Annotated in this window: 46 protein-coding genes, 1 pseudogene and 1 other annotated feature; of the genes and pseudogenes, 38 read left to right on the forward strand and 9 right to left on the reverse strand. The window is 44.8% G+C overall.

Features of this window, described 5'->3' with window-relative positions:
* Positions 1-95, forward strand: a pseudogene (locus tag L2744_RS15665) (IS982 family transposase); the annotation flags it as partial.
* A gap of 7 nt (positions 96-102) precedes the next feature.
* Here the strand turns inward: L2744_RS15665 and L2744_RS15670 are convergent.
* On the reverse strand, positions 103-1,509 hold the full coding sequence (locus L2744_RS15670; protein ID WP_248992800.1) for a glutamate synthase small subunit GltD family protein: 1,407 nt from the start codon (positions 1,507-1,509) through the stop codon (positions 103-105).
* A 6-nt stretch (positions 1,510-1,515) separates the two neighbouring features.
* On the reverse strand, positions 1,516-5,964 hold the full coding sequence (gene gltB / locus L2744_RS15675; protein ID WP_248992801.1) for a glutamate synthase large subunit: 4,449 nt from the start codon (positions 5,962-5,964) through the stop codon (positions 1,516-1,518).
* 582 nt (positions 5,965-6,546) lie between these two features.
* Here gltB and mnmL point away from each other — a divergent pair.
* The 3 genes from mnmL (at position 6,547) to oxyR (ending at position 9,434) form a co-directional block, all read left to right on the forward strand.
* Positions 6,547-7,476 carry a tRNA modification radical SAM protein MnmL/YtqA gene (gene mnmL, locus L2744_RS15680; protein ID WP_248992802.1) on the forward strand — a complete coding sequence of 310 codons (930 nt, stop codon included), beginning with the start codon at positions 6,547-6,549 and terminating at the stop codon, positions 7,474-7,476.
* Positions 7,477-7,667: 191 nt separating this feature from the next.
* Entirely contained in the window at positions 7,668-8,033 is a 366-nt protein-coding gene (locus tag L2744_RS15685; RefSeq protein ID WP_248992803.1) for an Hpt domain-containing protein, read from the forward strand.
* A 489-nt stretch (positions 8,034-8,522) separates the two neighbouring features.
* Positions 8,523-9,434 carry a hydrogen peroxide-inducible genes transcriptional activator OxyR gene (gene oxyR / locus L2744_RS15690; RefSeq protein ID WP_248992804.1) on the forward strand — a complete coding sequence of 304 codons (912 nt, stop codon included), beginning with the start codon at positions 8,523-8,525 and terminating at the stop codon, positions 9,432-9,434.
* A gap of 54 nt (positions 9,435-9,488) precedes the next feature.
* Here oxyR and L2744_RS15695 read toward each other — a convergent pair whose 3' ends face one another.
* Positions 9,489-10,556 carry an adenylate/guanylate cyclase domain-containing protein gene (locus L2744_RS15695; protein WP_248992805.1) on the reverse strand — a complete coding sequence of 356 codons (1,068 nt, stop codon included), beginning with the start codon at positions 10,554-10,556 and terminating at the stop codon, positions 9,489-9,491.
* Between the two features lie 122 nt (positions 10,557-10,678).
* Positions 10,679-11,350 (reverse strand): DNA mismatch repair endonuclease MutH, encoded by a 672-nt coding sequence (gene mutH / locus L2744_RS15700; protein WP_248992806.1) that lies wholly within the window; start codon positions 11,348-11,350, stop codon positions 10,679-10,681.
* A gap of 687 nt (positions 11,351-12,037) precedes the next feature.
* Here mutH and rppH point away from each other — a divergent pair.
* The 10 genes from rppH to L2744_RS15750 all read left to right on the forward strand — a co-directional run bounded on the left by rppH (position 12,038) and on the right by L2744_RS15750 (position 20,767).
* A complete protein-coding gene (gene rppH, locus L2744_RS15705) occupies positions 12,038-12,562 on the forward strand; it encodes an RNA pyrophosphohydrolase (protein ID WP_248992807.1) in 525 nt (174 codons plus the stop codon).
* Between the two features lie 22 nt (positions 12,563-12,584).
* A complete protein-coding gene (ptsP, locus tag L2744_RS15710) occupies positions 12,585-14,819 on the forward strand; it encodes a phosphoenolpyruvate--protein phosphotransferase (protein ID WP_248992808.1) in 2,235 nt (744 codons plus the stop codon).
* A 59-nt stretch (positions 14,820-14,878) separates the two neighbouring features.
* The gene (locus L2744_RS15715; protein ID WP_248992809.1) at positions 14,879-15,679 is read left to right on the forward strand and encodes a sulfite exporter TauE/SafE family protein; all 801 of its coding nucleotides are present in this window, start codon (positions 14,879-14,881) and stop codon (positions 15,677-15,679) included.
* Between the two features lie 42 nt (positions 15,680-15,721).
* Positions 15,722-16,528 (forward strand): prolipoprotein diacylglyceryl transferase, encoded by an 807-nt coding sequence (gene lgt, locus L2744_RS15720; RefSeq protein ID WP_248992810.1) that lies wholly within the window; start codon positions 15,722-15,724, stop codon positions 16,526-16,528.
* The gene (gene thyA / locus L2744_RS15725) at positions 16,528-17,322 is read left to right on the forward strand and encodes a thymidylate synthase (protein ID WP_248992811.1); all 795 of its coding nucleotides are present in this window, start codon (positions 16,528-16,530) and stop codon (positions 17,320-17,322) included. Before lgt ends, thyA begins: the two co-directional genes overlap by 1 nt.
* Positions 17,323-17,438: 116 nt before the next feature.
* Positions 17,439-18,608 (forward strand): Na+/H+ antiporter NhaA, encoded by a 1,170-nt coding sequence (nhaA, locus tag L2744_RS15730; RefSeq protein WP_248992812.1) that lies wholly within the window; start codon positions 17,439-17,441, stop codon positions 18,606-18,608.
* A gap of 2 nt (positions 18,609-18,610) precedes the next feature.
* A complete protein-coding gene (locus tag L2744_RS15735; protein ID WP_248992813.1) occupies positions 18,611-18,997 on the forward strand; it encodes a hypothetical protein in 387 nt (128 codons plus the stop codon).
* Positions 18,998-19,105: 108 nt separating this feature from the next.
* Positions 19,106-20,014 carry a transcriptional activator NhaR gene (nhaR, locus tag L2744_RS15740; RefSeq protein ID WP_248992814.1) on the forward strand — a complete coding sequence of 303 codons (909 nt, stop codon included), beginning with the start codon at positions 19,106-19,108 and terminating at the stop codon, positions 20,012-20,014.
* Between the two features lie 83 nt (positions 20,015-20,097).
* Complete coding sequence (locus tag L2744_RS15745; protein WP_248992815.1) at positions 20,098-20,346, forward strand: FAD assembly factor SdhE; 249 nt, start codon at positions 20,098-20,100, stop codon at positions 20,344-20,346.
* Positions 20,327-20,767: a protein YgfX gene (locus tag L2744_RS15750; protein ID WP_248992816.1), complete on the forward strand. Its 441-nt coding sequence runs from the start codon at positions 20,327-20,329 to the stop codon at positions 20,765-20,767. The genes L2744_RS15745 and L2744_RS15750 overlap by 20 nt, the downstream gene beginning before the upstream one ends.
* A 32-nt stretch (positions 20,768-20,799) precedes the next feature.
* Here L2744_RS15750 and nadB read toward each other — a convergent pair whose 3' ends face one another.
* Entirely contained in the window at positions 20,800-22,413 is a 1,614-nt protein-coding gene (gene nadB / locus L2744_RS15755; RefSeq protein WP_248992817.1) for an L-aspartate oxidase, read from the reverse strand.
* A 189-nt stretch (positions 22,414-22,602) separates the two neighbouring features.
* Here nadB and rpoE point away from each other — a divergent pair, with 189 nt between their 5' ends.
* The 12 genes from rpoE (at position 22,603) to L2744_RS15815 (ending at position 32,665) form a co-directional block, all read left to right on the forward strand.
* Positions 22,603-23,181 (forward strand): RNA polymerase sigma factor RpoE, encoded by a 579-nt coding sequence (gene rpoE / locus L2744_RS15760; RefSeq protein ID WP_011790280.1) that lies wholly within the window; start codon positions 22,603-22,605, stop codon positions 23,179-23,181.
* 26 nt (positions 23,182-23,207) lie between these two features.
* Complete coding sequence (locus L2744_RS15765) at positions 23,208-23,834, forward strand: sigma-E factor negative regulatory protein (protein WP_248992818.1); 627 nt, start codon at positions 23,208-23,210, stop codon at positions 23,832-23,834.
* Between the two features lie 12 nt (positions 23,835-23,846).
* The gene (locus L2744_RS15770; protein ID WP_248992819.1) at positions 23,847-24,779 is read left to right on the forward strand and encodes a MucB/RseB family sigma factor regulatory protein; all 933 of its coding nucleotides are present in this window, start codon (positions 23,847-23,849) and stop codon (positions 24,777-24,779) included.
* Positions 24,780-24,789: 10 nt separating this feature from the next.
* On the forward strand, positions 24,790-25,263 hold the full coding sequence (locus L2744_RS15775) for a SoxR reducing system RseC family protein (RefSeq protein ID WP_248992820.1): 474 nt from the start codon (positions 24,790-24,792) through the stop codon (positions 25,261-25,263).
* Positions 25,264-25,429: 166 nt separating this feature from the next.
* Positions 25,430-27,220 (forward strand): translation elongation factor 4, encoded by a 1,791-nt coding sequence (lepA, locus tag L2744_RS15780; RefSeq protein WP_248992821.1) that lies wholly within the window; start codon positions 25,430-25,432, stop codon positions 27,218-27,220.
* A gap of 172 nt (positions 27,221-27,392) precedes the next feature.
* Positions 27,393-28,310 carry a signal peptidase I gene (gene lepB / locus L2744_RS15785; RefSeq protein WP_248992822.1) on the forward strand — a complete coding sequence of 306 codons (918 nt, stop codon included), beginning with the start codon at positions 27,393-27,395 and terminating at the stop codon, positions 28,308-28,310.
* Between the two features lies 1 nt (position 28,311).
* A complete protein-coding gene (rnc, locus tag L2744_RS15790) occupies positions 28,312-28,992 on the forward strand; it encodes a ribonuclease III (RefSeq protein WP_248992823.1) in 681 nt (226 codons plus the stop codon).
* A complete protein-coding gene (gene era, locus L2744_RS15795; protein ID WP_011918891.1) occupies positions 28,989-30,005 on the forward strand; it encodes a GTPase Era in 1,017 nt (338 codons plus the stop codon). The genes rnc and era overlap by 4 nt, the downstream gene beginning before the upstream one ends.
* A 27-nt stretch (positions 30,006-30,032) precedes the next feature.
* Positions 30,033-30,743: a DNA repair protein RecO gene (recO, locus tag L2744_RS15800; RefSeq protein ID WP_248992824.1), complete on the forward strand. Its 711-nt coding sequence runs from the start codon at positions 30,033-30,035 to the stop codon at positions 30,741-30,743.
* Positions 30,744-30,834: 91 nt separating this feature from the next.
* Positions 30,835-31,572 carry a pyridoxine 5'-phosphate synthase gene (gene pdxJ, locus L2744_RS15805; protein WP_248992825.1) on the forward strand — a complete coding sequence of 246 codons (738 nt, stop codon included), beginning with the start codon at positions 30,835-30,837 and terminating at the stop codon, positions 31,570-31,572.
* Positions 31,572-31,955: a holo-ACP synthase gene (gene acpS, locus L2744_RS15810; protein WP_248992826.1), complete on the forward strand. Its 384-nt coding sequence runs from the start codon at positions 31,572-31,574 to the stop codon at positions 31,953-31,955. Before pdxJ ends, acpS begins: the two co-directional genes overlap by 1 nt.
* 185 nt (positions 31,956-32,140) lie before the next feature.
* Complete coding sequence (locus L2744_RS15815) at positions 32,141-32,665, forward strand: Mpo1 family 2-hydroxy fatty acid dioxygenase (protein ID WP_248992827.1); 525 nt, start codon at positions 32,141-32,143, stop codon at positions 32,663-32,665.
* Positions 32,666-32,739: 74 nt separating this feature from the next.
* Here the strand turns inward: L2744_RS15815 and L2744_RS15820 are convergent, their stop codons facing one another.
* Positions 32,740-34,011 (reverse strand): HlyC/CorC family transporter, encoded by a 1,272-nt coding sequence (locus tag L2744_RS15820; protein WP_248992828.1) that lies wholly within the window; start codon positions 34,009-34,011, stop codon positions 32,740-32,742.
* A 101-nt stretch (positions 34,012-34,112) separates the two neighbouring features.
* Positions 34,113-34,901 (reverse strand): cytochrome C assembly family protein, encoded by a 789-nt coding sequence (locus tag L2744_RS15825; RefSeq protein WP_248992829.1) that lies wholly within the window; start codon positions 34,899-34,901, stop codon positions 34,113-34,115.
* 290 nt (positions 34,902-35,191) lie between these two features.
* On the opposite strand from L2744_RS15825, the gene ffh reads away from it, so the two are divergent.
* The 10 genes from ffh to L2744_RS15875 all read left to right on the forward strand — a co-directional run bounded on the left by ffh (position 35,192) and on the right by L2744_RS15875 (position 44,822).
* Positions 35,192-36,565 carry a signal recognition particle protein gene (gene ffh, locus L2744_RS15830; RefSeq protein ID WP_248992830.1) on the forward strand — a complete coding sequence of 458 codons (1,374 nt, stop codon included), beginning with the start codon at positions 35,192-35,194 and terminating at the stop codon, positions 36,563-36,565.
* A 217-nt stretch (positions 36,566-36,782) separates the two neighbouring features.
* A complete protein-coding gene (gene rpsP / locus L2744_RS15835; protein WP_248992831.1) occupies positions 36,783-37,034 on the forward strand; it encodes a 30S ribosomal protein S16 in 252 nt (83 codons plus the stop codon).
* A gap of 20 nt (positions 37,035-37,054) precedes the next feature.
* A complete protein-coding gene (gene rimM, locus L2744_RS15840) occupies positions 37,055-37,585 on the forward strand; it encodes a ribosome maturation factor RimM (protein WP_248992832.1) in 531 nt (176 codons plus the stop codon).
* Between the two features lie 15 nt (positions 37,586-37,600).
* Positions 37,601-38,347, forward strand: a complete 747-nt coding sequence (gene trmD, locus L2744_RS15845) for a tRNA (guanosine(37)-N1)-methyltransferase TrmD (protein ID WP_248992833.1) — start codon at positions 37,601-37,603, stop codon at positions 38,345-38,347.
* A 34-nt stretch (positions 38,348-38,381) separates the two neighbouring features.
* Positions 38,382-38,735, forward strand: a complete 354-nt coding sequence (gene rplS, locus L2744_RS15850; protein WP_006080791.1) for a 50S ribosomal protein L19 — start codon at positions 38,382-38,384, stop codon at positions 38,733-38,735.
* A gap of 270 nt (positions 38,736-39,005) precedes the next feature.
* Positions 39,006-40,097 carry a 3-deoxy-7-phosphoheptulonate synthase gene (locus L2744_RS15855; RefSeq protein WP_248992834.1) on the forward strand — a complete coding sequence of 364 codons (1,092 nt, stop codon included), beginning with the start codon at positions 39,006-39,008 and terminating at the stop codon, positions 40,095-40,097.
* A gap of 28 nt (positions 40,098-40,125) precedes the next feature.
* Positions 40,126-41,265 carry a bifunctional chorismate mutase/prephenate dehydrogenase gene (tyrA, locus tag L2744_RS15860; protein WP_248992835.1) on the forward strand — a complete coding sequence of 380 codons (1,140 nt, stop codon included), beginning with the start codon at positions 40,126-40,128 and terminating at the stop codon, positions 41,263-41,265.
* A gap of 215 nt (positions 41,266-41,480) precedes the next feature.
* Positions 41,481-43,145: a hydroxylamine reductase gene (gene hcp, locus L2744_RS15865; RefSeq protein ID WP_248992836.1), complete on the forward strand. Its 1,665-nt coding sequence runs from the start codon at positions 41,481-41,483 to the stop codon at positions 43,143-43,145.
* 75 nt (positions 43,146-43,220) lie between these two features.
* Positions 43,221-44,336 (forward strand): FAD-binding oxidoreductase, encoded by a 1,116-nt coding sequence (locus L2744_RS15870; protein ID WP_248992837.1) that lies wholly within the window; start codon positions 43,221-43,223, stop codon positions 44,334-44,336.
* Positions 44,337-44,486: 150 nt separating this feature from the next.
* Positions 44,487-44,822: a hypothetical protein gene (locus L2744_RS15875; protein ID WP_248992838.1), complete on the forward strand. Its 336-nt coding sequence runs from the start codon at positions 44,487-44,489 to the stop codon at positions 44,820-44,822.
* Positions 44,823-44,911: 89 nt separating this feature from the next.
* Here L2744_RS15875 and L2744_RS15880 read toward each other — a convergent pair whose 3' ends face one another.
* Together L2744_RS15880 and pepA are read right to left on the reverse strand one after the other, a co-directional pair.
* On the reverse strand, positions 44,912-46,891 hold the full coding sequence (locus L2744_RS15880; protein ID WP_248992839.1) for a chorismate mutase: 1,980 nt from the start codon (positions 46,889-46,891) through the stop codon (positions 44,912-44,914).
* Between the two features lie 40 nt (positions 46,892-46,931).
* Positions 46,932-47,045: a sequence feature (Phe leader region), on the reverse strand.
* 197 nt (positions 47,046-47,242) lie between these two features.
* A complete protein-coding gene (gene pepA / locus L2744_RS15885) occupies positions 47,243-48,751 on the reverse strand; it encodes a leucyl aminopeptidase (RefSeq protein WP_248992840.1) in 1,509 nt (502 codons plus the stop codon).
* A 256-nt stretch (positions 48,752-49,007) separates the two neighbouring features.
* Here pepA and lptF point away from each other — a divergent pair, with 256 nt between their 5' ends.
* Positions 49,008-50,120, forward strand: coding sequence for an LPS export ABC transporter permease LptF (gene lptF / locus L2744_RS15890; RefSeq protein ID WP_248992841.1), 1,113 nt, complete (start codon positions 49,008-49,010; stop codon positions 50,118-50,120).
* Positions 50,117-51,175, forward strand: coding sequence for an LPS export ABC transporter permease LptG (gene lptG / locus L2744_RS15895; protein ID WP_248992842.1), 1,059 nt, complete (start codon positions 50,117-50,119; stop codon positions 51,173-51,175). The genes lptF and lptG overlap by 4 nt, the downstream gene beginning before the upstream one ends.
* Positions 51,176-51,331 lie beyond the last annotated feature (156 nt).

Here is a 51,331-nt window from a genome sequence, read left to right on the forward strand (position 1 = left end):
TTGCGGGACTTATCGCCTATCAATTGAAAGACAATAAGCCACAACTGAACATCACTAACGCAGAGTTTAATGCTATTGCAGTTATGGCTTGTTAAACCGATCTCAGGTTAAGTAGTTAAGAATACCTTGTGCAGCATCACGACCTTCAGCAATGGCAGTCACTACTAAGTCAGAGCCACGCACCATATCACCACCGGCAAACACTTTCGGATTGGTGGTTTGGAATGGATTATCGGCTAACTTACTCGCTTTGACTCGGCCCCATTGATCGAGCTCGATACCGTGTTCGGCAAACCAAGGCGCAGGGCTAGGTTGGAAACCAAAGGCAATAATAATCGCATCGGCTTCGAGCAATTGTTCGCTACCGGCAATCGCTTCGGCGCGTTGACGACCGCTCGCATCGGCTTTACCCATGGCGGTTTCGATGCATTCAATCCCGATCACTTTGCCATCTTGGGTTTTAATCGCCACAGGTTGACGGTTAAACAGGAAGTGAACCCCTTCCTCGCGCGCATTTTGCACTTCGCGGCGTGAGCCTGGCATGTTGGCTTCGTCACGGCGGTAAGCGCACACTACGCTGCCGGCACCTTGCCTGACTGCGGTGCGTACACAATCCATCGCGGTATCACCACCGCCTAATACCACAACACGTTTACCTTCAAGATTCAGGTAGGGCGTTTGCGCATCTTGAGTGCCCATTAAGTGATGGGTGTTACCAATCAAATAGGGCAGGGCTTGGTATACGCCTTGCGCATCTTCACCCTCAAGACCCGCTTTCATTGCGGTATAGGTGCCCATACCGAGGAATACGGCATCGTACTCTTCGAGTAGTTTAGTGAATGGGACGTCCTTGCCCACAGTGACGCCGAGTTTGAACTCAATGCCCATGCCTTCTAATACACTACGGCGGGTCGCCATGACGGCCTTGTCGAGTTTAAAAGAGGGAATACCGTAGGTGAGTAGTCCACCAATTTGTGGATATTTATCAAAGACGACGGCTTTAACACCGTTGCGAGACAGAATATCCGCGCAGCCTAAACCCGCAGGACCTGCACCGACAATCGCCACGCGTTCAGCGCGCGGTGTTACTTTGCTCATATCGGGGCGCCAGCCTTGAGCGATCGCGGTGTCGGTAATGTATTTTTCGACATTACCGATAGTCACAGCACCAAACTCGTCGTTCAGGGTGCAAGCGCCTTCGCAGAGTCTGTCCTGCGGGCAAACGCGGCCGCAGATTTCGGGCAGAGTGTTGGTTTCATGCACTAAATCCGCCGCTTCCATAATGCGACCTTGCTCCGCCAGCTTTAGCCAGTTGGGAATATAATTGTGTAGTGGACATTTCCACTCACAATAAGGATTACCGCAATCCAAACAGCGATCCGCTTGCTCTGCCACTTGAGGCTGAGCAAAAGGCTGATAAATCTCAATAAACTGAGTCGCACGTTTTGCCGCAGGGTGTTTAGCGGGGTCTTTACGACCCACTTCAATAAATTGAAAATCGTTACTCATGCGCCATTACCCCGCTTTTACAACTAATTCAGGGCTCGATTGCTCTAACTTGAGCAGATCGGCCACGGCAATATTTTTAGGTTTCACTAATACGAAGCAATCTAACCAGTTAGCAAAATCACTTAAGATCATCTTGGCATGCTCACTGCCTGTTTCGGCGACATGGGTTTCAATCAGACCCTTCAAATGTTGTTGATGGATAGGGGATTCGAGTTTTTGAGTATCGACGAGCTCAGTATTCACACGACGATTGAAGCGGCCAAATTGATCGAACACATAGGCAAAGCCACCCGTCATACCTGCGCCGAAGTTCACCCCAGTTTTACCAAGGACGACGACGATACCGCTGGTCATATATTCACAGCCGTTATCGCCAAGCCCTTCAACCACAGCAATCGCCCCTGAGTTACGTACCGCAAAACGCTCGCCAGCTTGACCTGCGGCGAAGAACTTACCGCCTGTCGCGCCATAAAGACAAGTGTTACCCACGATGGCGCTGCGCTCACTCTGGAACGGGCTGCCAATTGGCGGATAAATTACTATCTGCCCGCCAGACATGCCTTTACCGACATAGTCGTTGGCATCGCCGCAGAGTTTTAGCTCAAGACCTGGGCTGTTCCATACGCCAAAGCTTTGGCCTGCACTGCCGTTAAAGCTCAGTTTGATTGGTGCTTTCGTGCCTTTTACGCCAAGCGTGCTCGCGATATAGCCAGATAACGTCGCGCCAACGGAGCGGTCTGTGTTGTTGATGCTATAAGCGGCATCGAAACATTCGCCTTTATCGACGGCGCTTTGGCACTCGTTCAATAGGTGTTGATTAAGCAATCCCAAATCCGCAGGGGGATTGGTTTCTTTCCAAGTTCGGGCCGACGTGGCGGGTACCTTGGGTTGATACAGGATGGGCGATAAATCGAGGCCCTGTTGTTTTGCCGTTTGCCCTTCAAGGGTATGCAACCATTCGCTGCGACCGACTAAGTCTTCAAACTTGCTCACCCCTAAGGTCGCCATCCATTCACGCACTTCCTCTGCCACAAACTCAAAGTAAGTCATCACTCGCTCTGGCAGACCATGGTAATGGTTGTCACGCAGGTTTTTGTCTTGAGTCGCAACGCCCGTCGCGCAGTTGTTCAAGTGGCAAATACGCAGGTATTTACAACCAAGGGCAATCATGGGCACAGTACCAAAACCAAAGCTCTCAGCACCTAAGAGCGCGGCTTTAATGACATCTGTCCCCGTTTTTAAACCGCCATCGACTTGCAGACGAATTTTATGACGTAGACCGTTTTCGACCAGAGATTGGTGCACTTCGGCTAACCCTAGTTCCCACGGGCTACCCGCATATTTTACTGAGGTGATTGGGCTGGCACCTGTGCCGCCGTCGTAACCTGAAATAGTGATCATATCGGCATAGGCTTTTGCCACGCCGGTGGCGATAGTGCCTACACCAGGTTCTGACACGAGTTTCACTGAAATCAGCGCTTTGGTGTTAATTTGCTTCAAATCGAAAATCAGCTGGGCTAAATCTTCGATAGAGTAAATGTCATGGTGCGGTGGCGGTGAAATCAAGGTTACACCTGGACGTGCGTGACGCAGTCCAGCGATTTCCACACTGACTTTATGGCCGGGTAACTGGCCGCCTTCACCGGGTTTTGCCCCTTGGGCGACTTTAATTTGCAGTACATCGGCGTTAACTAAGTAGTGCGCTGTAACGCCAAAGCGCGCCGAGGCAATCTGTTTAATCGCAGAATTTCGTTCAGTATTAAAACGACGTGCATCCTCACCACCTTCTCCTGAATTTGAACGGCCGCCTAAGCGGTTCATCGCAATGGAGAGGGCTTCGTGGGCTTCAGGGCTCAGGGCGCCGATACTCATGGCCGCACTGTCAAAACGTGAATATAGACCTGATGCAGCTTCTACATCGGCGATATCAATTGCCGTTTGCGTACCTTTAATGCCGATGAGGTCGCGTAGTGTCGCGATAGGGCGATTGTCGACTAACTCAGCAAACTTTTTATAGGTCGCAAAGCTTTTATCAATTAAAGAAGCTTGCAAGGTGTTGACTACATCTGGGTTAAAGCAGTGATATTCACCGCCTTCAACATATTTAAGTAAACCACCTTGAGGTAATGGCACATGGGCACGGTAGGCCGCTTTATGCAAAATAGCTTGGTCTTGGGCGATTTCAGCAAAGCCTGCACCCTCAATGCGGCTGATCACGCCCTTAAAGCACTGTTCAATCACTTCGCTGGCGATACCTATCGCTTCAAACTGTTGGCTACAACGGTAAGAGCCAACAGTGCTGATGCCCATTTTTGACATGATCTTACGCAGACCTTTTTCAATGCCGTAACGGAAATTCAGCATTAATGCAATCGTATCGGTTAAACCATGGCGTTTCGCAAGATCGGAGATTGATTCGTACACTAGGTATGGATAAATGGCTGTTGCACCAAAACCGATTAGTACTGCAAAGTGATGTGGATCTCGCGCCGATGCGGTTTCAACAATGATGTTGGTATCGCAGCGTAGGCTTTTATTAACCAGCATTTGCTGTACTGACCCGACGGCCATGGCTGCAGGGATGACTTGTGCGGATTTATCAACAGCACGATCGGATAATATAAGTAATGTCGTTCCACTACGGGCTAAACGCTCAGCTTCGGCTGTAATACGGCGAATGGCATTTTCTAGCCCTTCTTGGGGGGCGTAATTTAAATCGACGATATTAGCGCGATAGTAAGTGCTATCTAATCCTAGTAACTGATTAAAATCACTGAATAATAAAATCGGTGAATTGAACATCACGCGGTAGGCATGACCCGTAGTTTCATTAAATAAGTTTTGTTCGCGACCAATACAGGTCGCTAATGACATCACGTGTTTTTCGCGCAGTGGATCGATGGGGGGGTTAGTCACTTGAGCGAATTTCTGTCGGAAATAGTCATACAGCGAACGTGACTTTTTCGACAATACTGCCATCGGTGTATCATCACCCATTGAACCTGTGGCTTCTTCACCTTGTTTTGCTAATACCCAAATAACTTGTTCTAGCTCTTCGCGGGTATAACCAAATTGCTTTTGATATTGCAGCAATTGTTCTGGACTTAATTCGCTAGCGCCATGTTGCTCTGTCGCGAGCTTTTCGGCGGGAATTAATGTACGACTGTTTTTCGCCATCCACTCTTTGTAGGGGTGACGGCGCTTAAGATCGTTATCGATCTCAAAGGATTGATATAGACGGCCGTTTAAAGTATCTAATACCAATAGCTCACCCGGTCCGACTCGGCCTTTTTCGATCACTTCATCGGCGGCATAATCCCAAATACCGACTTCGGAGGCTAGGGTCAAAATCCGATCCTTAGTGATCACATAGCGCGATGGGCGCAGACCGTTACGGTCAACTGCGCAGGCGGCGTGGCGACCGTTAGTCATTACAATACCTGCTGGGCCATCCCAAGGTTCCATATGCATGGAGTTGAAGTCGTAGAAGGCTTTTAACTCGTCATCCATTTCTGGATTACTCTGCCATGCAGGCGGGATCAACAGTCGCATGGCACGGTATAAGTCCATACCGCCGGATAGCAGCATTTCTAACATGTTATCTAAGGATGAAGAGTCTGAGCCCGTTTCATTCACAAAAGGCGCTGCTTGTTGTAAATCCGGCAGTAGTGGCGAGTTAAACTTATAGGCACGGGCGCGAGCCCATTGACGGTTACCCGTAATGGTATTGATTTCACCATTATGTGCTAAATACCTAAACGGCTGAGCTAATGGCCATTTAGGGGAGGTATTGGTTGAGAAACGCTGGTGAAATAAGCAGATAGAACTTTTTAAGCGAATGTCCGCCAAATCAGGATAAAAGGCTGGCAAGTCCACCGGCATCATCAGGCCTTTGTAGACAATGACTTGGCCAGACAAACTCGCGACATAGAAATCTTTATCATCGGTAATTTGTTGTTCTAAACGGCGGCGCGCCATATATAGGCGACGTTCGAGATCTTTTTCACGCCAACCGATAGGGGCGTTGATCAGCACCTGATAAATCTGCGGCAGGCTAGCCTTGCCGATTTCACCTAATACGTCGGGATTGACTGGCACTTTGCGCCAACCTGCAATACTTAAGGTTTCGCGCTCGAGTTCGCGCTCAAGGATAAACTTAGCTTGGTCTGCCAGTTCTTCATTTTGGCTTAAAAACAGCATACCCACGGCAAATTTTCGGCTTAGGTGCCAGTCATTTTCCGATGCAATGGCTTCAAAAAACTGTACGGGCAGTTGCATTAAAAGACCACAACCATCGCCAGTGCGACCGTCGGAGGCGATACCGCCACGATGTTTCATTCGATCGAGGCCATGAATAGCCGTGCGCACAATACGGTGGCTGGCTTCGCCATCCATTTGTGCTATCAACCCAAAACCACAATTGTCCCGCTCAAAACTGGGATGATATAAGCTCATACAAAAAACCTCTCTAGACCTCAACTAAATTACTTCTCGGGGAGAAAATGTAAAGACTTTCTATATATGCACCCGAACCACCCAAATTAGCCTGAGATTCACTAAAGGTCAAACCAAAAATTTGCATAAAATATGGGTATTAATTCATATTTGATACACAAAGCATAATAACATTACGTTAACGTCAACTGGTGAAAGTGCTGTATAACATTATGAATAAAAAGAATTTTAAAAAGGTTAAAACTCATGATTTACTAAAATGTAACATGGAGTGGGATTGTTTTTGATTTACAGATAGTGATTTTTATTGCAAATACAGTGTCAAAATAAAAATTTATAAGAAGTGAATTATTATTCTGTTTATTTGTGAGCTATATCGCTAAATGTAAGTTAAATGCAGGAGGAAGTGCACATTTTTGATGATAGTTTTGACTATCTATTTGGAGTTTGATTTATGACGAAGAAATACGTTTCTTCTTTGTTTACAATAAGCTTTTTCTTCTATTCAATCACTTTTTTTCTAGCAGAAACTTTATCCTGGTTATTTTAAATGAAGCAATATCACATTCGGCTGGTGCTTTAATGGGGCTTAATGCATACGTCAACACATTCGGCGCAGTCTGTAAGGCTAAATACGGTGCGAGATTACGCAAACTTACAATAGACGCAAAGTTCACTTGCCCTAATCGTGATGGGACGGTTGGCCGAGGGGGATGTACTTTCTGTAACGTGGCATCATTTAGTCATCAAACGCAGGAAGAACAGAGTATTACTGAGCAACTCAAGCAAGGAAAAATGCGTTATCGTGAGGCAAGGCCAGAAGTTAATGCTGATAAATTTATTGCATATTTTCAGGCTTACACTAGCACTTATGATGAATATCAAGTGTTGATGACCAAGTACGATGAGGCGGTTAGAGATGGAGAAATAGTGGGTTTGTGTGTAGGAACTCGTCCCGATTGTGTGCCAGACAATGTACTTGATTTACTGGTAAGTTACCAAGAAAAGGGCGTCGATGTTTGGTTAGAGCTCGGGCTGCAGACTGCGAACGATACAACACTAACAAAGATTAATCGCGGCCATGATTTTGCTTGTTATTGTGATACTGTCCTAAGGGCAAGGAGCCGGGGGTTGAAGGTGTGTACTCATCTTATTCTTGGTTTACCTAATGAAACTCATAATGACTATATGGCAACACTAAAAGCTGTTCTTAATCATGGTGTTGATGGACTTAAATTGCATCCACTGCATATTGTTGAAGGTAGCACTATGGCCAAGGCTTGGCGAAGTGGACGCTTACCTTTGTTGCAACTTGAAGATTATGCTGCAAGTGTGGGTGAACTCATTCGTCACACACCAAAAGAAGTTATTTTCCATCGAGTTACCGCCTATGCTAAAAAACCAATATTGCTTGCACCTGATTGGTGTGCTTATCGTTGGGATGGATTAGTGGCGATTGTCGATAATTTGGCGCTTTATGGTGGACAAGGGCAAGCATTAGAGGGACGATAGTAGCGAAGTAGCCACAGTTCAAATGCTATCTATCGTGATGGAAATAAGATAGTGTTGATTTCAAGTGGTTGATTTTTTGAAAATAAATTTGTTTTTGGATATCAAATACTGCTATAGGTTGCACTGCCAATTTTAGTGGGTATCATGTCCTCAATTTGATTTACGCATTGAACTACTTAAGGGAGGCCTAGATGGCCACAGTTGAATTAGAAGCAATCCTAGATCTCAATACTCTGGAACAGTACTGTAGTGCTATTGGTGCCGCTACCCTCTTGAAGAGTGTTGTATTATTTGAGCAACTAATGCCTGAATATGTGGGTAATCTAGTAAAGGCTAACGATGCTGCAGATAAAGATACCCTGTGTTCTGAGGCTCATAAGTTTAAGGGGGCTGCAGGCTCGGTTGGTTTGAAGCGTATCCAACAAGTTGCCCAATTACTGCAACATGGTGAAGAAGCACGTTGGGAAGTAGAACACGGTATTTGGGTTGCTCAAATTGTTGAGTTTGCAAGTGCCGATCTGCAACAGCTAAAGCAGTTTCTTCAGGCAAAAGTGTAACGTTGCCTGTACAATTGGCGCAGTCCGATAGCAAGTGATGGCTGCGCTAATCGTCACATAATACTGTTCGTTTTTCTATATGGATAAGCTAGACGTATTGATGTTTTGGGGGATTTTCTCGCGGTTTGTTGCTATTTTATGCAAGGGATGGTTCACGTAGTTATTCTGCATAAATGGGTGATAACGCAGCAGAAATGCCAGCCAAACGTTCCCGAAGTAAGATCTTACTCTTTTTGTTACCGCTGCTCGTCACTTATTTAGAATAACTAAATATCGTTTCTCGTTTTTGGAAGTACAACCTTGCCAAATAGCGCAAAATTTAATCTCGGAATATCAAAACACCCTAATTTGAACTATGTGCGCAGTTGCGCAATCTGCTGAATATCGATTCTGCTCACACTCTTGATAACTAATGCCACGTTATTGTTGATAATTTATGCTAGAGTAGATTTAATTTATTAATTCATAACCTTACTGGCAATCGATAAAATGAAAAGTTTACCTAGTCTAAAGAATTTATTTTATTTGGTGAATCTCCATCAAGAGCAAAACTTTAACCGCGCCGCTAAGGTGTGTTTTGTGAGCCAGTCGACTCTGTCCAGTGGGATCCAAAATTTAGAGGAGCAGCTAGGCCATCAATTAATCGAGCGTGATCATAAGTCATTTATGTTTACTGCCATTGGTGAAGAAGTGGTACAACGCTGCCGTAAGATCCTCACTGATGTTGATGATTTAGTAGAGCTAGTTAAAAATCAAGGTGAGCCAATGACAGGGGATATACGTCTAGGCTGTATTCCCACAATTGCCCCCTTTCTACTGAGCCGTGTTGTGCGCCAATGTCAGCAAGCTTATCCCGCGATGAGTTTGTTGTTAAAAGAAGATACGACTGAGCGTTTATTAGATGCCTTAGGGAAAGGAGAGTTAGATTTATTGATCCTTGCCCTGCCCGTTGACACCAGTGGTTACCACAGTATGAAGGTTGGGATAGACCCATTCAAAATGGTGATCCATAAGGATTTGGCTGGCGGTATTCATCAACCTATTGATTATCAAACATTACCGGATGAGAGTATTTTTTTACTGCAAAGTGAACATTGTATTACAGGCCATGCAATCACGGCTTGTCAGTTGGGTGATAGTGCCAAGGTTAACCCGTTTGCAGCAACCAGTTTGCATACCTTAGTACAGATGGTAAACAGTAAATTAGGGACGACTTTCTTACCACAAATGGCGATTGATGCTGGCATCTTAAACGATACCGATCTCGTGGTAATGGCACCGCCAGGTGAGGCGCCCTATCGTGATATAGGATTAGTTTGGAGACAAACTACCAGCCGTATTTTAACTTTCCGAGCCTTAGGGTTAATGATCCAAAAGCTGCTGACAAAAGACGTCGAGTAATAGCGCTTTCGAGTCAGTTTGGAACTAAGTACGCAAATTAACGAGTGATGAATGTTAAAGAGGGGAAACGCCAAACACTTCAATCGAGTGTTGTTTTCCTTTTAGCTTGATTGGACCTAGGTTGGTTAGGCGATATTCACTGTTTGGATTATCCAAGCGTCCTGCTAAAGCCCCTGACACTAACATACGTTGTCCTAGGGGATTACACTGATCTTGTAGTCTTGCTAACGTATTGAGCACATCACTAAAGAAACTAATTTCTTGTTTCTGTACCCCGACAACGGCTGCCACAACTTGTCCACAATGGGCGGCAGCCTTAAACTTAGGAACAAAACCGTAGTGTTCCTCAAAGTAGCGTCTTTGCCAGTTAAGCTGCTGGCTAAATTCAAAATAGATATTCATGCAACGGTCATGCACCACGCCTTCTTCTAACGGCCAATGAATAAGGACTGCATCACCCATATAACGATATATTTCGGCTTCATTATTGGTCACAGTTTCTGACAATAGGCTAAAGCTGTCTTGGATTAAACGACTAAAACGGTAATCACCAAGTGACTCGGCGTGTGTGGTGGAAGCAACCATATCCAAGTAAAGAAATAAACGCTGTTCATACCGTGGCTTATGGTATTTACCCATACCGATATTGAGCAAAATGCGTGGACCTACTAATAACGCCATTTGTTCAACAAAGGCTAAACTGACACGCACAACAACAAGGTAAACAATGAGTGCTTGAAAGGATGTGCTGTATAGAATGTGTGCTGTGAGCATTTGTCTTAGGGTCGACATATGGTTTTCTACGGCCCACATATTTAAGAATTGGGTAATATATGCCAAGGTCGTTGCGCCTAGTAATAGGAACAATCCTTTAAAAATGACTGAAAATATGTAGGGGAGGCGATTGATTGCACTAAAGTCGGCAATTAAATTTGACATCCAATGCAGGCTGCCAAAGATGATCCCCATATAAACGGCAAGGGTAGCAAGATCGGCTGAGCCTACCGCCCATTGGGGCAGTTCTGGTGATTGTGCATATCGAAAAAACACGAAAGCAGCCATGGCAATAGCCCAAGCTAATATCGCAAAAAGAAGTTTTTTCGCTTGTCTACGTGCTCTCACGACTCGATTTTTATCCGAATACGACCATTATTTCAGGATGCCGTAGTTTATAGAAAATCAGTACCAAAGTGCTAGTGAAATTTGTGATCTGGATCAATACAAGTCCATATCGTTACTAAAATTTAACCAAAAACCTTATCTAGTATCATGGCTGTAAAAGTGGTCTTTAAATAAAAGCCGCGAGGGTTGGTCATTTTGACGCTACCATTTTCGGCAATGCTTTGTGTCAGAGAGCGGCTATTGGCTGCTTTAGGGCGCAATTGTAATACTTCGCCATGGCGAGCGGTGAGTTTTTCCACCTTTCCTAGAGCAATAAGCTCCATGATTTCTTCCCAATCCTGTTTTAATAGACGTAACTCATTGGGATCCGGTTGCCATAAAATTGGTGTGCCAATGCGACGATCGCCTATGGGTATGTGTCTTTCTCCTTCTACGGGAACCCAAAGAACTCGCTGTAGTTTGTGGCAAACTAGACTGTTTTCCCAAGTTAACCCCTCGATTTGCGTGAGGGGAGCGACGCACACATAGGTGGTTTCTAGCGGTCGTCCCTGTGCATTTATGGGGATAGTTTTGAGTTCTACACCTAGATGTAAAAAATCTTGTTCTGGCTTGGAGCCCGCTGTTGCTCCCAATTCCATTTCAATTAGTTGACCAACCCAACCTTTATCACGCTTAAGATCTTTGGGGACGGGGATCCCCCTATGGGTTGCAATTTGTGCCAAACTCACGCCAGCCATCATATTGGCACGCTCGAGTAACTCAGTGAGATTTTCTGGAGGGATAATTGCTTTCATGGGCGAATTTTACTTAAAAATAGCCTCTTAGCAACCGTGGTTAAAAAATGCGCTGATAATTGGCGGTGGGAATATTTATTGTATTTTTCGCCTAAGATTATGATTTTATTTATTATATTATTGATAGTAAGAAGAGCTCTTTAAAGTGTTCAAAGTTACTCTCGGCTTTCCCTTACGTTCCCCACATACTTATCCACAGATATTATGGATAACTCCTAAAGTTAACGCCTTTATCCTAATAAAAAATGCAAGTCAATGCTAAAATCACCCGTTTTTTAGCGGAATGTGGACAGTTTTTAGAGTGTCTTGTGTATAACACTGGTATTGTTTTAGTCAGAAGTCGCTATTAACTTTTAAGGTTAAAAATTAACCTTAAATTATTTTTCGTCCTGAAATTTTAAAGTGTATTTTTTATGGTTATGAAATTTAATGGTTTTTCATTGTGCCTAATGAGCATTAAGGCTCACCAAATCAGATATTTTTTGAACGTTATAACAAGTTCACGAGAGTTTCAAACAGGGATATCCACAGAAAATGTGGATATCCCTAGGATCGCTCCCAGCTGTTTGTTGATAAATGATATTTATAGATGAATTTATCCCATGCTCGACTTAAAATAGAGGTTTGCTGAGAGACTGGCTTTATGAAACAATCGGATTATTAAAATTATCCTTATTCGGAGTCCATGTGATTGATAGCGACGGCTTTCGCGCAAATGTGGGCATAATAATTTGTAACAGATATGGTCAAGTCATGTGGGCTAGACGCTTTGGTCAACATTCTTGGCAATTTCCTCAAGGTGGTGTTGACGATGGTGAGTCGGCAGAGGAGGCTATGTACCGTGAGTTATATGAAGAAGTCGGCCTAAAACCAGAGCACGTGCATATATTAACCTCGACTCGTTCTTGGTTAAGATATCGTCTACCTAAGCGTTTAGTGAGGCAAGACAGTAAACCTGTATGCATTGGGCAAAAGCAAAAATGGTTTCTGTTACAATTGAAAAGCCAAGATAGTGCGATTAACTTAAGTTCTTCAGGGCATCCCGAGTTTGACGATTGGCGTTGGGTAAGTTATTGGTATCCAGTGCGGCAAGTCGTTTCATTTAAGCGTGATGTATATCGAAAGGTGATGAAAGAGTTTGCGGTAACGGCATTGTCATTCCAAACCCAGGAAATTCCGAGGAAGCGGGGAAGGCAAAAAACGACGGGCTGATTTTCAAAGAGGATTGAAAACAGTGTTAAATACGCTTAGGGATATTACGCAGGCTGTGGCATCTGCCCACAGTTTAGAAACCGCATTAGCAGTCTTAGTTTCATCCACTAAAGCGGCGATGGAAACCCAATGTTGCTCCATCTATATCCTAGAAGAGCAAGAGCTCGTGCTGTCTGCAACCGATGGTCTTGAAAAAAGTGCCGTTGGTCGTGTGCGCATGCCGTTGACACAGGGGTTAGTTGGACTCGTAGCCCAGCGTGAAGAGGCCGTCAACTTAGCGGATGCTAGGCTTCATCCAAGGTTTAAACTTTTCCCTGAGGTTGCTGAAGAAGAATACCGCGCATTTTTAGCTGTACCTATCATCTATCAGAAAGCTGTGGTTGGTGTGATAGTGGTACAGCAGGCAAGTGCTCGTCAGTTTAGCGAGGGAGAAGAAGCGTTTTTAATGACGCTTGCCGCCCAGCTTGCAATGGCTATACGCGGGTTAAAGCAAAAAGCTCAGGTAAGTTCACATAACCAACAGATTTTATTTCAAGGAACTTCAGCATCTAATGGTATCGCCATTGCTCACGCATTTGTGCTTGGTGGCGAAATCGCCCTTGAGCAGCCCGACGTGCGCTGTGAGGATGTTGCAGCTGAATCTAGCCGTTTAGTTGCTGCAATGGGACGTTGTAAGGAAGCTATTGGTGCCCTATCCCAACGTTTCGATCGTGAGCAAGATGAAGAAGTTGTCTCCATTTTTAATGCTTTGTTATTACTGCTTGATGATGCCAGCTTAGGCGGGGAATACGCCCGTGAAATATTGCAAGGTTGGGAAGCTGAATCTGCAGTGAGTAGAGTTTCTCTGCGTTATATCCAGCAGTTTTTAGCAATGGAAGACCCCTACCTTAAAGAGCGGGCCAGTGATATTCGCGACCTAGGTCAAAAGGTGTTGCGTCAGCTAATAGAGCCTGAGCGTCTTGAGCTTGAGCCCGATAAGCCCGTCATTCTGGTGACCCGTGAAGCCGACGCCACTATGTTGGCCGAATTCCCAAGACAAAAGCTTGCGGGGATAGTGACTGAGCTTGGTGGCGTAAATTCCCATGCGGCGATTTTAGCCCGTGCTCTTGGTGTCCCCGCTATTACGGGTGTTGAGCAATTACTGTCTGCGGATATAGATCAAAAACTATTAGTTGTGAATGCGAGCCGTGGGCAACTGATGGTATCACCATCGCCAGCCGTTGTAAGCGAATATCGCAGCTTGATTTCAGCGCAAAAAGCATTGCAACGCCAGTATGCGCAAGAATTGTCTTTACCCTCAGTAACCTTAGATGGTTCACGTATTCGTTTGTATTTAAATGCGGGATTACTCAGTGGCGTAGCCTCTGAAATTGCAGAAGGAGCCGATGGTATAGGGCTTTTTCGTACAGAAATCCCTTTTATGCTGCAACAGCGTTTCCCGAGTGAATCCGAGCAAGTTAAAGTCTATCAGCAAGTTTTGTTGGCCGCTTCAGGTCGTCCTGTGGTGATGCGGACTTTAGATGTGGGAGGGGATAAACCTCTGCCATATTTCCCGATTAAAGAGGATAACCCTTTCCTCGGTTGGCGTGGTATCCGTTTATCCCTTGATCATCCTGAACTTTTTTTAGTGCAGTTACGGGCGATGCTGCAGGCTGGTGCTGAGGGGGAGCAATTAAGTATTTTACTTCCAATGGTCAGTAACTTAGATGAGATTGACCAAGCTTTAGAATATTTGCATCAGGCATATATTGAACTGAAACATGACGTCAATAATAAGATAGTGATGCCGCGAATTGGCATTATGCTCGAAGTACCTGCGTTGCTATATCAATTAGATGAAGTGGCTAGACGGGTCGATTTTGTTTCTGTAGGGAGTAACGATCTTACCCAATATTTGCTAGCGGTTGATCGTAATAATCCGCGGGTCAGTTCTTTATTTGATAGTTACCATCCAGGCATTTTACGCGCTTTACATCAAGCTCACCTCGATTGTCTCTACCACAAACTCGATATTAGTATTTGTGGCGAGCTGGCTGGTGAGCCTATGGGCGCTATTTTGCTGGTGGCGATGGGATATGATCAATTGAGCATGAACCAAGGCAGCTTAGCACGGATAAACTATTTGCTTCGCCGCGTTGCTCGCGCTGATTTAGATCAGTTACTTTCGCAGGCGTTAAGTTTATCAAATGGTTTTCAAGTACGTGAGTTGGTTAAAGAATATTTGAATGAACAAGGTTTAGTCACAATTCTTAATTAACTAATCTCGTTTTTTGCTTTAAGCTAAGGCCTCAATATTATCGCGCTGTAGGTATTCGTGTGGATAGTTTGTTAACTGTGTTCTTTATTTGCTTGGCTCTAGGCGCATTTGTCGGGTTTATGGCGGGGTTATTAGGTATCGGTGGCGGTTTGATAGTCGTGCCAGCGCTACTTTATATCTTGCCATCTGTTGGCATTAGCTCAGCCCAGTTGCCCCATATAGCCATCGCCACTTCATTAGCCGCAATTATTCTGACATCCATTTCCTCAGCCAGAGCTCATCATAAGCGTGGCAATATCCCTTGGGGTTTATTTAGGACTATGCTGCCGGGGATTATTCTTGGGGCATTAACATCAGGTTTTATTGCTGAGCGTATTTCCGCTGCCACTTTGCAGCAGGGATTTGCGATATTTGTGGTGTTAATGTCGATTCAGATGGCCTATCCCTTCAAAGCCGAATCGAATCGTCAGTTACCCAGCGCGCCAGTATTATTCGTTGTAGCCGCGTTAGTTGCCATGATTGCAGGGCTGATGGGTATTGGTGGCGGGGTATTGTTAGTACCTTTTTTAACTTTTTTTGGTTTGCAGATGCGCTATGCCGTTGGTTTTTCGGCGGCGACAGGTTTGTTGATCTCTTTGTCTGGCAGTTTAGGGTATATCATTGCAGGCTTTAATGCGCCCGAGTTGCCCTATGGCACCTTAGGCTTTATCTATTTACCCGCCTTGTTTGGTTTAGTGATCACTTCAGTCTTGATGGCGCCAGTGGGTGTAAAAGCGGCGAGCACCTGGCCAACACCTGTACTTAAAAAGATATTTGCACTGTTACTTCTGTGTGTTGGTCTTAAGCTAATTCTGACCTAGTTTTTATTTTTGCCTCTGTTTGAGGCTGCTAATGGATGTGTTATGCCGCTGAGTTTTCCCGATATCGATCCGGTGATCGTATCATTTGGACCGTTTAATCTTTTTGGACAAACCTTTGAACCTGCGCTGCGTTGGTATGGTTTTACGTATCTAGTCGGATTTGTGGCGGCCATGTGGTTGTTGAACCGACAAGCCGATCGCTCAAAAGGGATATGGACGCGGGAGCAAGTCTCAGATTTACTTTTTTATGGCTTTCTTGGGGTGATTTTTGGCGGGCGCATTGGGTACGTGCTCTTCTATCATTTTGATTATTTCCTCGCAAGTCCTATGTATTTGTTTAAGATTTCTGAAGGTGGGATGTCTTTCCATGGTGGATTAATTGGTGTTATTAGCGCTATGATCTATATCGCTTGGAAGCAAAAACGTACTTTCTTTGCTGTGGCGGATATGGTTGCACCTGTCGTTCCTATTGGTTTAGGGGCGGGGCGCATTGGTAACTTTATCAATGGTGAACTTTGGGGACGCGTTACCGATGTACCTTGGGGTATGGTATTTCCTTCTGGCGGGGCAGAACCGCGCCATCCCTCACAGCTATACCAGTTTGCCCTAGAAGGTGTCGTGTTATTCCTCATTCTTTACTGGTTTAGCAAGCGCACAACAAAAGTCGGTGCGGTGTCGGGTATGTTCCTACTAGGCTACGGTATTTTCCGTGTTGTGGTAGAAACGGTAAGGCAGCCTGATGCACAATTGGGGCTTTATTGGGGCTTTATGACAATGGGACAGATCCTATCTGTGCCAATGATTTTATTCGGTTTATATTTAATTTTTCGTCCACAAGGTAAGCAGTAATGCAACAGTATTTAGACTTAATGAAGCACATTTTAGCTGAGGGTGTGGATAAATCAGATCGTACCGGTACTGGAACTCGTTCAGTATTTGGGTACCAAATGCGTTTTGATTTAAGCAAAGGGTTTCCCTTAGTCACGACTAAAAAATGCCACATGCGTTCCATTATCCATGAGTTACTGTGGTTTCTGAAAGGTGAGACTAACATTGCTTACCTTCGTGATAATAAAGTGAGTATTTGGGATGAGTGGGCCGATGACAATGGCGATTTAGGTCCAGTTTATGGCGCCCAGTGGCGCAGCTGGCCAACTCAGCGTGGTGATTCAATCGACCAGATTTCACAAGTTATAACGCAGATTAAATCTCAACCAGACTCTCGTCGCCTTATTGTTTCTGCTTGGAATGTTGGTGAACTCGATAAAATGGCTTTAGCGCCTTGCCATGCTTTTTTTCAGTTCTATGTGGCTGATGGCAAGTTATCCTGTCAGCTCTATCAGCGCAGTTGTGATGTTTTTCTCGGTTTGCCATTTAATATCGCCAGTTATGCATTGCTAACTATGATGGTTGCTCAGCAGTGTGATTTAGCGCTTGGCGATTTTGTGTGGACAGGCGGTGATACGCATTTGTATTCCAATCATATGGAACAAACGGCACTCCAATTAAGTCGTGAGCCAAAACCGTTGCCTTTGATGACGATTCTGCGTAAGCCCGAATCTATTTTCGATTATCAATTCGAAGATTTTGAACTGACAAATTACGAACCTCACCCCCATATCAAAGCTCCCGTCGCCGTTTAAGTGCACTTTTTCAGCTAACACCTCGGAATAACCGAGGTGTTTTGTCGAAACTTACGATTATACTAGTTGTTACTATTCGTCTACACTCAATTCATTATGGTTTTTCGGAGTGTAAGATGGAAAAAGCAATTAGAAATTTTCTGAGCCAAGAATCGGCCGGCGGTATCCTATTATTGGTTGCTGTTGCCTTAGCCATGCTGATGGCTAATTCTCCTTTATCAGGGCTTTATCAAGGATTTTTAGGGACTGATGTCCAAGTTCGCGTTGGTGCGTTAGATATCCATAAACCGTTATTGCTCTGGATTAACGATGGTCTAATGGCATTGTTCTTTCTGCTGATTGGGTTAGAGGTAAAGCGTGAATTGCTAGAGGGAGCATTATCAAGTGTTGCCCAAGCATCTCTGCCTACCTTTGCAGCGATTGGCGGAATGTTAGTTCCTGCGGGTGTCTATTTGCTATTTAACTATGGTGATCCTGTTACCCAAGCGGGTTGGGCGATTCCTGCTGCAACCGATATCGCTTTTGCGTTAGGTATTATGGCATTACTCGGTAATAGAGTCCCTGTTGCACTCAAAGTGTTCCTGTTGGCGCTCGCAATTATCGATGATCTCGGCGTTATTGTGATTATTGCGCTGTTTTATAGCACTGATCTATCAACCATCAGTTTAGTGATTGCGAGTTTAGCGATTGTCGGTCTTGTAGGTTTAAACTGTAAAGGTATTACCTCATTAGCACCCTACGGGATCTTAGGTTTGATTCTTTGGGTTGCGGTGCTCAAATCCGGTGTTCATGCCACTCTGGCTGGTGTCATCATTGCTTTTTGTATTCCACTGCGTGCCAAAGATGGGAGTTCACCCTCTGAGCACTTAGAACACAGTTTACATCCATGGAGTAACTTTCTGATTTTACCAGTGTTTGCCTTTGCAAATGCGGGCGTAGCTTTAGGTAATATGAGCTTAGATACCTTGCTTTCACCTGTTCCAGTAGGTATTGCGTTAGGTTTGGTCCTAGGTAAGCCCATTGGGGTGATGTTGTTTAGCTTTATCGCAGTCAAGCTTAAGTTAGCGCAATTACCCGATAATGTCGGATGGAAACAAATCGCGCCAGTGGCGGCTATGTGTGGTATCGGTTTTACTATGTCGATGTTCATTGCATCCTTGGCCTTTGAGCAAGCCGATCCTATGTACGGTGATTTAGCTCGGCTAGGAACTCTATTGGGTTCGATTATTGCGGCATTAGTTGGATATTTTTGGTTATCGAAAGTGTTACCTAAAAAAGGAGTATAACTATGATAAAAATTAAACTAGTGGGAATGGCTGTATTTTTCTCCTTATCATCAACTGCAATGGCTTCGCAAATCGAAGCCTGCAATAAGGATGTCACATCACTTACTTGTCAAAGTTATCTTGAAGGTATCGTTGATGGCGCCTTGATGTTTAAGCCTGAGTCATTAGGTGCAAGGCTTGAAACTAATGGTTATGAGTCTAGAGCACTTAAATACCGTGGCGGTAAGCGGTTCCAAGAGGCTAACCGAACCTATTGTGCGAGTCGTATTCCTGACCGTAATAGCCTAGTGTCGGGAGTGACAGAGGCTGTAAGCACTGGCACGGCGGCCGATTTAGAGCAGTTGCAGGGAATCGTAGCTAACTTATTAGATTGCCAACGTTTAAAATAGCCTCTACCAAATACCATAGTCAGTTCTATGGTGAAGCCTAGGCAACTATCTCAGTCATCATAGTTGCTGCATTGGCATAACGGTTAGCCATAGGGGAAATGGGCGGCAATGCTGCATTTAAATTATAACCACCTGTATTATTTCTGGATGATCAAGAAAAAGGGTTCAGTCGCCAAGGCGGCTGAGGCCCTTTGTTTGACCCCACAAACCATCACTGGACAGATCAGAGCCTTAGAAGACAGACTTAATGGTAGCTTGTTCAAGCGCGTGGGGCGCAGCCTTGAGGCGACAGAGCTAGGTGAACTTGTCTTTCGCTATGCGGATAAGATGTTTAGTTTAAGCTATGAAATGCTCGATTTACTTAATTATCAAAAAGACAATGCCATTCTCTTCGAAGTGGGTATTGCTGATGCCTTATCTAAAGCCTTAGTTAGCAGAGTTTTGTTATCTGTTATACCTAGTGATAGTTCAATGCACTTGGCTTGTTACGAGGCGACACATGAGAGTTTAATGGCGCGGTTGCGTGAGCATAAACTGGATATGATCTTATCGGATTGTGCTGGTGAGTCACTAAAGTACCCAGAGATTTTATCTAAAAAGCTGGGGGAGTGTGGGGTAAGTTTTTTTTCTGCCGATACCTACAGTGCTGATTTTCCTGCTTGTTTAGAACAAGGTCGCTTATTGATCCCTGGGCGTAAAACCTCCCTTGGACAGCAGCTATACCGATGGTTTGACGAGCAAAATCTCAATGTTAAAATCCTCGGTGAATTCGATGATGCGGCGATGATGAAGGCTTTTGGCTATCTTAAACGCGGTATATTTGTCACCCCCTCCATTTATCGCCAAGAAGTGATTTCCCATGGTATGCATCTGCTTGGTGAAACCCATGATGTGAAGGAGGAATATCATGTTATGTTTGCTGAACGTATGATCCAACATCCTGCGGTTAAACGGTTACTCGAAACGGATTTTAGTGATTTGTTTGCAGGTTTAGATGCCCAAGTTCAACAGTGCTAATTTTGTGTTATGTCGACTGGCTCATCGACACTCTAGCGCAGGAGCTGATAAACTAATGCGAACTCTATTTTGGGAGAAATACCTTGGAATTAATGAATATTGCACGGGTTCGTTGGGCATGTCGCCGTGGAATGCTGGAATTAGATGTATTGTTTCAACCTTTCGTCGAAAATATTTATCAAGATTTGTCCGATGAAGATAAAGCGGCGTTTATTCGATTATTAGAGTGTGAAGATCCCGAGTTGTTTGTGTGGTTTATGGGTCATGAAGTCTGTCCTGATGCCGAGTTAGCTCGCATGGTAGTTAAAGTCCGTGGAAGGGCTGCTGCATAGTTTTAGCGTAAAAGCCTCCTTCGACCAGCGACTCTCGTTGGTCGTTTTTATGTGCATTTGTTCCTCATCATTACTTATCTGGCCTTATACTGAATTCTTGGTTGTGACTCTGCTGCAGCTGGGATTCTTTTTGCTATCAGTTGGCTTTTTGATATGGCAATTGTGGTGGCTTAAGGACTGGCGTTTAAGCTTTGTGCTTAATGGTAAAGGTGACGGTAGGTTATCAACGGGAGAACCGTTCCGAGTATTAAGGCGCACATGGGTTACGCCCTTTGTATGTTTGATGTATCTCGATGTCGAAGATAAGACTCGTTTACTATTACTTTGGGCCGATATGTTTAATGATGCAGACTATCGGCATTTATGCCGCTTATTACTCAAGGCTAAAACGATAGAAGCTAAATCTCACTCTGAGATTTAGCTTCTATAAAGTCTGAAGCGGCAAATTTCCGCCTACTTAACGGGTTGTAAAATCGTAGGATGCGGTGAATCGAGTTTCTCTGGGTGGTCAATATTGTAATGTAGCCCACGGCTTTCCTTGCGCTCCATTGCACAGCGAATGATGAGCTCGGCTACTTGTACTAAGTTACGCAGTTCTAACAAATTATTACTCACTCTAAAGTTACTGTAATACTCTTGAATTTCCTGCTGTAACATCAAACAACGACGTAGTGCCCGCTCTAAGCGTTTATCTGAGCGTACAATCCCTACGTAGTCCCACATAAATAGACGCAGTTCGTGCCAGTTATGGGCGATAACGACTTCTTCATCCGAGTTAGAGACTTTACTCTCATCCCAAGGTGGAATTTGTCCTGGTAATTGGATCTTGTGCAATTGGCTTTCAATATCATGGGATGCGGCACGGGCAAACACCAGGCATTCGAGAAGCGAGTTACTCGCAAGGCGGTTAGCCCCATGAAGACCTGTATAGGCGACTTCTCCGATTGCGTAAAGACCATTAAGATCCGTTTGGCCATGTAAATCTGTCATCACACCGCCACAGGTATAGTGGGCTGCGGGAACGACCGGAATCGCATCTTTAGTAATATCGATACCGAGTTCTAAACAACGGCTATAAATGGTTGGGAAATGTTTAATAATAAAGTCAGCATCTTTGTGACTGATATCTAAATATACACAGTCAGCCCCTAGACGTTTCATTTCATAATCGATGGCTCGAGCAACAATATCGCGGGGGGCGAGTTCGGCACGTTCATCAAAATCTGGCATAAAACGGCTACCGTCAGGACGGCGTAAATAGGCCCCCTCTCCGCGAAGCGCTTCAGTCAACAAAAAGTTACGAGCATCGGCGTGGTACAAACAAGTTGGGTGGAATTGGTTAAACTCCATATTTGCCACTCGGCAACCTGCACGCCAGGCCATGGCAATCCCGTCACCACTGGCAACATCGGGGTTAGATGTATATTGGTAAACCTTAGAGCTGCCGCCAGTCGCCAAGGCTATAAATTTGGCTTTAATGGTTTCAACATGTTCTTCATTACGGTTCCACACGTAAGCACCTAGAACGCGATTCCCTGGGCGATTTAGTTTACGAGTTGTAATTAGGTCAATGGCGTTATAGCGTTCTAATACCTGAATATTAGGATGGGCAAGCGCACGTTCTTGTAAGGTTGTTTGTACTTCCTTACCAGTGGCATCGGCAGTATGCAAAATACGTCTGTGGCTATGGCCACCTTCACGGGTGAGGTGATAGGGTGCATCCGCAGCATTGCCACCGTTGGTTTCCTCTTTATCGAAGGCAACACCACATTTGATAAGCCACTGCATCGCACTTTTGGCATTTTCAGCGGTAAAAGTAACAACTTCCTTATCGCACAGGCCTGCACCAGCAATTAAAGTGTCAGCCACATGGGATTCGATAGTGTCGCCCTCATCGAAGACGGAAGCGATACCGCCTTGAGCATAGTAGGTCGACCCTTCAGAGAGTGGGCCTTTTGAGAGCAGAATTACTTTCGCTTTTTCAGCAAGATGCAAAGCTAGTGTCAGACCTGCGGCACCGCTACCTATGACTAATATGTCAGATTGGTGTTCAACTACTTGTTTCATCGGGTATCATGATGTGACTGAGAGTACCATCTATGGTAAACCAACTGACGGATTATGGGTACTTTCCTTTTATCCTTACTTTTTTTGTATAATTTTAAGAACTTTTTCAAAGCACGCGAGTCTACATAAGTGAATATGATTCGAGCGACTGAGAAATCAGCATTTTAGATTTGGGAGAAGTCGGCTCGGATGAGTGGACAAATAAGTGATCAACAATTAGTTGAGCGCGTACAACGGGGAGATAAAAACGCTTTTAACCTGTTAGTGCTTAAATATCAAAGTAAAGTTATCAGCTTGATTTCGCGATACGTACGTAATCAAGCAGACGTTGCCGATGTAGCACAGGAAGCGTTTATCAAAGCTTATCGAGCTTTGCCAAACTTTCGTGGAGAAAGTGCGTTTTATACCTGGTTGTACCGTATTGCAGTAAACACTGCGAAAAATTATCTCGTATCACAGGGGCGCAGAGCGCCCGCAAATGATGTTGATGCAGAAGATGCCGAATATTATGAAGGCAGTGACGCACTGAAGGAGTTCGCCTCCCCAGAACGGCTAATGTTATCGGATGAAATCAAAAAAGTGATCTTCGATACCTTAGAAACACTGCCAGAAGAATTGCGAATGGCTATCTCGTTGCGTGAACTAGATGGTATGAGTTACGAAGATATTGCCATAGTCATGGATTGCCCCGTCGGAACCGTAAGATCACGTATCTTCCGTGCCCGAGAGGCCATCGACAAAAAGCTCCAGCCTCTACTGGAAGAGTAACACCCTTATATTTAGACAGGTGAACAATGGATAAATTAGGTCAAGAATGGGTATCTGCCGCGGTCGATGGAGAGACTGATGCGCATACCATGGCAGAATTAGTTGCCGATACGCATTCGCATAGTAAATGGCATAACTATCACATGATAGGTGATGCTATGCGGGGTGAATTACCTCAGACTATTGTGTTAGATCTTTCCGCTAGCATTGCTGCTGCAATTGAGCTTGAGCCTGCGATTGTTGCACCTCAAATCACGGCACCTGAAGTCAGTTCTCCGGTAGCACCGCAAGTCGCGGTAAATGCAGGTGGTAGTCGTGTTGTGCCATTATTCAAGCAATTTGGACAGTATGCGATTGCAGCAACTGTTGCGATGTTTGCGATTGTGGGTGTACAAAATTATAATCAAAGCGCTGATGATATGGCATCGCCATCTCCGGTGTTGATGACTCGCCCATTAGTTGGCAGTGCATCGCCAGTGAGTTTACAAACAGGCGCTGTACAACAGAATCAAGGTTATACTAGTGAGCAGATGAATGAGCAACGTCGCAGAATTAATACTTATATCCAAGATCATATGTTGCAACAACGATTGAACACAGGTGTAGTTCTAGAAGACAATAACGAGGTTATCCCCGTTCCTGTCAATCAGTAGTAAGGAGTTAGCTTGCGTCTAATCCTGTTGGCTTTATTAGCCTTGGTGTTCCCTGCAATGGCGCAGGAAGATATGCCCGCTAAAGTCTGGCTCGAAAAAATGAGTCAGGCTTTAAAAGAAAAAGAGTTTAAAGCATCAATCATTCAACTTCAGGCCGATCATATTCGGCCTTTGGTTTATATTCATGGTAAGGTTAATAATCAAGAAGTTGCCTTTCTAGAGTACCTTAATGGGCCTCCTAAAAATGCCGTGCGTGTGGGTAATCGAGTCACTTTTATTGAGCACGATCAACCTGCTTACAGCATCATATCTAACCATATTCAGGGTGTTTGGCCAGCTGCATTTTCTGCCAATACGGGGGATTTAGAAGTCGGCTACCAGTTCGTATTGGGTGGTCGTACACGTATTGCTGGGCGTCCAGGGCAAATGATCCGTTTGTTACCTAATGATGAGTTCCGCTATGGGTTTCAAGTTTGGCTCGATATGGACACTTATCTACCGTTGAGATACGACATGCTGACTCAAGATAAACAATTACTTGAGCAGATTATGGTGATTGAATTGATCGAGTTTAGTGAGCCGCCTTCTATTTTACAGGAAGCCTATAAACAAGAGTGGCCTGCGGTTATTGATCAAGCAGAACGTCAAGATGGTCAGAATTGGCAATTTTCTTGGTTACCCGCAGGATTTACTGTTGTTGTCCGAGATCACCACCGCTTAATTGGTAGCCATGAGGCGGTTGAATATATTGCACTGACTGATGGGCTTGCCAATATTTCAGTTTACGTTGCTAGGGCTGGGACAAGTCCATTACCGGAGGAGTTGATTACCCGTAACGGCCTATCGCTTGTTTCTGAAAAGGTGGGTAATGCTGAAGTTGTTGCCGTCGGCAAAGTTCCCACAGCGACCCTAACTCGCATAGCTAAAAGCCTGACGTTGCAATAGGGCGCTGACTATGATGGAAGAAGTGGCGAGAGTGATTACCTCTGATAAGCACGGTTGGTTGACAGTAGAGGTAGAGCTTAAGAGTACCTGTAAAAGTTGTAGTGGCAGTGAATCCTGTGGTACTTCGGCGATTGCTCAGGCATTTTCATCGAAAACACAGCAATTTTCAATTCAAAGTGAGCGTGCTTGTGAACCCGGTGAGCTGTTAAAACTGGGGCTTCCAGAGAGTGTTATCCTTAAAGCTGCAGCATTGATATACCTTATTCCTCTGCTTGGATTGTTCATCGGTGCTGCTCTAGGGCAGTTTTTCGGTAATCTTCTTGAGGTTAATCCTAACCTTTTTGCAATAGCATTAGCGACAGTTGGTGCTTTGCTCGCGTGGGTATTTGGTAAAAATAAAGCTAAACAGCTCGAAGTCGATGCCCAACCTGTGATTTTGGCTTATTTAGGTGTAGGTGTCAGTTTAGAGAAAATATCCGATTAATTTCAGTTGATTAGATTTTTATTCATGGCAATTATCATTCGTGCTAATTGCCATTTTTTGGCATAAATATAACGAGGAGTGAATCTGATTGGTATTAAAACCGCAATCAGGTACAATTTCGCTCCTTTGAACCGTATCCATTTTCAGTATTAGTCATTGCAGCATAATGAAACACATTAGAAACTTCTCAATTATTGCCCATATCGACCATGGTAAATCGACGCTATCAGATCGTCTTATTCAGGTTTGTGGCGGTTTAACCGACCGTGAAATGGATTCTCAAGTGCTCGATTCTATGGATCTTGAGCGTGAGCGTGGTATCACGATTAAGGCACAAAGTGTCACTTTGGACTATACGGCCAAAGATGGCCAAGTCTATCAACTCAATTTTATCGATACTCCTGGCCACGTTGACTTTTCCTACGAAGTGTCACGTTCCTTAGCGGCTTGTGAAGGCGCTTTGCTGGTGGTAGATGCGGGTCAGGGCGTAGAAGCACAGACATTAGCAAACTGTTACACCGCGCTGGATATGAATCTGGATGTGGTACCTATTTTAAACAAGATTGACTTACCGCAAGCTGATCCAGAGCGTGTTGCCGCCGAGATTGAAGATATTGTTGGCATTGATGCTATGGATGCTGTGCGTTGTTCGGCTAAAACCGGTGTCGGTGTCGACGAGGTTTTAGAAGTCATTGTTGCCAAAATTCCGCCGCCAGAAGGTAATCCTGATGCGCCATTACAAGCCCTGATTATTGACTCTTGGTTTGATAGCTATCTAGGTGTGGTGTCGTTAGTGCGGATTAAGCATGGCAGCCTGAAGAAAGGTGACAAGTTTAAGGTGATGTCGACTGGACAAAACCACACTGCGGATCGCGTGGGTATTTTTACCCCAAAACAAACCGACAAAACCGAGCTTAAAACCGGTGAAGTAGGTTTTGTTATTGCAGGTATTAAGGAAATTCACGGTGCGCCCGTAGGTGATACGCTAACGCTTGCAAAAAATGGTGCGGATAAGCCTTTACCCGGGTTTAAGAAAGTGAAGCCACAGGTATACGCGGGTGTGTTCCCTATTTCGACCGATGAATATGAGAACTTCCGCGATGCGCTGAACAAACTCAGTTTGAATGATGCTTCATTATTCTTCGAACCTGAAAGCTCATCTGCACTCGGTTTTGGTTTCCGTATTGGCTATTTAGGCCTGCTCCACATGGAGATCGTGCAAGAGCGTTTAGAGCGTGAGTACAACCTAGAGTTGATCACTACAGCGCCAACCGTAGTGTATGAAGTGGTGATGACCAACGGTGAAACGATTTACGTCGATAACCCGTCTGACTTGCCAGCTATCAACAATATTGAAGAAATGCGTGAGCCGATTGTTGAGGCCAATATTTTAGTGCCCAAAGAATATCTAGGTAACGTGATTACCCTGTGTATTGAAAAGCGTGGTACTCAGGTCAATATGGTTTACCACGGTAACCAAGTGGCTGTGACTTACCATTTGCCAATGGCAGAAGTGGTGATGGATTTCTTTGACCGATTGAAATCAACTAGCCGTGGTTATGCATCACTTGAATATAACTTCATTCGTTTCGATCCCGCTGACATGGTGCGTTTAGATATCCTTATCAACGGTGACCGTGTCGATGCACTCGCAATGGTTATCCATAGATCCAACATTCGTCACCGTGGTTTAGCTTTAGTTGAAAAGATGAAAGAGCTAATTCCCCGTCAAATGTTTGATATTGCGATTCAAGCAGCGGTGGGCAGCCAAATTATTGCCCGTTCAACCGTTAAAGCCCTACGTAAAGACGTAACGGCAAAATGTTATGGTGGCGACGTTTCCCGTAAGAAAAAACTCTTAAATAAACAAAAAGAGGGTAAAAAACGGATGAAACAAGTCGGTAACGTTGAGGTGCCACAGGAGGCATTTTTAGCGGTACTTAAGCTCAACGAGTAATCGTTGGTATGAGCAGTATAATTTAGTTGACTATTGCGCCGCAGTTTGCGGCGCTTTAGTTAGGTTATTGCATGATTCTGTGACGTTTTTAGATAAATGCGGTAAGTTAACTAAAGTTCGATATTCACTGAGTTAGGAACCTTTAATTTTTCAGGCAGGAGTTCAATAAGTAATGGCAGCCTATTTTTCGATTATTTTAGTGTTGGTAACCCTCATTTCGGGGCTTATCTGGTTAGTTGATGTGTTGGTTTTTGCCCCTAAGCGTCGCGATAATTTAGCTATGGTAAAGGCTTCACAGGCAAATTTAACCGAAGAAGCCGAATACAATATCATTCGCGAATCAACCCTCGTTGAAACTGCGCACTCTATTTTCCCCGTTATCGCTTTTGTATTGATCCTACGCTCATTCATTTACGAACCTTTCCAAATTCCATCAGGTTCTATGATGCCAACCCTGTTGGTAGGTGACTTTATTCTGGTGGAAAAGTTTAGCTACGGCCTTAAAGATCCTGTATGGCGAACTCAATTAGTAGAAACAGGCGAGCCAAAACGTGGCGATGTGGTGGTGTTTAAATATCCCGAAAATCCACAAATTGATTATATCAAGCGTGTTGTTGGCTTACCGGGTGATCGCATTATTTACCGAAATAAGCAGTTAATGCTCCAAAAAGCCTGTGGCACGGAACAAGGTAATTGCCCGGAACCTGAAGTGGTCGCTCGCACCGAAATTAGCCGCGGTGATTTTAGTCAAGATGGTGTGGCTTTATTGCGTTATAAAGAACAATTGGGTGAAGTTGCCCACGATATTTTAATTAATCCAAGCCGCCCTGACATGCTGGGATATTTTAAGCGTGAAGGTAATTTACCCGCAGGTGAATTTTTAGTGCCAGAAGGCCATTACTTCGCCATGGGTGACAACCGTGATAACAGTACCGACAGTCGCTTCTGGGGTTTTGTGCCTGAAGAAAACCTAGTCGGTAAAGCGGTAGCAATTTGGATCAGTTTTGAATTTGACCGCTCACAGGCTGGCTTCCTCCCAACTTGGGTGCCAAGTGGTGTGCGTTTTGAGCGTGTAGGTGGAATTAAATAGCATGGAACCGATTAAAAATTTGCCTCGTTTGTGTCGTACTTTAGGTTATGAGTTCGCACAAATTGAACTCTTAACACAAGCCTTGACCCATAGAAGTGCGGCAAATAAGCACAATGAACGTTTAGAGTTTTTAGGTGATTCGATTTTATCTATCGTGATATCCGATGCACTTTATCATCAATTTCCTAAGGCGACCGAAGGCGATTTAAGTCGCATGCGTGCAACCCTAGTGCGAGGTGATACCTTAACTATTATCGCCCAAGAATTTAAACTTGGTGATTATTTATATCTCGGTCCCGGTGAATTAAAAAGTGGTGGATTTCGCCGAGAATCGATTCTGGCCGATGCGGTAGAAGCCATTATTGGTGCAATTTATCTCGATTCTGATCTCGAAGTGTGCCGAAAATTACTGCTGACTTGGTATGCCGAGCGTTTAGCTGAAATTCAACCGGGTGTGAGCCAAAAAGATGCTAAAACCTTGCTTCAAGAACATTTACAAGGGTTTAAAAAGCCACTGCCTGATTATCAAGTAATCAATATAGAAGGCGATGCCCACGATCAGACATTTACCGTTGAATGTCGTATTGAAGACTTGAGTCAAAGCGTGATTGGCGTGGCGAGTTCACGCCGTAAAGCCGAGCAAATCGCGGCCGCTCAAGTATTGGAGTTACTAAAGAAATGACCAAAAAAACAGACTTGCCAGGTATCGATGCTGCAAAAGCTGCAACTGAGCCGAGTTTAGATGAATTACTGGCAAGGATGAATGCGGCTGCGCCAACGCCGTCGGCCCAATACGATGTCACTTATTGTGGCATGGTGGCGATTATTGGTCGCCCTAACGTGGGTAAATCAACTTTGCTCAATCGTTTGCTTGGCCAAAAGATAAGCATTACCTCTAAAAAGCCACAAACGACCCGTCACCGTATTATGGGTATTCATACCGATGGTCCTAAGCAAATCGTGTTTATCGATACGCCAGGACTGCATATTGAAGAGCAGCGGGCGATTAACCGTCTGATGAACCGCGCCGCAGCAAGTTCGCTTGCCGATGTGGCTATGGTGATCTTTGTGGTTGATGGCATGACGTGGACTGCTGATGATGAAATGGTCTTAAGCAAACTACGCCGTGGCGGTGAAGAACGTAAAACCATTCTAGCCATCAATAAAGTGGATAATATCAAAGATAAAGAAGCTCTTTTTCCCTATTTGGAAGAAGTGGCGAAGAAGTATCCCTTCGATGAAATTTTGCCGATTTCAGCCAGCAAAGGCACCAACGTACAGCGCATTTTAGAATTAGCAGCGGCATCTTTGCCACAAAACCCGTTCTTCTTCCCAGAAGACTATGTTACAGACCGTTCGCAGCGATTTATGGCGTCGGAAATTGTGCGTGAAAAACTGATGCGCTTCCTAGGGGATGAATTACCCTATGATGCGACGGTTGAGATCGAGCAGTTTAAGATGATGGAGAATGGCGTTTATCAGATTAATGCCCTGATCCTCGTCGAGCGTGAAGGCCAAAAACGTATGGTGATCGGTAGCAAGGGCGAACGTATTCGCACTATCGCGACCCAAGCCCGCTTAGATATGGAGACTTTGTTTGATAATAAAGTCTTCCTCGAAGTGTGGGTGAAAGTGAAATCCGGTTGGGCCGATGATGAACGCGCCCTACGTAGCTTAGGTTACGGTGACGATTAACCCCTTAATCTTTGAGTACGCTTATCGATGAAACGTGGCTATGTTCTGCATCATCGTCCGTATCGAGAGTCTAGTGTGTTAGTTAACCTTTTAGTTGACGGCATTGGACGGGTCGATGTGGTTGCCCGAACCGGCAGCGGTAAGCGCTCTATCAAAAGTATTCTTCAACCTTTTCAACCGCTGATCTTTGAATTTAGCGGTAAGTCTGAATTAAAAACCTTAACTCAAGTCGAAGCCGCAGCGCCTGCCGTGCCTCTTTCCGGTCAGAGCCTGTTTGCTGGCATGTATATCAATGAGTTATTGGTACGTACGTTATCTGTGCAGCACAACGCCGAAGCGTTATTCCTCATTTATCACCGAGCCTTAGTCGGCCTTGCCGCTAAGTTTTGCCAATCCCAGCTGCGTTATATTGAACTCGCCTTACTGCAAGAGTTAGGCGCAATGCCATCCCTTAGCCGCGATACTCAGGGTGAGCCACTGATCCCTGAGGATTATTATCAGCTGGTGCCTGAGTTAGGCTTTCAATTTGTGCTCAATTCCCGTGCTCGCAACGCCTATCAAGGTGCCATGCTGATGGCGCTTAACGATAATCAACTCACAGAGGCGCAATTTTTGAGCGCTAAGTTATTGATGCGCTCATTGTTAACGCCATTACTCGGGACTAAACCTCTGCTCAGTCGACAATTGTTCGTGAGCTCTGCCGCGCCAACTAAGATTGATGGGAATAATTCGCCCTAACTCCTGTTTTTAGCGTGAGCCTAAGTGTTTTTTTGTGTGAGCCTAAGTACAATAGGCCGCAATATCAGCGTTAACCATTAAGGAGTTCCCGATGAGCCGTATCTTATTGGGCGTGAATATCGACCATATTGCTACTCTGCGCCAAGCCCGTGGCACCAGCTATCCCGATCCTGTGCATGCCGCCGCCGTTGCTGAACATGCTGGCGCAGATGGCATCACTATCCATTTACGCGAAGACAGACGCCATATCATAGACCGCGACGTATATCTGCTAGCGAAAACCTTGAAAACCCGCATGAATTTTGAATGTGCGGTGACCGAAGAAATGCTCAATATCGCCTGTGAAGTCAAACCGACTTATGTCTGTTTAGTGCCTGAAAAACGCCAAGAAGTCACCACTGAAGGTGGTTTAGATGTGGCGGGGCAGTTAGATAAAATCACCGCTGCAGTGACTCGTTTAGCCGCTGAGGGCATTCAGGTTTCCTTATTTATCGATGCCGATAAAACCCAAATCGATGCTGCTGTTGCTTCGGGAGCACCGATAATCGAGATCCACACAGGTTGTTATGCCGATGCCAAAACTGAAGCCGAAGAAGCCCGTGAATTAGCCCGTATTAATGAGATGGCAAAATACGCCTATGGTAAAGGCTTAGTGGTAAATGCGGGCCATGGTTTGCATTATCACAACGTGAAACCTATCGCGGCGATTCCTGAGTTATATGAGCTCAATATCGGCCATGCGATTGTGGCACGTGCTGCTATTGACGGTTTAGCGACAGCAGTGAAAGACATGAAAGCGTTAATGCTTGAAGGTCGTCGGGGCGAGTAATGGCGATTGTCGGCCTAGGCACAGATATTGTCGAGATTGAGCGTATTCAGGCCCATGTGATACGCGCTGGCGACAAGCTGGCAAAACGTGTGCTGACCGAGGCCGAATTGGTGATTTATACAGCCCATAGTCAGCCGAGTCGCTATCTTGCCAAGCGTTTTGCCGCCAAAGAAGCTGCCGCGAAAGCGCTCGGTACGGGTATTGGCCGCGGCGTATCGTTTCAGCATATTCATATTGGCAATAATGCCGAGGGCGCGCCGACGGTTCATTTTACCGAGGGGGCGCTCGCGCGGTTACAACAACTTAATGCCACGGTTGGACATATCTCAATTGCCGATGAGAAATCCTATGCGATAGCGACTGTGATCATCGAGTCTCAATAAACGCTATCTGTCAGATGTAAAAATGGAACCTTAGGGTTCCTTTTTATTAGCCATAAGCAATAAAGTGCAACAATTTGTTTACTTTTACTGTTCAGCTCAATTCTTTTGCGTTAGTTTAATGCGTTAGCGTGACCTTATTTTTATTGCACGCTGGCAATCGCAGGGATAAATAAAGAGGGATCCATATGAAATCCGCCGCAGAGCAGTTATCTACCTATAAAAGTGTGCACTTGAATCGTCGTAACATTCAAACCCATTTTATTGGCATTCCATTGATTATTTGGTCGGCTTTTCTACTATTGGCGACAATTCGTGTCCCATTGGGCAATTTGGGTGAAACCAGTCTAGGTCTTATCCTAGGGGGGCTCGTGCTGGTTTATTATGTGCGTTTGCATGTTAAGTTGGCCCTAGGATTAACGCTTTTTTTGATCCCAGTACTTTATACCACTGAGCTTGTGGCTCATTTTGCCTATGCAGTTTGGTTAGCCTTAGCTATTTTTATTGTAGGCTGGATATTTCAGCTAATCGGCCATCGATATGAAAAAGCCAAACCTGCCTTTGTGGATGATTTAAATCAGTTACTGATTGGACCGTTTTTTTTAATGGCTGAAGTGTACTTTATGCTCGGGCTAGAAAAGTCGCTTAATGAGCAAATCACCTCAATCGCGATTGAAAAGCGTCGTATGCTTGAGGCGCAAAAGGCCAGATAGATTTCTCGGGGGAGAGCGAAATCGGCTGAACCAATTGGGTTCAGCCGATTTTTTATGATTGATGAAAGCTAAGTCTAACGAGGGGGATGGTAGTGCAGAGGAATGATTCGCACTGTTTTTATCATGTTATCGGCAACTTCTATGACTTCTATCGGATAGCCTGCAAGGCGTAAGCTAGTGTTTTCTGATGGAATATCCTCTAGATACTCTAAAATTAAACCATTCAGTGTCTTAGGTCCGTCCGTTGGGAAGTTCCACTTCATTTCTTTATTTAAATCGCGAATAGTAATGCTGGCATCGATTAAATAACTGCCATCCTGCTGCACAGTAATATCCTCACTTGGTGCTGTAATCATCGAAGTGGTGAAATCGCCAACAATTTCTTCAAGAATATCTTCCAGCGTCACTAAGCCTTGAATATCGCCATATTCGTCAACTACTAAACCAATTCGCTCTTTATTTTGTTGAAAATTAGCAAGTTGGACGTTAAGAGGTGTTCCTTCTGGAATAAAATAGAGCTCTTTCACCGCACGCAGTAATGACGATTTACTAAATTGTTTTTTCGATTGTAGACGTAACGCATCGCGTAGATGAATAAAGCCTACCGCATCGTCAATGGTATCGCGGTACACCAACACCCGAGTATGGGGACTTTGGATGACTTGGCGATTGATAACCTTAAACTCATCATTGACGTTGATCGCATAGAGATCTGAGCGTGGCACCATAATATCTTCAACGGTGACTTTCTCTAAATCCAAAATAGAGAGCAACATTTCTTGGTGGCGCTGGGGGATAAGTGCTCCGGCCTCATGTACGACAGTACGTAATTCTTCTTGGCTTAAGGCATCGCTGCTATTAACGGTTTTAATGCCCATTAAACGTAGAAATCCGGAAGTGATTAAATTAACTCCCTTTACCAATGGTGCTAATAAGACCAACAACCAACGTAAGAGTACACTGGATGGGAAGGCAATCCGCTCAGGATTTAATGCTGCGATAGTTTTAGGCGTAACTTCGGCAAAGACTAACACGACTAAGGTAAGCACCCCTGTTGCAATGGCAACACCTAAATCCCCCCACAGCCGCATTCCTATAATAGTCGCAATAGCCGAAGCTGAAATATTGACTAAGTTATTGCCGATAAGAATGAGACCGATCAGCCGATCTGGTCGTTCTAACAGTTTTAATGCCCGTATTGCACCCTTATGGCCGTTGGAGGCTAGGTGCCTCAAACGGTAGCGATTGAGGGTCATCATGGCGGTTTCTGAGCCTGAAAAATAGGCGGAGAACATGATGAGCACTAGTAAAAAAATAAGGAGTGCGCTTGTCGATATAGCGTCCAAAAATAGGCTCCAATATGGCCAGTAAACTTAAGTAGATACCGATATTTAAAAAGAGTGTCAAGTCAGCTAAGGCCTTAACTACCCTAACTGACTTAAAATCGTTAACTGAGGATCAATTCTTTGACAATTCGCGCACCAAAATAAGCGAGTGTCAGCAGGCCAGCACCTGTTAGGGTATAAATCACGGCGGTACGAATTTTACAACCCACCCAGTATTGTTGCCACAGCATAGTGATATACACAAACCACGCCATTATCGACAGTATGGCTTTATGGCCTTTACCATCGGCAAACATATCATCGAGGAAGATAAACCCCGTCGCTAGCGATAAACTGAGTAAGATCACCCCAATAATCACTAAATGATAAAGCTGTTTCTCAACCGTCATCAGCGGCGGAATACCAGGACTTAACATCAATTGTTTTTTCTTGAGCTGGTTTTGGATCATTGCCAGCTGTATTGCGTATAGCGCCGCAATCATCAAGGCGCTGTAGGCCATAAGCGACAATACTACGTGGGCCAAGACTTCGGGGTAAAGTTCAAAATGGATGATAAATTTAGGTGGCAACAGCCAGAGCAGGGCTACGGATAACACTGAACAGGCATAGACCACTGGCACTACAACAATCACTTTAAGCCTGAACATCAGCACAGTGAAAGTGAAGGCGATAATCCAGTTTACTAAGGAGATCACATTCGTCAGGCTAAAATTTTGGCCGTCTGTGGTGAATATCCCCTGTGAAAGGGCGGCGGCATGCAAAATAACGGCGATCGATGCGACACCAGCAACGGCTCTACGATTAGGACCTTCGGGGTGAAAAAGTCGGCTTGTCACTAATACCAATGCAATGCAGTAAAAAAACATGGCTGAGGCAGAAAAGATGACCATGGGTAATTAACCTATTTTTGTGTTGTTAAAGGTGCCTTATAAACTGGGCAGACAGATCAAAATTTTATTTAGAATAACATGGGCTGCCAGTAAATGGGCAGTGACTTGAGTTGCAAAATTTAGCAGATTCTTATTGTTAGTCATAAATAATTCGCTACCACCAAAAAAACATGACCCAGTGCAAGTAAAATACTTAAGTGCCATCAAGATTTTTGTGGCAGTAGCATAATGCGCCCGCATCGTTATAATACAGCCATTAATCGAGATTCTTAAAGGTATAGAACAGGACGATGTTTGAGAACCTAACCGACAGACTGTCACGCACGCTGAAAAATATTAGCGGCCGTGGTCGCTTAACTGAAGAAAACGTTAAGGAAACTCTGCGCGAAGTGCGTATGGCACTGCTGGAGGCCGATGTTGCCCTACCTGTGGTACGTGAATTCGTTAACAATGTAAAAGAGCGCGCCGTTGGCCAAGAAGTGGCTAAAAGCTTAAGCCCTGGTCAAGCCTTTATTAAGATTGTTCAAAGCGAACTTGAAAAATCCATGGGCGAAGCGAACGAAGCCCTCGATTTAGCGACTCAACCGCCAGCCGTATTAATGATGGCGGGTTTGCAAGGTGCGGGTAAAACCACCAGCGTAGCCAAGCTTGGTAAATTGCTGCGCACTCGCCATAAGAAATCAGTATTAGTTGTCAGTGCAGACGTATATCGTCCAGCAGCGATTAAGCAGCTTGAAACCTTAGCCGCTGAGGTTGATGTCGAGTTTTTCCCATCGGATGTCAGTCAAAAGCCTATTGATATTGCGAAAGCGGCCATTGCCCACGCAAAACTGAAGTTTATCGATGTGGTGATCATCGATACGGCGGGTCGTCTACACGTCGATGAAGCCATGATGGATGAAATCAAGGCCTTGCATGCTGCGGTTAAGCCTATTGAGACCTTGTTCGTGGTCGATGCCATGACAGGGCAAGATGCGGCAAACACAGCAAAAGCCTTTAACGAAGCTTTGCCATTGACAGGGGTTATCTTAACCAAAGTCGACGGTGATGCCCGCGGTGGTGCGGCGTTATCAATTCGCCACATTACGGGCAAGCCGATTAAATTCCTCGGTGTGGGTGAAAAGACCGATGCTTTAGAGCCATTCCATCCGGACCGTATTGCTTCACGTATTTTAGGCATGGGCGATGTGTTATCGCTTATCGAAGAAGTTGAGCGTGGTGTTGATAAAGAAAAAGCCATGAAACTGGCTTCGAAAGTGAAGCAAGGTGGCTGTTTCGATTTAGAAGATTTCCGTGAACAGCTGCAGCAAATGAAAAACATGGGCGGCATGATGAACATGCTGGAAAAGCTGCCAGGAGTCGGTCAATTGCCGCCTGAAGCCCTCGCGCAAATTCAAGATGGCAAGATGACAGGCCAAATGGAGGCCATCATTAATTCGATGACCGCCAAGGAACGTAAAAACCCAGATTTAATCAAGGGCTCACGTAAACGTCGTATTGCAGCGGGTTCTGGCACGCAAATCCAAGACGTAAATCGGTTACTAAAACAGTTTACTCAGATGCAAAAGATGATGAAAAAAATGTCAGCTAAGGGCGGTATGCAAAAAATGATGCGCGGAATGCGTGGCATGATGCCTGGTGGCATGAAATTTCCAGGACGCTAATCTCAGCTATTTTCACTAAAGTTAATGCGTTATCAGTTGGTTGATTCTGGTGACAATGAGAGTGTACTAAAGGGGCAGGTTTAATAATCGCCAGATTTGGTTGCATTCGTTGAAAAGTCAGGTAAAATCTTCCGGCTTTCTATCTGGGACTCTTCGCGAACACGGGGTTCCAGTTTTTATTTTTGCTTCAAGCAAATCATTAGAGGATTGAAAACGCATGGTTACCATTCGTTTAGCTCGTGGCGGCGCTAAAAAGCGTCCATTTTACAACATCGTTGTTGCTGACAGCCGTAACGCTCGTGATGGTCGTTTCATTGAGCGTGTTGGTTTCTTCAACCCATTGGCCCGTGGCCAAGAAGAAACTTTACGTTTAGACCTAGATCGCGTTGAGCACTGGGTTTCTAACGGTGCAGCTGCTACAGAACGCGTAGCAAAATTGATCAAAGACGCTCGTAAAGCGACAGCTTAATAGCGTTAAGGTATAGATTGATGAGCAGTAACCAACAGCCAGTCGTACTGGGGAAAATAGGCTCCTGTCATGGCATTAAAGGTTGGCTGAGAATCACCGCCTATACCGATTCTGTTGAAGGTATCTTTGACTATTCACCTTGGCTTATTAAAGAAAATGGTGAATGGCGTGAAGTAAAGGTTACTCAGTGGCGTTACCAAGGCAAGGCCGTTGTTGCTGCGCTTGAAGGTGTCGACACGCGGGAAAGAGCGCAAATGCTCACAAATTGTGAGATCGCAATCCTACCGCAGCAGATGGGAGCATTGCCAGAAGATGAATTCTATTGGCGTGATCTTATCGGTTGTGAAGTGGTAAATACTTCAGGTTATAACATGGGCATAGTCGATCAGATCGTGGAAACAGGATCGAACGATGTGTTACTGGTTAAGGCCAACGCTAAAGATAGTTTCGGCAAAGTGGAACGTATGATCCCCTTTGTCCCTGAGCAGTTCATCAAAACGGTGGACCTGCAAGGTAAACAGATTTTAGTGGATTGGGATCCTGACTTCTAAGTCGAGGTACAACAGATGTGGTTAGGGGTAATAACCCTGTTCCCAGAGATGTTTCGTGCCGTTACAGACTTTGGTGTTACGGGTCGTGCCGTGAAAAACGGCCTGCTTGAGTTGCACACGTGGAATCCCCGTGATTTCACCCATGATAGACATAATACGGTAGATGACAGGCCTTACGGCGGTGGTCCCGGAATGTTGATGATGGTGCAACCCTTGCGCGATGCCATTCATGCAGCGAAAGCCGCAGCAGGTGTTGGTGCGAAGGTGATTTATTTGTCACCTCAAGGACGTAAGCTGGATCAGCAAGGCGTCACTGAGTTGGCTGAATCATCACGTTTGATTTTAGTCTGTGGTCGATACGAAGGTATTGATGAACGCATTATTCAAACGGAAGTGGATGAAGAGTGGTCAATTGGTGATTACGTGCTTTCGGGCGGCGAATTACCGGCGATGACCCTCATCGATGCAGTATCGAGGTTGGTTCCTGGCGTGCTAGGAAAACAAGCCTCGGCGGAGCAAGATTCTTTCTCCGACGGTCTACTGGATTGTCCACATTACACTCGCCCTGAAAGCTTGGATGGACTCGACGTACCGGCAGTGCTGTTAAGTGGCAACCACGAACAAATTAGACTCTGGCGTTTACAGCAAAGCCTTGGTAGGACTTTACTTAGACGGCCAGAATTATTGCAAAATCTAGCTCTGACTGACGAACAAACGACCCTTTTAGCGCAGTTCGTTGAAGCAATGAACAAGCATGCTTAGTCGTAGCTCAGTTAATTCTAGAACGGAGTAAGTTATGAACAACATCATTAAAATGCTCAACGATGAGCAAATGAAACAAGACGTACCTGCGTTTGGTGCTGGTGATACAGTAGTAGTTCAGGTTCGTGTTAAAGAAGGTGACAAAGAGCGTTTACAGGCTTTTGAAGGCGTTGTAATTGCTAAACGTAACCGTGGTCTGCACTCTGCATTCACAGTACGTAAAATCTCTAATGGCGAAGGTGTTGAGCGTGCATTCCAAACGCACAGCCCACTGATCGCAAGCATTGAAGTTAAGCGTCGTGGCCGCGTTCGTCGCGCCAAACTGTACTATCTGCGTGATCGTTCAGGTAAATCTGCACGTATCCGTGAGAAATTGGCAACTAAATAATAGTTCCAGCTACAGAAAACAAGACGTAGTGTTCGCACAGAAAACCGCCCTAGTGGCGGTTTTTTGTTTCTGGCGTTTAATTGTTCCTTGATCTTCACTTTGTTTACAGGCATAGTTGTCGCCTCGTTGTAATGGTGTAGCGTTACAATAGTGCGATTAGGTAGTCAAAAGTGCGATTAAGTAGTGAGTACTTTTCCTATTCAAAATGAACATCGAGTGATTTGAGCTTGTGCTTCAAATTATTCCGGATTAATAGCCTAGGTGGTAAGCATGCAGCAGGATACGATTAACAACGTACACATCAGTTCAGAGAAAGTATTAATCACACCGCAAGAGCTTAAAAATGCCTTGCCACTCTCTGAGCATGCCTATCGTTATATTCTCAATGCCCGTAAAACTGTCGCCGATATCGTCCATAAACGTGATAACCGCGTGTTGATTGTGGCAGGACCTTGCTCCATCCATGATATTGCTGCAGCTAAGGAATACGCCTTAAGGCTTAAAAAGTTACACGACGAACTCAGCGATGAGTTTTATATCCTGATGCGGGTGTACTTTGAGAAACCGCGTACCACGGTTGGCTGGAAGGGCATGATCAATGATCCCGATATGGACGGATCCTTCGATGTCGAAAAAGGTTTGAAAATGGCCCGTGAGCTGATGATTTGGCTTGCCGAGTTAGAGTTACCTGTCGCCACTGAAGCGCTTGATCCTATCAGCCCACAGTATATTTCTGAGTTAGTGACTTGGTCTGCTATTGGCGCTCGCACCACAGAATCACAAACTCACAGAGAGATGGCATCGGGCCTTTCTATGCCAGTGGGTTTTAAAAATGGCACAGATGGCAAACTTGAAGTGGCGATTAATGCGCTTAAATCGGCGGCCAGTAGTCACAGATTTATGGGGATTAACCAACAGGGCCAAGTTGCATTATTGCAAACGGCGGGCAATCCCGATGGCCATGTGATTTTACGCGGGGGTGCAATGCCCAACTATGATGCGGCGAGTGTGGCTGAGTGTGAAACGCAGCTCCATAAGGCCAAACTCAATGCACGTTTGATCATCGATTGCAGCCATGGCAATTCATCCAAAGACTACAGCCGCCAAAAGCCTGTCTGTGAAGATGTGTTCGAGCAGATTTTTAACGGCAATAAGTCGATTATTGGCGTGATGCTAGAAAGTCACTTAAATGAAGGAAACCAAAGCTGTGATAAACCATTAAGTGAATTAGCGTATGGCGTTTCTGTGACAGATTCCTGTATTAATTGGGAAAAAACAGAAACCATTTTACGTGACGGTGCATCGAAGTTATCTTCAATACTCCCTACACGCTTCGATACGCTCAAAGTGGCGAATGGTTAACATAACCAGTGCTTAATGGACTCTATGTATGAATGAAAAAACAACCGCTGAATTAGAACATCTTCGTGGTCTAATCGATGGTGTGGATCAGCAGCTATTGCATTTATTGCGTAAGCGCTTGGATTTAGTCGCTCAGGTTGGCACAGTTAAACACGCTGCAGGATTACCTATTTATGCGCCGCAACGTGAGGCCGCCATGCTAGCCAAACGCCGTGAAGAAGCGAAAAACATGGGGATTGCGCCGCAGTTAATTGAAGATATTTTACGCCGCTTAATGCGTGAGTCTTATCTCAATGAGAAAGATGTTGGCTTTAAGCAAGTCAAAAAAGATTTAGGAACTGTGGTGATTATCGGCGGTAAAGGGCAGCTTGGTGGACTATTTCGGCAGATGTTGACCCTATCTGGATATCAAGTCGATATTCTTGATAAAGATGATTGGCAACAGGCAGATAAACTATTTGCTGGTGCAGGAATAGTATTAGTGACAGTGCCGATTGCCATCACCTGCGAGCTTATTCGTGAAAAACTGACCCAGTTACCCGCAGACTGTATTTTGGCTGATTTAACTTCGATAAAGACAGAGCCAGTCCAAGCCATGCTTGCAGCTCACAAAGGCCCCGTTGTAGGTTTTCATCCGATGTTTGGGCCAGATGTCGGCAGCCTAGCGAAACAGGTTGTCGTTGTTTGCCATGGTCGCTCACCAGAAAAGTATCAATGGCTACTTGAGCAAATAGCAATATGGGGGGCGAGGATTGTCGAAGCCGAACCTGAGCGCCATGATAGTGCGATGCAGCTAGTGCAGGCGATGCGTCATTTTTCAACTTTTGTGTACGGTTTGAATCTGTGCAAGGAAGAGGCGGATATCGATACTTTGCTGCAATTTAGCTCGCCGATTTATCGTTTAGAGCTCGCTATGGTAGGGCGTTTGTTTGCCCAAAGTCCTGAGCTTTACGCTGATATTATTTTTGCCCAGCAGGATAGTCAGCATGCAATTGGCGATTATTTAGATAACTACCGTGAAGCGTTAGAGTTGCTAAAACGTGGCGATAGGGACGAGTTTATTAAGCAGTTCCAAACCGTCGCTAAGTGGTTTGGTGATTTTGCGCCACAATTTCAGCGTGAAAGTCGCATAATGCTGCAATCGGTTAATGATATGAAAACAAATTAATTAATAATATGTTACGTCATAAAACGCCCATCATTGATGGGCGTTTTTTATTTAAACTGAGGCAGTTTTAAACCAAATATTAGCGATAGCTTAAGGTGATAGTCCTCGCAAATTTGAGAGAGGATTTTAAAAATATCTGTCGCTTGCTCTGGGTTTCGGTAGACTAAGTTTAAACATGCATAAATAAAGCATGAATTTAAATTAGGAGTCTATCCATGTTCTGTATTCAGTGTGAGCAAACCATTCGTACACCCGCTGGCAATGGTTGTAGTTATTCCCAAGGTATGTGTGGCAAGTTGGCGGCAACGTCCGACTTGCAGGATCTGTTGATTTACATGCTGCAAGGCGTGTCTGTGTATGCGGTTAAGGCCCGTGAGTTAGGCATTGTCGATGCCGAAATTGATAGTTTTGTGCCTAAAGCTTTTTTCGCGACACTCACCAACGTTAACTTTGATGACGAGCGCATTATCGCTTACGCACAACAGGCGGCTAAGTACCGAGCTAGCTTGAAGGCAGCCTACGAATTAGCCTGTGAAAGAGCTGGAAAAGTGGCAGAGCAGGTGCCAGAAGTGGCGCAGTTAGTTCTGGGAACCAGTAAAGTTGAAATGCTCTCTCAGGCACCGATCGCACTATTAAATAAAGATAAACATGAAATCCATGAAGACATTCTTGGTTTAAGATTACTCTGCTTATATGGTTTGAAGGGAGCCGCTGCCTACATGGAGCACGCGCGCGTGCTTGACCAAACCGATGCTGAGATTGCGGGGCGATTCCACGAAATCATGGCATTCTTAGGTGAGCCGAGTGTTGATGGGGATAAGTTATTTGCCACCGCGATGGAAATTGGTCAATTAAATTATCGTATTATGGCTATGCTCGATGCGGGTGAAACCCAATCCTTTGGTCATCCAGAGCCAACCGTTGTGAATACTAAGTCTGTTAAGGGAAAAGCTATTTTAGTCTCCGGTCATGATATGAAGGACTTAGAGCTGATTCTTGAACAAACCGTAGGCAAGGGTATTAACGTTTATACCCATGGTGAAATGTTGCCCGCGCTCGCTTATCCCGCGTTTAAAAAACATCCTCACCTTGTTGGTAACTATGGCAGCGCTTGGCAGAACCAGCAGCAGGAATTTGCCAATTTCCCTGGCGCTGTGGTGATGACATCAAACTGTATTATTGATCCGAATGTAGGCAGTTATAGCGATCGTATCTTTACCCGCAGCATAGTCGGTTGGCCTGGGGTGATCCATATTGAAGGCGATGATTTCTCGGCGGTAATTGATAAAGCACTAGCTTTAGAAGGGTTTAATTATGATGAGATCCCACACAAGATCACCATAGGTTTTGCCCGCAATGCGTTAATGGCCGCCGCGCCCGCTGTGGTTGAAAATGTGAAAAATGGCTCAATCAAGCACTTTTTCCTTGTGGGTGGTTGTGACGGTGATAAAGCAGACAGAAGTTATTTTACCGATCTTGCTAAATCTACCCCTAAAGATTCACTGATCCTGACTTTAGGTTGTGGTAAGTACAAGTTCAATAAGTTGGATTTTGGTGATATCAACGGTATTCCACGCTTGCTCGATGTCGGTCAATGTAATGATGCCTATTCTGCGATTCAACTTGCTATCGCATTATCAGAGGTTTTTGAATGTGATATCAATGAATTGCCATTAAGCTTAGTACTTTCTTGGTTCGAACAAAAAGCCATTGTTGTGCTGCTAACCTTGCTTTCTCTTGGGGTCAAAAATATTCGCACTGGTCCAACACCTCCTGCTTTCCTAACGGCAAACTTAGCCAAAATTTTAGAAGAAAAGTTTGGTTTAAGGAACACTACCACCGTTGAGGCGGACTTAAAGACCATGCTAAACGTGGCTTAATTCAACCTAGAACAATTGGTTAACTGTGGTTTTAGCAGAGTTGGTAAAACCGCCGTTTTTGTGGGTAAAATTGTTATGAATATGAGTGTGATATCGAAAGCAGGGACTTTGTTTATTGATCCTAAACGACAGGATAGTTTCAATCATTTAGTGTGTGTTGAGCGTTGGTATGAAACTACTGATGTGGTGAGTTTTCGTTTTCAAGCGGGCGAGCCAATGAAGTTTGATTACAAGCCTGGGCAGTTTATGACCTTTGTGCTTGAAATTAATGGTGAACAGGCTTGCCGAAGTTATACCTTGTCATCGTCGCCTTCGCGGCCTTATTCCTTAATGGTGACGATAAAGCGTGTCGCGGGTGGACTCGTGTCTAACTATCTTATCGACCATCTTTTACCTGGCCAGAGTGTGAGAGTGCTGCCTCCGACAGGTCAATTTAATTTGTTTGATATTCCTGCACAGAAATATCTTTTTTTGAGTGCAGGCTGCGGTATTACGCCTATGTACTCCATGTCACGATATTTAACCGACAGTCAAATGGATGCGGATATTGCTTTTTTACATAGTGCGCGCACAGAAGTTGATATCATTTTTAAATCCTCCTTAGAAACCATGGCTCAGCGTCATCGTAGTTTTAAACTCGGTTATATGTTGGAGTCTGTCACGAGTACCAAACCTTGGCACACCGATCCAGTATCCTATGATATAGGCCGATTAAGCGCCGAACGTTTACGCAATTTAGTGCCAGATTTTGCTGGGCGAACGATATTCTTGTGTGGCCCAGAACCCTATATGCAGGCGGTAAAAAGCATACTTAACGAACTTAAGTTTGATATGAGTCAATTGCACCATGAGAGTTTTGCTACCGCAGTTAAAGAGGCGCAAAGCCGAGTCAAACAAGCTGAAGTACTGGGTGTAGAACACGCTAATGCCAGTTCGTCTTTTATGTTGTCAATAGGTGATAGAAAGCGAGCATTATCACCAGAGCAAACTTTACTCGAAGCTATTGAGGCTGAAGGTTTGCCCATTATTGCCGCTTGTCGTTCAGGAGTCTGTGGAGCTTGTAAATGCCAAGTAGTAGAAGGGGCAACTGAGTCAAGCAGTACCATGACCTTGACGCCTGCTGAAATTGAAGCAGGTTATGTTTTGGCCTGTTCAACGAAACTGACATCGGATGCCACGCTATTACTCTAGCCCTATAAAAAGGAAAACCGCTAAGGATAAATTTTCATCAAACGGAAATATTTTAACTCCTTAGTTGCGATTCTTGCTGTGAGAACGTAAGGTTAAAGACAAGGGCGTAGTTATTTGCGCCCAGTCTATTCGTCTGGCTGGAGTCTCTCAATGACAACGACAACCACTTATGCCGCAAAAATTGAAGATCGCAGTCTTGGACATTTGCTTTATGCATTGATGTCGGGCTTTCCCTTACTTTTACTTCCGGTGTTATTAAGCCTATTTATTAACCTCTCTCAACGCCAAGCTCAGGGAAATGCACTGTTGGTGTCGCATTTACGTTGGCAGCGACATTCTAATGTTATATTTATTGGCTTATTAGTTCTCGGTTACTGGGTGCCGATAACTTGGCTTAGTCTTTCGGTTTATCTTTTCGGCATTATTTGGTTTTGCCACCGTATTATTAAAGGCTGGTTGAGCCTGCTGGATGGCCTAGAAGTTTAGCTCTACTCTCCTGTCTACTCGTATCCTCGATTACCCTCCTAAATAGACGTAAATGACCAGCAATCTAGCTGGTCATTTTTTATCAGGAGTTAATTGTACAGCTCTCTTACGACTGAGCTCATTAGCTTGAGTGAATCATTGTCATTTAGGTTGCAGTTAAGCACTAAACCATCGGCTTTTAATTGTTTAATGCCTTTGGTTTGTAAGATTAATGCTTCATCCGCAATGGCGTAACAAGGATTGATGACGATGGGAAGATGACTGGTGGCTTTTATCTGAATAAGGCTCGTTAAATCCAATGTAGGAAGATTAGCGTTATTGAAGGTGCGAACGCCCGAGTCACAGAGGATCAGCTGTTGATTCCCTTGGCTTAAAATGACTTCCGTTGCCGCTAAAAACTCCTCATAGCTCGCCATATCATTACGTTCAAGTAATAGCGGAATAGGCAGAGTCCCTGCTTGAGTGAGTAAGGATTGATTAAACATATGTTTACCTGTCAAAAACAGCATATCGCCCTGCTGAGTTGCCAGCACCATATCAATTGCTTGCTCAATGGCGATAATGCATAACAGATCGTATTGATGCAGCGTCTGGCGAAGCTTTGGCAAGATAAGTTCAGGACTGACAAGTTGATTAATATCATCCAAAATAATGGCTTGAAACCCAGCTTCTTTAAGTTGTTTTATTTTGTGTTCAAACTGCGATAACGCTAAATGAGACAGATCGTGTGTGAGCACTATCTTGGCTATTGCACCTATATTGCCCCCACCAATGCAGAAAGAGCCGCAGCTAATCTCGCTTGCCTGTGCTTTGTAGGCCTTACTGTATCTAAATGGATTGGCATCGGGAACGGCATCGCTAATCACTTGAGTTTTTGAAGTGCTAGGTTCAATTAATAGCTGACTGTTGCTCAGTTGAGTCGGTTTTACCGTCTCGCAGGGATAACAACCTAATACTTTGATAAATCGAGTTATCCGCTCTAATTGCTTTAATCCTGCTTGCATTGCTTCGCTAGAGATATTGGCATCAATATCAAGGTAAAACATTTCCTCCCAAGGTGTTCCGGGAATGGGTCTTGATTCGAGTTTACTCATATTTAGCTGATGAGCTTTCAATACCAACAGGGCTTCCACTAATGCCCCCGCCTTTTGGCCCGTTGCCATAATTAAGGTGGTTTTTGCGGGCAGTTGTTCTGGCACGGCAACGGCTTTACGAGCTACAACGATAAAGCGGCTCTGGTTAATCTTCTGATTTGCAAGTCCCGCTTCTATAGATTCTAACTGGTATAACGCACCACCTTCTGCGCTGCCAATAGCTGCGGCGCTATTGTCTGGGCTCTGATTGACCCTCTCCATCGCTTCAGCACTGCTTGAGCAGTATTCCAATCTTAAGTCCTTATGCTGGCTTAAATATCTACTACACTGGCTAATCGGCTGAGGATGGGCATATACGGTTTTGATGTCACTAATTTTACTGCCGGCTTTACCTAACAGGCAGTGGCTTACTTCGATAGTGGTTTCGCCGACGATGGAGAGGCTAGTGTGTTGTAGCACATCGTAAACTTCGTTAATGGACCCAGATGAGGTGTTTTCAATCGGTAGGAAACCGTAATCTGCATGTCCTGATTCTACCGCTTGCACTATTTCATCGAAGCTTTGGCAACCTAAGTCCAGCATATCGACTTGACGGCGCTGACAATAACGCGTCGCGGCAAGGTACGAATAGGAACCACGGGCTCCAAGGTAGGCGATACAATATTGCTGTTTTTGTGTCTCTGGGTTGGCACGGCCGTGCAGGTAAGCTTGCTGATTCAATACTGAATCTTCGATGATGCTCTGGTAAAGTGAGATCACGTAATGGGCATCTAGGCCTTTTTCCCTGCCTTCTTTGACTAGCCTAGCTAACAGTTCCTTTTCCCTTTGTGTGTCCCTGATGGGTCTGACATCGACCTCTTTACTACGGGCTACTTCTAAACTTAGGCGACGGCGCTCGGCGAGTAATGAGAGAAGTTCATTATCGAGATTGGTGATTTGCTCTCGAGTTTGATTTAAAGGCTGTGGTTTATGCATTATGACCTCAATTGCCGCCGTGTATTGTTCAATCGTTTAAGACAAAAAAGCCTCCCATTTGGGAGGCTTTGGATTTTTACTTTCGTTTTTACACAGTAAATCCGCCTCCTAGAGTGGGGGTGTAAAAAAGAAAGTAAAAAAAGCTGTTGTCATTGTCTTCATGGGGTTAAAACTAAAGGCCTCCGGCGTGGCTGTCAATCAAAACTTGTTCAATGTGAGGGATTATCAAATAACAGTAGTGAATACGCTAATTTCCCCTATGAATGTTCGTAAAAACTATATTTTCAAGGGGATAAAAAAGGCGAAGAGGATTATCTTCGCCTTTGTCATATCTCAACTTGTAAATTAAGTTTATTCGCCTAATTCAACGCCAGCACGATTGATCAGAAATTGAGTCAAAAGAGGGACAGGACGACCCGTCGAGCCTTTATTTGCGCCACTGTTCCATGCTGTGCCCGCCACATCTAAATGGGCCCAATTGTACTTTTTAGCAAAGCGCGATAGGAAGCAAGCTGCGGTAATGGCCCCCGCAGGACGACCGCCTAAGTTGGTCATGTCAGCGAATGGACTGTCTAGCATATCTTGGTATTCGTCCCAAAGTGGCATGCGCCAAGCGCGATCACCGCTTTGCTCACCTGCATTTAGCAGCTCGTGCGCCAATGGGTTGTGCGATGAGAATAGTCCAGAAGCATGCTTACCTAAGGCAATGACGCAAGCACCAGTGAGGGTCGCTGTATCAATAACCAGTTCAGGTTCAAAACGCTCAACATAGGTTAATACGTCGCATAGTACCAAACGGCCTTCAGCATCGGTATTGAGCACTTCAACTGTCTGGCCTGACATTGTGGTCAGAATATCACCAGGACGGTAAGCATTACCCGAAGGCATATTTTCACAGCCTGCGAGTACTCCCACGACGTTGATGGGTAAATTCATTTCACAAATCGCTTTCATGGTGCCGATAACACCTGCAGCACCACCCATGTCGTACTTCATTTCATCCATAGCTTCGCCAGGTTTTAATGAAATGCCGCCTGAGTCAAAGGTCAAGCCTTTACCGACCAATACGATAGGTTTTTCTGTGCTGTCGACTGCGCCTTTATATTCCATCACTGTCATGATGGATTCATTCGCACTAGCACGACCAACTGCAAGGTATGAGTTCATCCCCAGTTTAGCCATTTGCTCTTCGCCAATGGTAGTGACATGTAGATTTTCGTGCACTTCAGCCAGTTGACGCGCTTGAGAGGCCAAATAAGCAGGATTGCAAATATTGGGGGGCATGTTTGCTACATCGCGACACAAGTGCATACCAGCAGAGACTGCCATACCGTGCTCAATGGCGCGTTCGCCTAAGGTTAATTCTCGGCGAGTCGGGACATTGAAAACGAGTTTACGCAAAGGACGGCGTGTTTCCCCTTTACGGGTTTTTAGAGCATCGAAGCTATACAGACTACTGTTTGTCGTTTCAACGGCTTGGCGCACTTTCCAATAGGTATCACGGCCTTTAACATGTAATTCAGTTAAAAAGCACACGGCTTCCATAGAACCCGTTTCATTTAATGTGTTGATCGTCTTAGTGATGATCTGCTTGTATTGGCGCTCGTCTAGTTCTCGTTCTTTGCCACAACCGACTAATAATACGCGTTCGCTCAGTACGTTAGGTACGTGGTGCAGTAATAACATCTGCCCAGGCTTACCTTCCAAGTCCCCACGACGTAACAGGTTACTAATGTAACCCTCACTAATCTTATCTAATTGCTCCGCGATACCCGATAGACGACGGGGTTCATAAACACCGACAACGATACAGGCTGAGCGTTGTTTTTCGGGGCTACCGCTCTTTACGCTAAACTCCATGGGCACTCCTAGATTCTTAAAGACAAAATTTTATATTTATTGGATAATGTCTGCTTGTCCCGAAAAGGGCCTAAGTTATTACTCCAAAGGTGATTTATTCTCGGTACTTGAGCCGCATGTTTTTGTGAAACTGCAATTAAACTTAAGTTTACCAAGAACCCCTGAAGCTGGTCAGAAAACTATCAAAAGTAGACAGTTTACATGAAAGTTAGTCTGTTACCAGCAAAAAGATAAGTTTAGCGACCGGATCCTGCCTGTGATTGTATTTAGATACCTTATTCGAGAAGTTTTAAAGGCACAAATTGCCGTACTTTTGGTGCTGTTAACTATTTTTATTAGCCAGCATTTTGTGCGCGTACTGGCCGACGCCTCTGATGGCGACTTTCCTGCTTCATTAATTGTTACCCTGATAGGACTTAACCTACCTGCATTAGTCGTTTTGGTTTTACCATTAAGTTTATTTTTGGGTATTTTGGTGGCTCATGGCCGCATGTATTCCGAAAATGAAATGGTGATCCTCCATGGCGTAGGTGTGAGTGAGTGGTATGTCACTCGGGTGACGTTAATTCTCGCTTTAGTGAATATGTTGTTTACGGGATATATATCTCTTTATGTCACACCATGGGCAGAGGAACAACAAAACCAAGTGCTTGAAAAAGCCCAATCTGAGGCTGGACTTGCGGCGTTAGTTCAAGGACGTTTTCAAGCAAGTCCTAACGGTCGCGCCGTACTGTTTGTCGAACGTATCGGCAAAGATAATGAATTAGAAAAAGTGTTTGTGGCTCAGCTCCCCGATCCCACCGATGAAACTGGGGTAACTAATGTTGTGGTTGCTAAAAATGGTCGCGTGTTGGAAGACAATACTGGTGCTCAACAATTACAACTTAACAACGGCGTTCGTTATCAGGGAAGCCCAAGATTGAAGGACTACCAAATGATTGAGTTTGGTGGATATAAGATGCAGCTTAAAGAGCAACAAGTGGACGAGCGGCGCCGTAAGTTATCGGCATTGCCGGTCGCCGATTTGCTTAAAGTCGAAGGTGCAGAAGCTGTAGCTGAATTTCACTGGCGCCTCGCTATCCCGCTAGCCATCCCCATTATGACGTTGATCGCAGTGCCTCTGGCAAGGGTAAATGTGCGACAGGGTAAGTTTGCTAAGATGTTACCCGCAGTGCTTTTATATCTTGGTTATTTTGGTTTGATGGTCGCTGGCCGTAAAGCATTACAAGATGGTGTTATTCCACAATATTTAGGTATGTGGTGGATACATCTATCGGCTCTTATTATGGGAATATTTTTACTGGGTAAAGATAGACCGGTATTTGCGCGTTTATCTGCAGCCATGGCACGTAGAAAGGTGGCCGTATGAAGATCTTAGACCTTTATATTGCCAGAATTATTTTAAGCACTTCAGCGCTGTGCTTGCTGGTGTTAACAGGTTTGTCAGGCATCATTAAATGGGTCGACCAACTGCGTCTTGTCGGACGTGGCACCTATACCATGATGGATGCAGGTATTTATGTACTTTTTTTAGTACCGCGCGATATTGAGATGTTTTTCCCCATGGCTGTGCTGCTTGGAGCCTTGATTGGCATGGGAATGTTAGCGTCTAACTCCGAGCTTGTGGTAATGCAGGTATCTGGGTTGTCCCGCTTACAAATTACCCTTTCGGCCATGAAGACCGCTGTACCACTGATGTTGATGGTCATGGCTCTTGGCGAATGGGGCGCACCGATTACTGAGCAGAAGGCCTACGAGCTGCAGGCCATTAAGTTATCCGGCGGCAGTTTGATTAAGTCTCATCGTGGTATTTGGGCCAAGGACGGGGATTTGTTTGTCAACATAGGTGAAGTTGAAGATATCACTAAACTTAACGACATCACTCTCTACAAATTTAACCGAGAACTTAAGCTTACGAATGTTGTGCATGCGGAGCGGGCGGTCTTTACTAAAGATAGTTGGCGTTTATTTGATGTTAAGCGAACCGATTTAACCTACGATCAAGTAACCTTAGACCACCTTGAAGAAGATCTGTGGCAATCGAGTTTAACGCCGGATAAGCTCAGCGTGGTATCCGTTAAACCTGAAGCTTTATCGATTCGCGGTTTACTCGGTTATCTCGACTATCTTAAAACCAATAGCCAAGATCCTAGTCGTTATGAGTTAGCTTTGTGGCGTAAATTGATGCAACCTGTCACTGTTGGGGTCATGATGTTAGTGGCTCTGTCATTTGTGTTTGGTCCCTTACGTACTGTGACTATGGGCGCGCGAGTATTACTAGGCGTTGTGGCAGGTTTTAGTTTTTATATTAGTAATGAAATCTTCGGTCCTATGAGCATAGTGTATGAGTTACCTGCTTATGTGGGGGCGGTGGCACCGAGTCTATTGTTTACCGGAATTGCCTTCTATCTTATCCGGCGATAGTTCACATCACTGATTTTGAATATAAAAAACGACGCATTAGCGTCGTTTCAGACTGCTGACAAAGTCCTGGACGCCGATCCAGGACTTTGATCTAATAGGGTTAGTTGAATTGATGGCTAACCACTATGCTAAAACCTCCTTCTCCTCAACAATATC

The organism is Shewanella profunda (genome assembly GCF_023283765.1).
Taxonomy (GTDB): Bacteria; Pseudomonadota; Gammaproteobacteria; order Enterobacterales; family Shewanellaceae; genus Shewanella; species Shewanella profunda.

What these genes read in the sequence shown, in the direction of transcription:
- L2744_RS15670 (WP_248992800.1), bottom strand. Translation starts at nt 1,509, where the DNA reads ATGAGTAACGATTTTCAATTTATTGAAGTGGGTCGTAAAGACCCCGCT.
- gltB (WP_248992801.1), bottom strand. Translation starts at nt 5,964, where the DNA reads ATGAGCTTATATCATCCCAGTTTTGAGCGGGACAATTGTGGTTTTGGG.
- mnmL (WP_248992802.1), top strand. Translation starts at nt 6,547, where the DNA reads ATGGGGCTTAATGCATACGTCAACACATTCGGCGCAGTCTGTAAGGCT.
- L2744_RS15685 (WP_248992803.1), top strand. Translation starts at nt 7,668, where the DNA reads ATGGCCACAGTTGAATTAGAAGCAATCCTAGATCTCAATACTCTGGAA.
- oxyR (WP_248992804.1), top strand. Translation starts at nt 8,523, where the DNA reads ATGAAAAGTTTACCTAGTCTAAAGAATTTATTTTATTTGGTGAATCTC.
- mutH (WP_248992806.1), bottom strand. Translation starts at nt 11,350, where the DNA reads ATGAAAGCAATTATCCCTCCAGAAAATCTCACTGAGTTACTCGAGCGT.
- lgt (WP_248992810.1), top strand. Translation starts at nt 15,722, where the DNA reads ATGCCGCTGAGTTTTCCCGATATCGATCCGGTGATCGTATCATTTGGA.
- thyA (WP_248992811.1), top strand. Translation starts at nt 16,528, where the DNA reads ATGCAACAGTATTTAGACTTAATGAAGCACATTTTAGCTGAGGGTGTG.
- nhaA (WP_248992812.1), top strand. Translation starts at nt 17,439, where the DNA reads ATGGAAAAAGCAATTAGAAATTTTCTGAGCCAAGAATCGGCCGGCGGT.
- L2744_RS15735 (WP_248992813.1), top strand. Translation starts at nt 18,611, where the DNA reads ATGATAAAAATTAAACTAGTGGGAATGGCTGTATTTTTCTCCTTATCA.
- nhaR (WP_248992814.1), top strand. Translation starts at nt 19,106, where the DNA reads ATGCTGCATTTAAATTATAACCACCTGTATTATTTCTGGATGATCAAG.
- nadB (WP_248992817.1), bottom strand. Translation starts at nt 22,413, where the DNA reads ATGAAACAAGTAGTTGAACACCAATCTGACATATTAGTCATAGGTAGC.
- rpoE (WP_011790280.1), top strand. Translation starts at nt 22,603, where the DNA reads ATGAGTGGACAAATAAGTGATCAACAATTAGTTGAGCGCGTACAACGG.
- L2744_RS15765 (WP_248992818.1), top strand. Translation starts at nt 23,208, where the DNA reads ATGGATAAATTAGGTCAAGAATGGGTATCTGCCGCGGTCGATGGAGAG.
- L2744_RS15775 (WP_248992820.1), top strand. Translation starts at nt 24,790, where the DNA reads ATGATGGAAGAAGTGGCGAGAGTGATTACCTCTGATAAGCACGGTTGG.
- lepA (WP_248992821.1), top strand. Translation starts at nt 25,430, where the DNA reads ATGAAACACATTAGAAACTTCTCAATTATTGCCCATATCGACCATGGT.
- lepB (WP_248992822.1), top strand. Translation starts at nt 27,393, where the DNA reads ATGGCAGCCTATTTTTCGATTATTTTAGTGTTGGTAACCCTCATTTCG.
- rnc (WP_248992823.1), top strand. Translation starts at nt 28,312, where the DNA reads ATGGAACCGATTAAAAATTTGCCTCGTTTGTGTCGTACTTTAGGTTAT.
- era (WP_011918891.1), top strand. Translation starts at nt 28,989, where the DNA reads ATGACCAAAAAAACAGACTTGCCAGGTATCGATGCTGCAAAAGCTGCA.
- recO (WP_248992824.1), top strand. Translation starts at nt 30,033, where the DNA reads ATGAAACGTGGCTATGTTCTGCATCATCGTCCGTATCGAGAGTCTAGT.
- pdxJ (WP_248992825.1), top strand. Translation starts at nt 30,835, where the DNA reads ATGAGCCGTATCTTATTGGGCGTGAATATCGACCATATTGCTACTCTG.
- acpS (WP_248992826.1), top strand. Translation starts at nt 31,572, where the DNA reads ATGGCGATTGTCGGCCTAGGCACAGATATTGTCGAGATTGAGCGTATT.
- L2744_RS15815 (WP_248992827.1), top strand. Translation starts at nt 32,141, where the DNA reads ATGAAATCCGCCGCAGAGCAGTTATCTACCTATAAAAGTGTGCACTTG.
- L2744_RS15825 (WP_248992829.1), bottom strand. Translation starts at nt 34,901, where the DNA reads ATGGTCATCTTTTCTGCCTCAGCCATGTTTTTTTACTGCATTGCATTG.
- ffh (WP_248992830.1), top strand. Translation starts at nt 35,192, where the DNA reads ATGTTTGAGAACCTAACCGACAGACTGTCACGCACGCTGAAAAATATT.
- rpsP (WP_248992831.1), top strand. Translation starts at nt 36,783, where the DNA reads ATGGTTACCATTCGTTTAGCTCGTGGCGGCGCTAAAAAGCGTCCATTT.
- rimM (WP_248992832.1), top strand. Translation starts at nt 37,055, where the DNA reads ATGAGCAGTAACCAACAGCCAGTCGTACTGGGGAAAATAGGCTCCTGT.
- trmD (WP_248992833.1), top strand. Translation starts at nt 37,601, where the DNA reads ATGTGGTTAGGGGTAATAACCCTGTTCCCAGAGATGTTTCGTGCCGTT.
- rplS (WP_006080791.1), top strand. Translation starts at nt 38,382, where the DNA reads ATGAACAACATCATTAAAATGCTCAACGATGAGCAAATGAAACAAGAC.
- L2744_RS15855 (WP_248992834.1), top strand. Translation starts at nt 39,006, where the DNA reads ATGCAGCAGGATACGATTAACAACGTACACATCAGTTCAGAGAAAGTA.
- tyrA (WP_248992835.1), top strand. Translation starts at nt 40,126, where the DNA reads ATGAATGAAAAAACAACCGCTGAATTAGAACATCTTCGTGGTCTAATC.
- hcp (WP_248992836.1), top strand. Translation starts at nt 41,481, where the DNA reads ATGTTCTGTATTCAGTGTGAGCAAACCATTCGTACACCCGCTGGCAAT.
- L2744_RS15870 (WP_248992837.1), top strand. Translation starts at nt 43,221, where the DNA reads ATGAATATGAGTGTGATATCGAAAGCAGGGACTTTGTTTATTGATCCT.
- L2744_RS15875 (WP_248992838.1), top strand. Translation starts at nt 44,487, where the DNA reads ATGACAACGACAACCACTTATGCCGCAAAAATTGAAGATCGCAGTCTT.
- L2744_RS15880 (WP_248992839.1), bottom strand. Translation starts at nt 46,891, where the DNA reads ATGCATAAACCACAGCCTTTAAATCAAACTCGAGAGCAAATCACCAAT.
- pepA (WP_248992840.1), bottom strand. Translation starts at nt 48,751, where the DNA reads ATGGAGTTTAGCGTAAAGAGCGGTAGCCCCGAAAAACAACGCTCAGCC.
- lptG (WP_248992842.1), top strand. Translation starts at nt 50,117, where the DNA reads ATGAAGATCTTAGACCTTTATATTGCCAGAATTATTTTAAGCACTTCA.